At 64.2% G+C, this 44,313-nt stretch carries 45 protein-coding genes (1 of these 45 running past the window's edge); 26 read left to right on the plus strand and 19 right to left on the minus strand.

Going from position 1 to position 44,313, the window contains the following annotated elements:
• Positions 1-279, plus strand: the 3' portion of a protein-coding gene (locus ACIBW7_RS28705) for a MerR family transcriptional regulator (RefSeq protein WP_397051537.1). It extends 102 nt beyond the left edge of the window; the window shows 279 of its 381 coding nt (coding positions 103-381); the start codon falls outside the window, past its left edge; its stop codon occupies positions 277-279.
• Positions 280-304: 25 nt separating this feature from the next.
• On the opposite strand, the gene ACIBW7_RS28710 is transcribed toward ACIBW7_RS28705, so the two are convergent.
• Positions 305-1,696 (minus strand): amidase, encoded by a 1,392-nt coding sequence (locus ACIBW7_RS28710; protein WP_397051538.1) that lies wholly within the window; start codon positions 1,694-1,696, stop codon positions 305-307.
• A gap of 88 nt (positions 1,697-1,784) precedes the next feature.
• Positions 1,785-2,750 carry a D-2-hydroxyacid dehydrogenase gene (locus ACIBW7_RS28715; protein WP_397051539.1) on the minus strand — a complete coding sequence of 322 codons (966 nt, stop codon included), beginning with the start codon at positions 2,748-2,750 and terminating at the stop codon, positions 1,785-1,787.
• Between the two features lie 85 nt (positions 2,751-2,835).
• Between ACIBW7_RS28715 and ACIBW7_RS28720 the strand changes: the two genes are divergently transcribed.
• From ACIBW7_RS28720 to ACIBW7_RS28730, 3 genes are read left to right on the plus strand one after another with little or no spacing between them, the layout of a single operon-like run.
• On the plus strand, positions 2,836-3,576 hold the full coding sequence (locus tag ACIBW7_RS28720; protein ID WP_397051541.1) for an Asp/Glu/hydantoin racemase: 741 nt from the start codon (positions 2,836-2,838) through the stop codon (positions 3,574-3,576).
• Between the two features lie 10 nt (positions 3,577-3,586).
• Entirely contained in the window at positions 3,587-4,318 is a 732-nt protein-coding gene (locus ACIBW7_RS28725; protein WP_397051543.1) for a maleate cis-trans isomerase, read from the plus strand.
• Positions 4,305-4,985: a GntR family transcriptional regulator gene (locus ACIBW7_RS28730; RefSeq protein ID WP_397051545.1), complete on the plus strand. Its 681-nt coding sequence runs from the start codon at positions 4,305-4,307 to the stop codon at positions 4,983-4,985. The genes ACIBW7_RS28725 and ACIBW7_RS28730 overlap by 14 nt, the downstream gene beginning before the upstream one ends.
• 356 nt (positions 4,986-5,341) lie before the next feature.
• Here ACIBW7_RS28730 and ACIBW7_RS28735 read toward each other — a convergent pair whose 3' ends face one another.
• From ACIBW7_RS28735 to ACIBW7_RS28755, 5 genes are all read right to left on the minus strand, one after another.
• Positions 5,342-6,919 carry an alpha/beta hydrolase gene (locus ACIBW7_RS28735; RefSeq protein WP_397051547.1) on the minus strand — a complete coding sequence of 526 codons (1,578 nt, stop codon included), beginning with the start codon at positions 6,917-6,919 and terminating at the stop codon, positions 5,342-5,344.
• Positions 6,920-7,067: 148 nt separating this feature from the next.
• A complete protein-coding gene (locus ACIBW7_RS28740) occupies positions 7,068-7,232 on the minus strand; it encodes a hypothetical protein (RefSeq protein WP_397051549.1) in 165 nt (54 codons plus the stop codon).
• Positions 7,233-7,360: 128 nt separating this feature from the next.
• Complete coding sequence (locus tag ACIBW7_RS28745) at positions 7,361-7,807, minus strand: phage tail protein (RefSeq protein WP_397051551.1); 447 nt, start codon at positions 7,805-7,807, stop codon at positions 7,361-7,363.
• Positions 7,808-8,620: 813 nt separating this feature from the next.
• Entirely contained in the window at positions 8,621-9,196 is a 576-nt protein-coding gene (locus ACIBW7_RS28750) for a hypothetical protein (protein ID WP_397051553.1), read from the minus strand.
• A 290-nt stretch (positions 9,197-9,486) separates the two neighbouring features.
• Positions 9,487-9,780 carry a hypothetical protein gene (locus ACIBW7_RS28755; protein ID WP_397051555.1) on the minus strand — a complete coding sequence of 98 codons (294 nt, stop codon included), beginning with the start codon at positions 9,778-9,780 and terminating at the stop codon, positions 9,487-9,489.
• Between the two features lie 162 nt (positions 9,781-9,942).
• Between ACIBW7_RS28755 and ACIBW7_RS28760 the strand changes: the two genes are divergently transcribed.
• Together ACIBW7_RS28760 and ACIBW7_RS28765 are read left to right on the plus strand one after the other, a co-directional pair.
• On the plus strand, positions 9,943-10,869 hold the full coding sequence (locus tag ACIBW7_RS28760) for a helix-turn-helix domain-containing protein (RefSeq protein WP_397051557.1): 927 nt from the start codon (positions 9,943-9,945) through the stop codon (positions 10,867-10,869).
• 299 nt (positions 10,870-11,168) lie between these two features.
• Positions 11,169-12,053, plus strand: a complete 885-nt coding sequence (locus tag ACIBW7_RS28765; RefSeq protein ID WP_397051684.1) for a MurR/RpiR family transcriptional regulator — start codon at positions 11,169-11,171, stop codon at positions 12,051-12,053.
• A gap of 15 nt (positions 12,054-12,068) precedes the next feature.
• Here ACIBW7_RS28765 and ACIBW7_RS28770 read toward each other — a convergent pair whose 3' ends face one another.
• Positions 12,069-13,448, minus strand: a complete 1,380-nt coding sequence (locus ACIBW7_RS28770) for an amino acid permease (protein WP_397051559.1) — start codon at positions 13,446-13,448, stop codon at positions 12,069-12,071.
• Positions 13,449-13,607: 159 nt separating this feature from the next.
• Here ACIBW7_RS28770 and ACIBW7_RS28775 point away from each other — a divergent pair, with 159 nt between their 5' ends.
• The 3 genes from ACIBW7_RS28775 to ACIBW7_RS28785 are packed head-to-tail and all read left to right on the plus strand — an operon-like array spanning position 13,608 to position 17,345.
• A complete protein-coding gene (locus tag ACIBW7_RS28775; protein ID WP_397051561.1) occupies positions 13,608-14,381 on the plus strand; it encodes an enoyl-CoA hydratase/isomerase family protein in 774 nt (257 codons plus the stop codon).
• 2 nt (positions 14,382-14,383) lie between these two features.
• On the plus strand, positions 14,384-16,552 hold the full coding sequence (locus ACIBW7_RS28780; protein WP_397051563.1) for an acetate--CoA ligase family protein: 2,169 nt from the start codon (positions 14,384-14,386) through the stop codon (positions 16,550-16,552).
• Positions 16,545-17,345 carry a crotonase/enoyl-CoA hydratase family protein gene (locus ACIBW7_RS28785; protein WP_397051565.1) on the plus strand — a complete coding sequence of 267 codons (801 nt, stop codon included), beginning with the start codon at positions 16,545-16,547 and terminating at the stop codon, positions 17,343-17,345. Before ACIBW7_RS28780 ends, ACIBW7_RS28785 begins: the two co-directional genes overlap by 8 nt.
• A gap of 65 nt (positions 17,346-17,410) precedes the next feature.
• Here the strand turns inward: ACIBW7_RS28785 and ACIBW7_RS28790 are convergent, their stop codons facing one another.
• The 4 genes from ACIBW7_RS28790 to ACIBW7_RS28805 all read right to left on the minus strand — a co-directional run bounded on the left by ACIBW7_RS28790 (position 17,411) and on the right by ACIBW7_RS28805 (position 20,332).
• Complete coding sequence (locus ACIBW7_RS28790; protein ID WP_397051567.1) at positions 17,411-18,073, minus strand: response regulator; 663 nt, start codon at positions 18,071-18,073, stop codon at positions 17,411-17,413.
• A 97-nt stretch (positions 18,074-18,170) separates the two neighbouring features.
• Positions 18,171-18,371: a hypothetical protein gene (locus ACIBW7_RS28795; RefSeq protein WP_397051569.1), complete on the minus strand. Its 201-nt coding sequence runs from the start codon at positions 18,369-18,371 to the stop codon at positions 18,171-18,173.
• 150 nt (positions 18,372-18,521) lie between these two features.
• Positions 18,522-19,598, minus strand: coding sequence for a sensor histidine kinase (locus tag ACIBW7_RS28800; protein WP_397051571.1), 1,077 nt, complete (start codon positions 19,596-19,598; stop codon positions 18,522-18,524).
• A 416-nt stretch (positions 19,599-20,014) separates the two neighbouring features.
• Complete coding sequence (locus ACIBW7_RS28805) at positions 20,015-20,332, minus strand: hypothetical protein (protein WP_397051573.1); 318 nt, start codon at positions 20,330-20,332, stop codon at positions 20,015-20,017.
• A gap of 318 nt (positions 20,333-20,650) precedes the next feature.
• Between ACIBW7_RS28805 and ACIBW7_RS28810 the strand changes: the two genes are divergently transcribed.
• From ACIBW7_RS28810 to ACIBW7_RS28820, 3 genes are all read left to right on the plus strand, one after another.
• Positions 20,651-21,622, plus strand: a complete 972-nt coding sequence (locus tag ACIBW7_RS28810; protein ID WP_397051575.1) for a DUF5996 family protein — start codon at positions 20,651-20,653, stop codon at positions 21,620-21,622.
• A gap of 335 nt (positions 21,623-21,957) precedes the next feature.
• Positions 21,958-23,355 (plus strand): nucleobase:cation symporter-2 family protein, encoded by a 1,398-nt coding sequence (locus ACIBW7_RS28815; protein WP_397051577.1) that lies wholly within the window; start codon positions 21,958-21,960, stop codon positions 23,353-23,355.
• Positions 23,356-24,150: 795 nt separating this feature from the next.
• Positions 24,151-24,954: an SAM-dependent methyltransferase gene (locus tag ACIBW7_RS28820; protein WP_397051579.1), complete on the plus strand. Its 804-nt coding sequence runs from the start codon at positions 24,151-24,153 to the stop codon at positions 24,952-24,954.
• A 496-nt stretch (positions 24,955-25,450) separates the two neighbouring features.
• On the opposite strand, the gene ACIBW7_RS28825 is transcribed toward ACIBW7_RS28820, so the two are convergent.
• Complete coding sequence (locus ACIBW7_RS28825) at positions 25,451-25,654, minus strand: hypothetical protein (RefSeq protein WP_397051581.1); 204 nt, start codon at positions 25,652-25,654, stop codon at positions 25,451-25,453.
• A gap of 433 nt (positions 25,655-26,087) precedes the next feature.
• On the opposite strand from ACIBW7_RS28825, the gene ACIBW7_RS28830 reads away from it, so the two are divergent.
• Positions 26,088-26,768 (plus strand): class I SAM-dependent methyltransferase, encoded by a 681-nt coding sequence (locus tag ACIBW7_RS28830; RefSeq protein ID WP_397051583.1) that lies wholly within the window; start codon positions 26,088-26,090, stop codon positions 26,766-26,768.
• Positions 26,769-27,531: 763 nt separating this feature from the next.
• Complete coding sequence (locus ACIBW7_RS28835) at positions 27,532-28,044, plus strand: hypothetical protein (RefSeq protein ID WP_397051585.1); 513 nt, start codon at positions 27,532-27,534, stop codon at positions 28,042-28,044.
• 148 nt (positions 28,045-28,192) lie between these two features.
• Here ACIBW7_RS28835 and ACIBW7_RS28840 read toward each other — a convergent pair whose 3' ends face one another.
• Positions 28,193-29,344 carry a helix-turn-helix transcriptional regulator gene (locus tag ACIBW7_RS28840; protein WP_397051587.1) on the minus strand — a complete coding sequence of 384 codons (1,152 nt, stop codon included), beginning with the start codon at positions 29,342-29,344 and terminating at the stop codon, positions 28,193-28,195.
• 89 nt (positions 29,345-29,433) lie between these two features.
• Between ACIBW7_RS28840 and ACIBW7_RS28845 the strand changes: the two genes are divergently transcribed.
• From ACIBW7_RS28845 to ACIBW7_RS28875, 7 genes are all read left to right on the plus strand, one after another.
• Positions 29,434-29,850 carry a VOC family protein gene (locus ACIBW7_RS28845; RefSeq protein ID WP_397051589.1) on the plus strand — a complete coding sequence of 139 codons (417 nt, stop codon included), beginning with the start codon at positions 29,434-29,436 and terminating at the stop codon, positions 29,848-29,850.
• A gap of 2 nt (positions 29,851-29,852) precedes the next feature.
• Positions 29,853-30,443 carry a dihydrofolate reductase family protein gene (locus ACIBW7_RS28850; RefSeq protein WP_397051591.1) on the plus strand — a complete coding sequence of 197 codons (591 nt, stop codon included), beginning with the start codon at positions 29,853-29,855 and terminating at the stop codon, positions 30,441-30,443.
• A 777-nt stretch (positions 30,444-31,220) separates the two neighbouring features.
• Entirely contained in the window at positions 31,221-31,733 is a 513-nt protein-coding gene (locus ACIBW7_RS28855; RefSeq protein ID WP_397051593.1) for a hypothetical protein, read from the plus strand.
• A 1,243-nt stretch (positions 31,734-32,976) separates the two neighbouring features.
• On the plus strand, positions 32,977-33,312 hold the full coding sequence (locus ACIBW7_RS28860; protein WP_397051595.1) for a WXG100 family type VII secretion target: 336 nt from the start codon (positions 32,977-32,979) through the stop codon (positions 33,310-33,312).
• A complete protein-coding gene (locus ACIBW7_RS28865; RefSeq protein WP_397051597.1) occupies positions 33,309-33,614 on the plus strand; it encodes a WXG100 family type VII secretion target in 306 nt (101 codons plus the stop codon). The genes ACIBW7_RS28860 and ACIBW7_RS28865 overlap by 4 nt, the downstream gene beginning before the upstream one ends.
• Positions 33,611-34,900 (plus strand): hypothetical protein, encoded by a 1,290-nt coding sequence (locus ACIBW7_RS28870; protein ID WP_397051599.1) that lies wholly within the window; start codon positions 33,611-33,613, stop codon positions 34,898-34,900. Before ACIBW7_RS28865 ends, ACIBW7_RS28870 begins: the two co-directional genes overlap by 4 nt.
• An 8-nt stretch (positions 34,901-34,908) precedes the next feature.
• On the plus strand, positions 34,909-35,370 hold the full coding sequence (locus ACIBW7_RS28875) for a hypothetical protein (RefSeq protein WP_397051601.1): 462 nt from the start codon (positions 34,909-34,911) through the stop codon (positions 35,368-35,370).
• A gap of 179 nt (positions 35,371-35,549) precedes the next feature.
• On the opposite strand, the gene ACIBW7_RS28880 is transcribed toward ACIBW7_RS28875, so the two are convergent.
• From ACIBW7_RS28880 to ACIBW7_RS28890, 3 genes are all read right to left on the minus strand, one after another.
• Positions 35,550-36,278, minus strand: coding sequence for a hypothetical protein (locus ACIBW7_RS28880; protein ID WP_397051603.1), 729 nt, complete (start codon positions 36,276-36,278; stop codon positions 35,550-35,552).
• On the minus strand, positions 36,212-37,066 hold the full coding sequence (locus ACIBW7_RS28885) for an ATP-binding protein (protein WP_397051605.1): 855 nt from the start codon (positions 37,064-37,066) through the stop codon (positions 36,212-36,214). The genes ACIBW7_RS28880 and ACIBW7_RS28885 overlap by 67 nt, the downstream gene beginning before the upstream one ends.
• Positions 37,067-37,238: 172 nt before the next feature.
• A complete protein-coding gene (locus ACIBW7_RS28890) occupies positions 37,239-37,466 on the minus strand; it encodes a helix-turn-helix domain-containing protein (RefSeq protein ID WP_397051607.1) in 228 nt (75 codons plus the stop codon).
• Between the two features lie 196 nt (positions 37,467-37,662).
• Here ACIBW7_RS28890 and ACIBW7_RS28895 point away from each other — a divergent pair, with 196 nt between their 5' ends.
• Positions 37,663-38,052 (plus strand): helix-turn-helix domain-containing protein, encoded by a 390-nt coding sequence (locus ACIBW7_RS28895; protein WP_387290413.1) that lies wholly within the window; start codon positions 37,663-37,665, stop codon positions 38,050-38,052.
• Between the two features lie 566 nt (positions 38,053-38,618).
• On the plus strand, positions 38,619-40,004 hold the full coding sequence (locus ACIBW7_RS28900) for a DEAD/DEAH box helicase (protein WP_397051610.1): 1,386 nt from the start codon (positions 38,619-38,621) through the stop codon (positions 40,002-40,004).
• A gap of 597 nt (positions 40,005-40,601) precedes the next feature.
• Here the strand turns inward: ACIBW7_RS28900 and ACIBW7_RS28905 are convergent.
• Positions 40,602-41,369, minus strand: a complete 768-nt coding sequence (locus ACIBW7_RS28905) for a tetratricopeptide repeat protein (RefSeq protein ID WP_397051612.1) — start codon at positions 41,367-41,369, stop codon at positions 40,602-40,604.
• Positions 41,370-41,643: 274 nt separating this feature from the next.
• Positions 41,644-42,540 (minus strand): alpha/beta fold hydrolase, encoded by an 897-nt coding sequence (locus ACIBW7_RS28910; RefSeq protein ID WP_397051614.1) that lies wholly within the window; start codon positions 42,538-42,540, stop codon positions 41,644-41,646.
• A 57-nt stretch (positions 42,541-42,597) separates the two neighbouring features.
• On the opposite strand from ACIBW7_RS28910, the gene ACIBW7_RS28915 reads away from it, so the two are divergent.
• The 3 genes from ACIBW7_RS28915 (at position 42,598) to ACIBW7_RS28925 (ending at position 44,202) form a co-directional block, all read left to right on the plus strand.
• Entirely contained in the window at positions 42,598-43,065 is a 468-nt protein-coding gene (locus ACIBW7_RS28915) for a MarR family winged helix-turn-helix transcriptional regulator (RefSeq protein WP_397051616.1), read from the plus strand.
• 223 nt (positions 43,066-43,288) lie between these two features.
• The gene (locus ACIBW7_RS28920; RefSeq protein WP_397051618.1) at positions 43,289-43,852 is read left to right on the plus strand and encodes a tyrosine-type recombinase/integrase; all 564 of its coding nucleotides are present in this window, start codon (positions 43,289-43,291) and stop codon (positions 43,850-43,852) included.
• Positions 43,846-44,202: a tyrosine-type recombinase/integrase gene (locus ACIBW7_RS28925; RefSeq protein ID WP_397051620.1), complete on the plus strand. Its 357-nt coding sequence runs from the start codon at positions 43,846-43,848 to the stop codon at positions 44,200-44,202. Before ACIBW7_RS28920 ends, ACIBW7_RS28925 begins: the two co-directional genes overlap by 7 nt.
• Positions 44,203-44,313 lie beyond the last annotated feature (111 nt).

Consider the following 44,313-nt stretch of genomic DNA (forward strand, 5'->3'; position numbering starts at 1 on the left):
CGTCGCCGCTACACCGACGCGGACCTGCACCGGGTGGCGGCGATCCTGATTTCGAAGGAGGCGGGCTTCGGACTCGCCGACATCCGGACGATGCTGGCCGCCCGGTCCGCACCGGCCCGCCACGAGGTGACCGTCCGCCACCGCGAGAGGCTGCTGGCCCGGATCGCGCGGGCGCAGGCCGCACTCGACATGCTCGAGGGCGAATGCCCCTACGACGACATCATGACGTGCCCGCGTTTCCAGGGACTCCTGGCTGATCGACTACAGCCCCGTCCCTGACGGGTCCTGACCCCGAGGAAGCGCTTCAGCCCAGGACGTATTCGGCGTAGCGGGCGACCGCGAGGACCAGATCATCGGAGTGGCGCGGCCCGATGATCTGCAGTCCGACCGGCAGTCCCGCGGCCGTCTTGCCCGCGGGGATGCTGATCGCGGGTTGCTGGGTCATATTGAACGGATAGGTGAACGGCGTCCACTGCGGCCAGCCGTCGAGCCCGCTGCCGGGCGGTACATCGTGCCCCGCCTCGAATGCGGTGATCGGCATCGTCGGGGTGATCAGCAGGTCGTAGGTGTTATGGAAGGCACCCATGGTGATGCCCACTTGGGCGGCAACCGCGCGGGCGTCGAGATAGTCGACAGCACTGACGGTTTCGCCGCGCTCCCAGACCGCGCGCAGTCCCGTGTCCACCTTCTCGCGCGCGCCATCCGGGAATTTCGCCAACATGGTCGCCGCACCGGCGGCCCACAGCACCTCGAATGCGTCGCGCGGGTCTTCGAAACCTGGATCTGTCGCGATGACCCGCAGCTCGGCATCGGCCAGCCGCCGCACCGCCGCATCCACGACCACGGCGACCTCTGGATCGACCTGCGCATAGCCGAGCGTCGGCGAGTAGGCGACGGTGAGTCCGCGCACCTCGCGCGACATCTGGCCGCGGAAGGTCGCCACCGTGGGCGGCAGTGCGGTTGGATCGCGCGGGTCGGGCAGCGACAGAATGTCCATGAGCAGCGCGGCATCCTCGACCGTCCTGGTCATCGGCCCGGCGTGTGCCAGCGGACCGAACGGGCTCGCCGGATACAGCGGGACCCGACCATGCGTCGGCTTGAAACCGACAATGCCGCAGAATGCGGCCGGAATGCGAATGCTCCCACCGCCGTCCGTGCCGACCGATACCGGACCCATTCCCGCCGCCACCGCCGCCGCGCTGCCGCCGGAGGAGCCGCCCGAGGTTGTCGTGAGGTCGGCCGGGTTGCGAGTGATGCCGGTCAGCGGGCTGTCGGTGACCCCCTTCCAAGCGATTTCGGGCGTTGTCGTCTTCCCGAGGAACACCATGCCGTCCTCGCGCAGCCGGGCCGCGACCGGGCTGTCCACCTGCCAGGGACCACTCGGATCGACCGAAGTGCTGCCGCGCCGAGTCGGCCAGCCCTCGGTCAGGAAAATGTCCTTGATCGAAATCGGCACGCCGTCGAGCAGCCCACGGGCGTAACCCGAATTCCAGCGCGCCTCCGAATCTTTCGCCTGCACCAGTGCGCGATCCGGATCGACCAGACAGTAGGCATTCACCTCACCGTCGCGCGCCGCGATGGCTTCCAGAATCGCCTCGGTTGCCTCGACCGGAGACAGGGTGCCTGCCGCGTAGGCCGAGACCAATTCGACGGCGGTCATCGCGGCCGGTTGCGTATTGCTGTCCGGGTAGCTCATGCCCGCGCCTCGCTGACGCTCGGCTCCGGCATGCGCACAGCGCGCTGGCACATGGTTCGCTCACTTCGTTCGCTCACGGCAGGCTCCTTCAGCCGGGCACGTACCCCAGCTCTTTATCGACCACGTTGTCCAAAGGCCGGCCGGCGATCCAATTATCGAAATTGCGGGTGAACGCCGTGACGACCTCGGTTCGCCAGCCGCTGAAATCACCCGAATTGTGCGGAGTAATAAGCACATTCGGCAGATCCCACAGCGGATGCCGCGCCGGTAGCGGTTCCGGATCCACCACATCGAGTGCCGCCCCGGCTATCGAGCCGGTGCTGAGTGCAGCGAGAAGGTCGTCGGTCACTACGAGTTCCCCACGGCCCACATTGACAAACCTCGCATGTGGTTTCATCGCGGCGAATGCCTTGGCATCGAACATTTCCCGGGTGTGCGGCGTCAGCGGCGCGACCGCGACGACGTAATCGGCAATGGGAAGTTCGGCGAGCAGGTCGGTGCTCACGGTGCCGAAATCCGGGTCGGTGGCCCGTACGCGACGGCCCACGGCCCGCACGGTCATCCCGGCCGCGCGCAATAACCGCGCGATGGCACGGCCGATCGAGCCGGTTCCGACTATCAGTACGGAGGCCCCCGAAATACGTTCTGATTCGCGATGCCGCCATTCGTGCCGTTGCTGCAAACGCAGCGATCCGGACAGATCCTTGGCGAAACCGAGAATCTGCCCCAAGACGTATTCCGCGATGGCCGTATCGAATACGCCACGTGTATTGGTGACCACGACCCCGCTTTCCCGAAGTTCAGGGAACATCACCGGATCCACCCCGGTCGAACCCATATGCAGCCAGCGCAACCGATCGGCCGCATGCCAGGCCCCGGGGATCGCGCGAGTCAGGAAGTCGTAGACGAACAACACGTCGGCGCCGCGCAGTGCGTCGGCGAGTCCGGGTGCTTCCGTGTACCGTACTTCGGCTCGATCGGCCACCGGGGCCATGCGGTCCGCGTCGGGCACACTGTCACTGTGCAGGACGGTGACAATCGGGCCCTGTTCCACATTGACACACTAAAATCGCATCGTATGATTGTCAACAATCCGATCGTTCTCGGAGGTCTGACGGCTGAGCGCGAGAGGGGCCGCATTGGAACTCGGCTTTCCCGATATCGAAGGGCCCGTAGCACAACGGGGGATCGGGATCATCGCACCGTTCGACCTCGCGCTCGAACGCGAACTCTGGCGCTGGGCGCCGCTGGACGTCAGCCTGCACCTGGCCCGCACGCCGTATGAACCGGTGCCGGTTTCGATGGCGATGGCCGAGCTGGTCTCCAACCCGGTACATCTGACGGCGGCGACGCGCGATGTGATGCACGTCGAGCCGGAAGTCGTTGCCTACCTGTGCACTTCGGGCAGTTTCATCAGGGGGCTCGCCTATGAGAGGTCACTGCGCGACACCATCTGCCGGGCCGGAGCGCAGGACGCCGTCACCACCTCCGGTGCGCTCGTGGAGGCGATCCAGCATCTGGACATCAACAGAGTCTCGGTGATCACCCCCTACGACGAAATCCTCACCCACAAACTGCACGACTTCCTCGCCGAGGCCGGCTGCACCGTGATCCGTTCGGACCACCTGGGATTGGGCGGCGGCATCTGGAAAGTCAACTACCGCACCATCGCCGAACGCATTGTCGGCGCGGACGACCCGCAGGCCCAGGCGATCTTCGTCAGCTGTACCAACCTGCCCACCTACGACGTCATCGAGCCGCTCGAACAGGCGCTCGGCAAACCCGTACTCACCGCGAATCAGCTCACCATGTGGGCCTGCCTGGGCCGGATGAAGCTGCCGATGACGGGTCCGGGAAAGTGGCTACTCAACGTTTTCTGATTGGAAGAACATGCAGGCACCCACCGTCGGCTTCATCTACCCCGACCACGCGGCCGAGGACGACTACCCACTCGCCGCGTCGCTGCTCGGCGTGCGGTTGCCGGTGGCCCACATCTACGGCACCGATCTGCACGCCATTCCGGAGCTGCTCGATCTGGGCAGTCCGGACAAGCTGCGCCACGGCGCCGCACTGCTCGCACCGGACAAGCCCGACGCAGTTGTCTGGGCATGCACCTCAGGGAGTTTCGTATACGGACCGCAGGGTGCGCGGGAGCAGGTGCGCGAATTGGCTTCGGCGGCTGGGGTACCTGCCTCGAGCACCAGCCTCGCCTTTGTCGCGGCAGCACAGGCGCTCGACGTGCGCCGCGTCGCGATCGCCGCGAGCTATCCGGACGAGGTCGCGCGACTGTTCGTGGAGTTTCTGGCCGATGCCGGGATCGAAGTGGTCGCCTTCTCCAGCGCCGGTATCGACACCGCCGCGGAAGTCGGCACCTTGACCGCCGAGCAGGTGCGCGAGCTGGCGGCCGCCAACGATCATCCCGACGCGCAGGCGCTGCTGATCCCGGATACCGCCATGCACACCCTCGGGGTATTGCCGGAACTCGAAGCCCGCTTGGGCAAGATCGTGTTGACGGCCAATCAGGTCACCATCTGGGAAGGCCTGCGACTGACCGGCAGCACGGTGGCATCCGCGGTGCTCGGCTCTCTGTTCTCGGAAAGGCATATCCATGTCGGTCGTTGATTTCGAGCCGGTGAACCGGCAGTCGACGGCGGAAATGATCGCCGATCGGCTCCGCGAGGCGATCATGCGCGGCAACCTCGCCCCCGGCGCCCAACTCGGCGAGGCCGACCTCGCAACCCGATTCGGCGTATCGCGCGGCCCGGTCCGCGAGGCACTGCAGCGCCTGCTCACCGAGGGCCTGCTGTACAGCATCCGCAACCGCGGGATCTTCGTCATCGAACTGGCCGTCGACGACGTCGTCGACATCTACCGCGCCCGAACTGCCATCGAAGGCGGCGCTCTGGCCCTCATCCTCGACGGCCGCCGAGATATCGCCTATGCGGCTTTGGAACCCAGCGTCACCGCCATGTGCGCTCATGCCGAAAACGGCGACGCCGCAGGCGTTTCCGACGCCGACCAGGCCTTCCACGAGGCGCTCGTCGACAGCGCGGGCAGCCCCCGCCTGGTCCGCGCCGCCCGCACCCTTTTGATCGAAACCCGAATGTGCTTGGGGGCGTTGCAGACAACGTATCCGGACCTGCGTGAGCAAGCACGAGAGCACGTCGAACTGCGCGATGCGATCGGCTCGGGGCCAGCGCGCCGGGCGCGCACGTTGCTCGTCGAGCACATGGACGACGCGGTCCATCGCCTCCACCACCAATACAACCTCGGCGAGCAGGCGACTTGAGGCGCCTGCTGCCCATACCCTTCGCAACTTCCTGCTGAGCCGCGACCACTTCCTCTGGCGTACACCCGTCGCAGCAATCGGTCCGCAGCCCACTGGAAATTCGCAACCGGCACATGATCCGCTCGGCTATTTGCCCCAGGGGCGCTCCGACCAGGAGAACCACTCCTCACCGGCCGCACACCTCACGGATTGCCAGCACGAAACCCGCTCCGCCGCAGTAGATCATGCACAGCTCGGCCGCCCCACCGACCGTCTGATTCTCCGATCGTATCGGTCGGGATTCGGGCGGCTGCCGCTGATCGCTTGTCTCGCAAGGTGACTCGTGTGTGGCGACCTGAGGTAGATACGGTGAGTCTCTAGTCGAACGGCGACTTGTCTCTGCTGCAGGTGGTGCCCGCCGGTGGCAGTTCGCCGGTGAACAGGTACTCCCGCTTCACCCGCTCGGCGCATGTACTGGGCACATACATAGTGCTGTGGCCCACACCTTCGATCACGACCACCTGCGCCCGATTCAGTTCGGCTGCACCGGTATACGCGCCATGCAGCGGCGTCGCCGGATCAAATCTGCTGTTCAGCACGAGTATCGGCGCGGCGGTGCTGCGGTTCCACGGGCCGGTGTATCGGTCGGCGTCGTGACCCTGCCAGAACGCGCAGATGGTCATGTCGAAAACGGAGGCACGACCGAAGTACGGCACCCGCAGATCCTCGACCACCCCTGCGCGAGTGTAGGCAGCAGGATCGGTCGGGACAATGCTGTCGCTGCACTGGATCGCGTGATACGCCTCGGTGCGGTTGGCCAGGTATGGCTCGCCGCCGGCGGCGAGGCTCACCAACTTCGGGACCGAGATGCCCGCGTCGAACAACTTCTGCAGCAACACAGCGAGATCCGGGTACGCGGATGGCTCCGACAGATCGCCTGCGGCACCGACGATCGCGGAATAGGTCCACAACTGGCCGTCCATCATGATGGGTGACCAGCGTGCCCGTTCGGCCAGCACAGTCCACTTGAATTTCGGATCGCCCGTGGAGAATGCGCAGCGGGGCCCGGCCGCCGAGCAATCTCGCAGGAATGCATCAAAGGATGCAGCGATACCGCCGGCCACATCTTGTCGGGTATCGATCGGCAACGTAGTGCCCTGCGAATCGTGGCCGTTGATGTTGCCTTCGAAGTCGAGCGACCCGTCCAACGCCATTGCACGCACCCGGCTGGGGAAAAGGTTGGCATAGATCGCCGCGAGCTGAGTGCCGTAGGAGATGCCGTGGTAGGTCAATTTCGGATCACCCACCGCGCGGCGCAACAACTCCAGGTCGCGTGCTGTGTTGACGGTCGAAGCATGGTCCAGGATCGGCCCGGCGTTTTGCTCGCAGCGGTCGGCGAATTCCTTGGAGCGGTCGAAGAAATTGGGTTCGGCTCCAATGTCGCTGGGGATCTCTGGAAACGACGCGAGGAACTGCTCCTGTTCGGCGGCACTGGAAAAGCAGCGTGCCGCCGCACTGCGCGACACCGCGCGCGGATCCCAGGAGACAATATCGAACCGGGACCGCAGCTCGTCGGAGAACAACCATGGCCACCTCGCCCGCTCCCGCAGGCGATCGACACCGGATGGACCGGGACCACCGAAATTGACGAACAGAGTACCGATCCGGCGGACCGGATCCGCGGCGGGAAGTTTGATCACCGCCAGTTCGATCTGTTCATCGTGCGCACGGTTGTAGTCCAGCGGCACTTCGGCTGTCGCGCACTGGAATCCGTCCTCGCAGTCGGCCCAGTGGAGAATCGGCGTGTTCGCCGCTTCGGCCAGCGCGTCGATGTAGGGGTCGACAGCATCGACACCCCCGAGTGCCGGTGCCGGCACCAAGAGCCAACCGGCGTTCAGCGCGGCAACCAGAATCGTGACCCAAGATCGGCGATACCTACTGCGCCCGATACGCATTCCCAGCTGCCCCTTCGCTGCAGAGATCGACCGCAGCGATCCTGCCACACCCCGCCCCCGCCCCCCGCTTGCCGCGCCGCCGTCTGCCGCGATACGCGGTGGCCGATGATGGCGAGTACTTGCGCGGGCGTCCGCCCGCGCGATCGGGTTACCGACGCGCCGACCACTCCGACAGCCGTGTCTGCGCGACCCGCGCATGCTCGCCGGGCAGCAGGCTCGCCTGCTCCAGCACCGCCCCGAAATACGGTGCCTGCGGCTCGGTGACGACCTCGCGCGGACCCGAACGTGCGGCCGGCACCGAAAGACAAGGCATGCCGAGAATCTGTGACGAGGTCCCATACACGGCATCGCGAAGACGCCGCATCAGGGGCGCACCCGCAGGGAGATGTGATGCGGCGCTCGCAGATCACGGACCGCCTGCTGTTCGGTCCGCGACGACATTCAGGCGTTCTCGACCGTGATGTCCTCGTAGACGATCGTTACCGCTTCAGTCGCCGGACTGTTCGCCCCGGCATCCAGCGACGGCCCCTGCCAGTCCGACGCCCGAGCGCGCGACAGGTACACCCGCTTGACCGGCTTCTTATTCGAATCCAGCACCATCAACGTGATGTCTTGGCGAGCATCATCCACATCTCGCAGGGTCATGGTCGTATGGATCCATTCGGTGAACACCTTGCTCTGGTCCAACCCGCGGGTGATCGTGATCTCACCACTGCGTGCGGAGCCCGGCTGCTTCCTGATGAGCACCTCGCCATCAGGAGTCACCTGTTTGATTTCGACCGCGTCCTCCCCGAGCGATAGCCCACTGATCTGCTGAACCGTTTCCACCTGAAACTTTCCCAGATCGACAACGAAGGTGGAGCCGCTGATCGTGTCGCCGATAGCCATGGAAATCTCCTTGCCTGTCGGGGCGCGGCACAGCCCTCGCTACCCGCGAGAGCTGCACATACTGTGGCGCCATCGTCTACGTCATGGAGAGCACAACGAACTCGGCTGGACCGTGGGGCTATACCCCACATCACCAATCATGCGGCGATCCGTGGCGGGTCCGCAGCAGATCGGACCTATCCGCCACTAATGAGCAGGAGGCCGCCGCGACGGTGACGCCACGTCGAGAAACCCCTGGCTGGTGCACTATCGCAACCCGGAGGTACAACACCCAGATCGGGCGATACACGGGGCGATTTGGAGGATCACACAAAGACGACCGGACAAACCGGACCAGACTTTGGATTTCCTGTTACTTGGCTACCTGGTCGGCGAACCGATGTACTTACCACCTATCGGAGGTTCCCTCCGTCGGACCAGCAGGTCCGGAGAAGTCAGTCTCCATCGGTCAGCGCAGTACGCAGCTGGCACGGGTAAATCCCACCGAATGCCCGCAACCGGACCACGAGTCCGCCCGATGCTACGCCCAAGCGAACATCCCTATGCACCTACCGACCGCGGACCGCGCACCGCACGTCCACCACATAGCCGAGTAACACAATGCAATGCCATGTCACAGTCGAGTTTCCGGGTTGGCCGTCATTGCACTACTGGGCAGACTCCATAGCAGCCCACACTTTCGCCAAGGCAGTGCATGCCATGCAACTGGCAACAATTCTGATCGACCAAGATATGCGAGAAGCCCTGCAGCCCCTGCCTTGTCAGCGACTCTGGCAATAAACACCTCCGAGCCCCGAACCGCACCAAGCAGTTTCAAGCTCCTTCGGTCGCTGCCTGTCGCAACGAACTCAAAAGTATTTCAGGCGTCCAGTCTTCGATCCAGGCGGGCATTTGCCGATCCGGGTCCGGAACTCCGAGATCCTTTCTCGCTTCGGCAACGAACCTCCGACGTAGCCGGTAGGCTTCGGCCGATGCCAATCGCCAGTCGTCGCCGCCTGTGAGCTTTCCGCGGGCGAACCACTCGAGAGTCCACGAGCATCGATTCAGCTCGTATCCAACTTCAATCGCCCGCGGACCTCCTAACAGAAGCACCTCTTGCCACCGTTGACTGCGTGCGGCTTCGGCTGCCGCGAGAAGTGGGATTCCCTCATCCACAGACAATGGTTCGCCGTCGCCAGGAAGATTGCGGGACACGGCTATTCGATTTGCCAGCACCTGCATCAGACGAACACAATTCGAGTACTCGACATACGCGGCCAACCTGCGCTCATCCCATCGCACTGCGTGGCTCCGAGTCCACTTTGCACGTTCGTTGGCGTATGTGGCGAGGAAGGCGAGCGCGCCGCCGACAGCCACCCCCGACAGGGTTCCGAGAACTTGGCCAACCATGCCAGCATCATATGACGCGTTCACGATCACCTTCGAAGGACGGATCACCCCAACCGGCACAGGGACCAGATCCGCCGTGAATCAGATACTCCCGTACGGCTGGTTGGTATTGAGCAGTGCCACAAGGACTTTCGGCACTGAAACGCGACAGAAGTTCGGCAAAGCACCGACCGTCGAACACAGCTGCCACCGATGATCTCATCCGTCGTAGTCGGAGGGCCAGAAGATCATTGCGACGACCACGGCAAGAGGCAGGCCGATGACGAATACGAATCCGACCTGAGCCGCGCTCACCGGCGCACCCCACCCATTGAAGTCCAGCGGCCGAACGACGCGCGCGGCGCGGCACATTCGACATCGGCAACAGCCATCACGCGATCCAGCGTCACAGCGTCCACGTGCGCCGAGGAAGGCAGCAACACCACATCGGCCCCCGACGATTCGACCTGTTCGGCCAGACCCAGCACCGAATCAGAGTCGGCCCAATGCAGTGGATACCCCAACCGACGCGCCAACCGGCGCACCTGAGCCGAATCCCATTCGGGTGTCGGCGATGTCGGGTCGATCCATCCGAGCGCATACATTTCCCCTGCCCTTCGTCCCCTGTCGTCGGCAAGCTCACCGCCGAGGAAAACAGTCGCCCCGGCGGCGAGGCTGGAATCGACGCTATGAGGCAAGGGCTGGGCCGCATACGATTTCGCTGTTCACAGGCGTCCACAGCTCCACCAGCCCGTTAGGCTGGAGTTATGGAACCGGGTGCGCTCCTGCGTGCCGCTCGCGAAGCGGCGGGCATCTCGCTGCGCGCAATGGCCGAGCGGAGCTATTACAGCAAGGCGTACCTGTCGCTGATCGAGACAGGCCAGCGGCCGGTACCTGCCGGTGTCGCCGCTGCTTACGAGAGGGTGCTGGGCACGGACCTGGAGCGGCTGACGGTCGTGGCGCGAACACCGGCCAGCGTGGACACCACGGCACTGTCCGGCGTGGCGGTGATGTTGGCAGCTACACGCAGGATCGAGGACGCGGCCGGTGCGGTGGCGGTGCTTCCGGCGGCGCGGGGCCTGTCTGCCATGACCGAGGCATTTGCCCGTGAAGCGCGCACGGCGCAGGCCCAAGCGGCAGCTCTGGCGTCGGAGGTCACGCAGTACCGCGGCTGGCTGGAACACGCGATCGGCGCTGACGTTGCCGCACGGCGTAGCCTCGGCACGGCCGTAAGCCTGGCGAAGGAGTCCCGAGACCCGGACCGAGTTGCGCACAGCCTGGGCTTCCTCGGCTATGTGACTGTGAGTGCGGGGAATTATGACGAGGTCATCGCCCTCTCAGATGCCGCATTGGCGGTACCCGGCGCGCACCCCATCGTCACTGCCTACGGGCGAATGCGGCGAGCTGAACTGCTGGCCGCGCACGGAGAGAGGAGCGAAGCCCAGCGCGCGCTGGCCATGGCCGACGCTGCGGCGGAAGAGGCGGACGACATCGAACCCCCCACGTCGATGTATTGGTGGAGCACCGGATTCGCGGCTGTGCAACGCGGCGGCGTCCTGGCTCTACTGGGTCACGCGGCCGAAGCAGTTGAGGAGGCGACGCATGGCCTGGCTGCGATGCCAACCGAACATCGCGAGAGTGAATGGCTGGCCTCCGCACTACGCCGAATCGACCCGGACATGAGCAGCACATGATGCGCACGGCACGGCCAGACCTGGCTACCTCCTCGTGGAGCACATGGACGACGCAGTCCAGCGCCTGCGCCGCCGATACGTACCGCACCGCGGCCACGGCACCGGTGCGTTCGCTCCGCCGCGGCCGGATTGCGCGAATTGCCAGCGGGGCGGTCTGGTGGTGCCGGGTGGGACGTCATGGTGAGTGACCCCCAGCCGCCATCGCACCTGGTGATCGGCGATCAGCGGAGTCGGCTAACTTGACAGAGAACCGCGTGGCAAAGCAAGCGGTGCGAGGTTGCGGAGGAGGTTCGGTGGATATGAACGCGGAGACGACGGGTTCCGCGAGCTTCGACGAACTGGCAGTCGAGATACGCCGCCGGATGGATTCACTGTCCACCGCGCACAAGAAGCTGGCTCAGCGAGTGCTGTCGGATCCCGAAGCGGTGGCGTTCATGACTGTCTCCGAGCTCGCCAGCGCGGTCAATGTCAATGAGGCCACGGTCGTGCGCTTTGCCAATGGTCTGGGTCTGAAGGGGTACCCGGGGCTGACGCGATTGTGTCGCGAACGGTTGCAGGAGCAAGCGCAACTGTTACGCCGCTTCGACAATCTCGAACACCTCGTCGCCGAAGGTGTCGGGACGCGCGAACAGACCGTGGCGCTGGATCAAGCGAATATCGCCCGCACATTCGCGCGTATCGACGACGCGATGTGGGATTCGGCGGTCGATCGGCTGGCCCACGCTCCCCGGGTACATGTGATGGGTCTGCGCAAATGCCACGCTCCGGCGTATCTGCTGACCTACCTGCTGCGGATGCTGCGCGAGGATGTGTCGGCGATCGATGCCACTGCGGGAACGCTGACAGATGAACTGCGCCGGGTGCGTGCGGGCGATTGTTTCGTGGCGATGTCGATCCACCGATACAGCCTCGACACCGTGCGCGCCGCGCAGTGGGCTCGCCAGCGCGGTACCCACGTCATCGCATTGACCGATACCGCCGTATCACCGCTGGCGGTGTCGGCGCACGATACGTTTTACGTCGATGCGTCCAGCGCCGGCATCCTGCGATCGATGACCGCCTTCACCTCCCTCGCCCAGGCAATGACGGGTGCCGTTGCACAAGTCCTGGGGCATGAAGTGCGCCCGACACTGCTCGAGGAGGAAAAGCTGTTGAGCGAGTTCGGCGTCTACGCCCCCGATTGACATCGGCGCGGTCGGCTACTCCGCCGTAGCCAGTTGAGCCGCACCGGTCCGGCGCTGATGAATCACGCCTGCAGTGACCGCAGTCGCGGTGACCAGGAGGGTCAGCGCGAGCGGCGTACGGGTACCGGAATTCAGGGCCATTCCACCGACGATGGCCAGCAGGATGATTCCGACCGCGTAGGACAGGTACGGGGCGCCCCACATCTTCACCGGCAGTGCAGTGATCTGCGCTGCGGTCTTACGGCGACGCCCGACGATCTGGGTGGCGCAGATGCACAGGTAGACCACGACCGCGACCGCACCCGAGGAGCTGAGCAGGAAGGTGAAAACCGCTCCGGTGGGCAGGAAGTAGTTCGCCACGACCGCCAGGAATCCGGCGCTCGAAGCGGCGAGAACACCGGCGACCGGCACTCCGGAGCGGGCGGTCCTACCCAGCACGCGGGGGCCTTCACCGCGGCGCGAGAGCGAGAACAGCATCCGCGATGACGAGTAGAGACCCGAGTTCAGGCACGACAGCACCGCCGTGAGTACGACCAGATTCATGGTTGTTCGCGCACCGGGAACGCCGAGCTGGTCCAGCACCGCGGTGTACGGGCTCTCCGTGACTTGCGTTGTGTTCCAGGGCAATAGCGTGACGACAACAAGTACCGAGCCGACGTAGAAGATCAGGATGCGGCCGGCGACGCTGCGCATGCTCGCGCGCACCGCGCTGACCGGATCTTGCGCCTCGCCCGCGGCGATCGTTACCAGCTCGGTGCCGAAGTACGAGAAGAACACCGTCAACGACGCCACGAGCAAAGGCATCGCGCCATTCGGGAACAGGCCACCGTGCCCGAGCAGGTTGACCGTTCCCGGCGCCTGGTAGTGCGGAAGCAGGCCACAGATGGCCGCGATGCCGATTGCGATGAATGCGACGATCGCGACGACCTTGATCATCGCGAACCAGAACTCGAAACGCGCGAAAGAGGTTACCGCCGCGAGATTTACGCCGGTCAAGGCGCTCATGAAGATCAGGGAATACAGCCAGGTCGGCACCGATGGCAGGAGCTGATGGGCGACCGCCGCGCCGGCAATGGCTTCGAAAGCGACTGTGACACACCAGTGATAGGCGTAGACCCAACCCACCGACAGTCCTGCCCAGGTACCGAGTTCACGGGAGGCGTAGCTCGAGAACGATCCCGTTTCGGGACTGGCCGTCGCCAGCTCCGCAAGCATGCGCATTACCAGGATGATCACCAGGCCGGTGAGTAGGTACACGATGACGATGCCCGGGCCTGCCGCGGAGATCGCTTTGCCGCTGCCGACGAACAACCCGGCGCCGATCACTCCACCGATGCCGATCATCGTCAGCTGCCGAGTGTTGATGCTGTGCTTCAGATTTCCCGAGGTAGGCACGATGCCTTCTTCCATAAGCAGTGGGCCGTTGCCCGATGGCAGTAGTGACATAGAACACGCCCAGCCGGTTCGACGCAATAGCAATTGCAGAACATGCGAACAATGCAAAATTTATGGCATAGTTCAGTCGTCGAACCCGCCGAGGAAGAAGTGAGGCCCATGTCCACCGTGCTGGTGAGCAGATCCGGTTCCATCGCAACGCTCGTTCTCAACAGGCCCGAACGACTCAACGCCGTCAGTGCGGAGCTGTACCGGACGCTGGTCGACGAACTGAATGCCGCCGACTCCGATCCGGGTATCCGCTGCGTGGTCCTCACCGGTGCCGGACGGGCGTTCTGCGTGGGTGCCGACCTGAAAGCACACAACTCCGGCACCAGGACTCCCGCGGAGCAGGCGCGCTACGTCGAGTTGGGCCAACGCGCCTGCGAGCAGATCCAGACGATGGGCACCCCGGTGGTGGCGGCGGTCAACGGATATGCCCTCGGTGCCGGTGCGGAACTGGCCGTCAGCGCGGACTTCCTGGTCATGGCCGAGGACGCGCAGATGGGGTTTCCCGAGGTGAGCATCGGCACCTTCGTCGGTGGTGGCGTGACCAACCGGCTCCCGCGTCTGGTCGGCCTGCGCAGGGCCACGGACATGCTGATCCTCGGAGAGCGATTCACCGGTCGGCAGGCACTCGATTGGGGGTTGGCGCATTCCGCAGTAGCCACGGATCGTCTGCTCGGGTCGGCCCGAGCGCTCGCGGAAACTCTCGCCGCGAAGGCTCCACTCGCGCTGGCCCGGATGAAGGCGGCACTGCACCGCGACGACCCCCTCGACGTCGCGTTCGCCACTGAGCAGCACGAACTCCTGGCATTGATGGCGACCCGGGATTGGGCCGAGGGCGTCGTCGCATTCGCCGAACGTCGCGTCCCCGTCTTCGAAGGAAAGTAGAGATGACCAGCATCGACGACCGCACGTCCAGCCTCGGCGCGTCGGCCCGCACCGCACTCGAGCGGTTATTCGACCCGCATTCCGTCGCCATCATCGGCGCGTCCGGCAATCCGGCCAAGCGTGGGTTCCAGGCCATCCGCGCCCTGCAGCAGTCCGGCTACGCCCACCCCATCTACCCGGTCCACCCGACAGCGCTGCAGATCCTCGGCCTCGGCGTGTACTCCTCGATCGATCGGCTCCCCCACGGCATCGACGTCGCGCTGATCGCTTTACCCGCCGCCGCCGTCCCCGACATGCTGCGCCGGTGCGCCGCTGCCGGTATCGCCGGAGCCGTCGTGCTCGCCAACGGTTTCGCAGAGATCGGGGGAACCGGCGCCGAACTCGCCGCCGCGCTCGCAGCGGCGATCGCCGAGACCGGTATTCGGGTCATCGGGCCCAACACCTCCGGCCTGCTCAACGTCGCCTCGGGCGCGAATCTCGTTGGCCTCGAGGATGTTCCGTGTGGCCCGATCAGTGTGATCACGCAGAGCGGGAATATGCTGCTGTCGCTGGTCAATGATGATCGGGCGATCAAAGGCCCCGGTTTCCATATCTGTGTGGGGCTGGGTAACCAGGCCGATATCCGGTACGACGAATGCCTCACCGAATTCGTCCGCGATCCGGGTACGGGCGTCGTCGCCATCCATTCCGAGGGGTTTACCGACGGACGGTCGTTCCTGATCGCCGCCGCTCGTGTCGTGCCGGATAAACCGGTTGCCGTGCTGCGCGGTGGCCGTTCGGAAGGGGGACGCCGCGCCGCGCGGTCGCACACCGGCTCGATCGCCGGACTCGACGCCGTCGCGACTGCCGTGCTGCGGCAAGCCGGGGTGGAGCTGGTCGACCGCTCCGACGAGCTCGCGGTCGTCGCCGGCGCCCTTGCCGACTGCGCCCCGATCGCCCCCGGACGCAAGGTCGCGATCCTCAGCGACGGTGGTGGGCACGCCACGCTGGCCGCCGACGCCCTCGCCGCGCGCGGCATCGAACTGGCCCGGCTCGGCGAGCGGACCCAGAAGCGGCTGCGGCACCTGCTCGGCGCTACCGCGGCCGTGGCTGGTCCGGTCGACGTGGCCGGCGCCACCGACACCGACCCATTGGTGTTCGCCGAGGCCGCCGAAATCCTCATGTGCGATCCCGAGGTCGGTCTCGTGCTAGTCGTCGGCCTCTATGGCGGCTACCACCTGCGCTTCGACTCGGGACTGCGCACAATCGAGGATGCCGCCGCCGGAGTGTTGCTCACACTCATCGCCGAACACGATGTCCCCGTGGTGATCCAGAGCTGCTATGCCGGTCTCGACATCGCCAACCACGACCGCCTGCGAGCCGGGGGCGTACCGGTGATCAGCTCCATCGATCACGCCGTGCGGGTCGTGGCGGCCCTGGAGCAGCGTGGTCGCCTGCTGGCGACTGCCCCGCAACGCTCTGCGCTGGTACTTCCACCGCCGGCACCCGCCATCCCCGGATCGGGACTCCTCGATGAACCGACCGCACGACGGGTGGTCGCCGCCGCCGGAATCGACCTCGGCGCATGGACTTTTGCACGCACCGTCGAGGATGTGGTTGCGGCTGTCGCCGGCTATCAGCGACCGTGCGCGCTGAAAGTTGTTTCCCCGCAGGTCATCCACAAATCCGAGGTGGGCGGGGTCAGGGTCGGCGTGCTGGCCGCCCAAGCGGCTCAGGACGCACAGGCGATCATCGACTCCGTCCACGCGCATGTGCCCGACGCCCGCATCGACGGGATGATCGTCGCGCCCATGGCCGATGCCGGAATCGAACTGCTGGTCGGCGCCACTCGCGATCCGATTTTCGGGCCGGTGGTGGCCTTCGGTAGCGGTGGGGTGCTGGTCGAGGCATTGCGCGACATCACATTTCGCGCGGCGCCCTTCACCGAGTTCGAGGCAGGCGAAATGGTCGACGAGACGATCGCCGCCCGGATGCTCGACGGCTACCGCGGGCTACCGGCGGTCGATCGGCACCGGCTGGCTCGATTTCTGGTCCACATCGGCGATTTCGTTGCCGCGCACCCGGAGATATCCGAACTCGATCTCAATCCGGTGATTGCTTCCGGTTCCGACATAGTCCCGGTCGACGTCCGAATTGTATTGTGCGAGAGCACCGGAGACGACAATGACTGAGCCGATCCGCGTCGACCGGGTCGGCCATGTCGTGGTCTGGACATTGAACCGTCCGACAGCGCGAAACCCGATATCCGCGGCCGACACGATAACGGCCCTCGAGGACGCGGTGACGGCGGTCGATCGAGACCACAGCGTACGGGCGGCGATTCTCACCGGCGCGGGAACAGCCTTCTCCTCCGGCGGCGACGTAAAGCAGATGCGCGATCGTGCCGGAATGTTCGGTGGCGCACCGGCGGAGCTGCGCCAGGGGTACCGGCACGGCATCCAGCGAATTCCAAAAGCGCTGTACCACTGTGAGATCCCAACCATCGCCGCCGTCAATGGTCCGGCCATCGGTGCGGGGTGTGATCTGGCGTTGCTGTGCGACCTGCGGATCGCCGCGCGCACCGCGATATTCGCCGAGAGCTTCGTCCGGGTCGGACTTGTGCCCGGCGACGGTGGCTCATGGCTGTTGCCAAGGGCAATCGGCATGGCCCGAGCGTGCGAGATGGCCTTCACCGGTGAACCGATCGATGCGCGCACCGCGCTCGATTGGGGCCTGATCTCCGATGTTGTCGAACCCGACGCCCTCCTCGAAACCGCCCACCGCCTCGCCGCCCGGATAGCCACCAACCCACCGCACGTACTTCGAATGACGAAGCGACTACTGCGCGAGGGCCGACACCAGAGCCTGGACAGCCACCTCGAGCTGTCCGCCGCGATGCAGGCCGCCGCCCACCACACCGAAGATCACCGCGAGGCGGTCACAGCGATGCTGGAGCGCAGACCGCCCACCTTCACCGGCCGATGAGCAGTCTCGCAAAGACGATTTCAACGACGCAGACAATCCGTGGACCACTCGACCAGCTGCCGACCCTAGGAAGGCCGGGGTCGGACCAGGCCGATGTCGTAGGCGAGCACCACCGCCTGCACTCGATCCCGCAGGCCGAGTTTGCGCAGAATCGCCGAGACATGGCTCTTTACAGTGCCTTCGGTGACAACCAGTTTCGCCGCTATCTCGGCGTTGGAGGCCGCTTGCGCGATGAGCGTGAGGACCTCGACCTCTCGATTCGTGAGATCCGCGAGATCCGGCATTGCCGCCGTCACGGGGCGTATGTCGGCGACGAACCGATCCAGCAGCCGGCGCGTCACCCGCGGCGCGAGCAGTGCCTCGCCACTGGCCACCACCCGGATCGCCTCGACCAGTTCGGCCGGGCGGGTGTCCTTCAGCAGAAACCCGCCCGCACCGGCGCGCAGGGCCGCGTAGAGCAGTTCGTCCTCGTCGAAGGTGGTCAGGATGATGACCGAGGGCCTGCGCTGGAATGCGGAAAGTCGTTGTGTCGCCTGCACACCGTCGACGCCAGGCATCCGCAGATCCATCAGCACGATATCCGGCAGCGTCTGAGCGGCCAGGCGGACCGCTTCCTCCCCGTCGCCGGCCTCACCGACGACCCGGATATCCGCACGGGCCTCCAGGATCATCCGGAGGCCCGTGCGGACCAAGGCCTGATCATCGGCGACCAGCACGCTGACAGTCATCCCCGCCTCCGTGTGATCTGCTGGGTGCACGCGCGGCGCGGCGGCCGGTTCATAGCAAGCATCCAATCATCCGGGTGTGGAGATCCATGCGGACATGTCAGTCCTTCACCGGATCGGCTCCCACGTGCTTGGTCACCGAATCACCGGCTTCCACCGCATTCCACAGTTCCCGGTTCACCCGGACCTTCACCGTACTGCCGTCCGCTAGCCGGACAACCAAGCGCCGGTACAGATTCGCCCCGTCGAACAACCCACGCGACTTCTTGACAACCGTCCCCCGCCATTCCTGCTGTACCACCGATCGACTCCTTACTCCGCCGAGTGTGCACGCCGCGGGATCCCTAACGGCGTAACTTCAGTGTTTCTTGTCGCCGAGCCGGAAACATCAACTTGCAGGCGGGTATTCGCCTCTGTCGAAAGTTGGAGACAGCCATCGCAAGGCTGCCGATTACCGGACCGGAAGCCATGCCGCGACACGGAAGCCACCAGCACTGGAAGGGCCGGCCTCGAATCGTCCGCCCAGCTCTGTGGCACGTCCTCGCATACCGTCCAGGCCCCGACCACTACCGTGACCGAGTCGGCTACCGCCGCCGTTATCGGTGATCGCCACCATGAGTTGCCCGGCGGTAATCCGAACCTCGACCTCGGCTCGATCGGCTCTCGCGTGGCGCAAGACGTTGGTCAGGGACTCCTGCACGATCCGGTAGGCAGTTTCCGCAACCCTCGGCGCGACGGCGGCGCCGTCCGTCCCGTGCCGTTTCACGACGACCTCGACTCCCGCCTGTGACATCGACTCCACCAACCTGTCCAGATCCTCCAGTCCCGGGGAAACGCTGGGGTCGCGGTCGATCACCTCGAGCAACCGGCGTACTTCGCCGAGAGCTTGTCGCCCGACGGACTCCAGTGCGGCGACAGCCTCCCGGGCCCTGTCCGGGTGAGTGTCGAAAACATCGTTGGCCGCCGCGGCTTGCAGCACCATCAGCGACACCGTGTGCGCGAGCACATCGTGTAGTTCGCGCGTGATCCGGGCACGTTCGTGCTGGACCAGACGCCGGGCTTCGGCGTCGCGCTGTGCGGATCTCGCGCGTCCCAATGCGCCCCAGCTCCAGGCCAGCAGGGCGGCGCCAGACCACAGCAAGGCTTGCAACCCTCGCCCGGTCGTTCCCAGCGCGAGCACGAAGAACAACACCGCCGCGGCAAGACCCGACAACGACGTGCGCGCGGGACGCACCCAGGAAAAGGTCGTCAACACGATCAAGGCGACGCCCGAACCCACCGGAACGCGCAGCAGTTCCAACGTTGCTCCCACGAACAGGGAGGCAATCGTGACGAAAACCGGCCGACGGTCCATCCACCAAACGACGACCGCCTGGCACACCACCAGCCCGATCACGACGACGCGGCCCGCGGCCGTTGGCACCGCCTGAGGAACGAACAGCACTACCGGCAACAACGTGGCAATGGTGCAGGCGACCAGCAGTACCCTCCAACGCCGCGACAGCCCCATCTCGAACTGATCCCGCACGTCGCCGACGCTACCGGCTCCGACACTCGGACCGCCGCATCTCCAACCGGATCGTCGGTTATTCCAGCGATTCGCGCATGACGTCGGGAGACCGGAAACTCCTTGCGGCAGTTGACACCCCGCGCAGCGGTGACAGGCCGGCGGTGAGTGGCGCCCAACTGGTGCGGCAGATTCAGCCGTCCACTGTGATCGGAAGCGCGGCGGCGAACCAGTTCACCGCCGAGGTTCCATCGGGCGGTCGGCCGGAAGCACAGTGGCTTCTTCCCGAGTGCGCTGCCGCTGTCCTGACCAGTCGAAATGCTGGCCGGGACAGAGCATTCGAACGAAATACATTGCTGTCGAGCCGCTCATCCGGCGAGCTTGACGAGCCTCGAGATTACGTAGCTATAGACCCATCAGCTCAGGTCTGCTAGCGCTCAGGCGCAGACGCGATTGAGCTCGTCGGTGTAGGGGTAGAGGTCGGCGACATTCTCATCTACCAGCGCGTAGGCGTAGGCGGCGATGACATCCTTCTCCGCGCCCTGGGCCAGATCGGCCAGGCCGCTCAGCCTGTCGGACAGCGCTGTCGCTGTCGCCGCGTCCATGGTGCCGCCGCTCGTGTCGATCGCGATGTTGATCAGCTCGATGGCCTTGGCGCAGTGGGGGGACTGGGCGTGCGCGGGTGCGGCGGGCAGGAAGAGCACAGCGGCAGCGGCCGCAGAGAGCACAGCGGCGAAAGCCGTCGACTTGGTCATGATTTCCTCTCAGAACGTTGGGCTGATCGTAGCGCCACGGCGTGAGACCCTGATCGCCATGCTCGGCACCGGAAACCACCGGCGGGAGTGTTCCTTCGGTGCGCATCCGAAGCCGGCATCCGGCCCGCGCGGATGACAGGCTGTAGTGACTGCGCCGGTGCGCCTACTGGATGGCAGGGCGTGGTTTCGAGCAGAATCGAGCGGCGTCGTCGTTCTCGCCATCTCGTAACCGGACGCAACGAACTCTCACACACTGAATCCGGCCCGTTCCGCGGAATCCGCAACTGAATCGAATCCAGCGACGAAGGGAATACTGACATGTCGGAGCTGTCGGGAGCGAATTCCACCGCGACGTGGCCGCAGCTGCGCGTGGCGGACTGGACTGATACGCGTGAAACCCTGCACATGTGGACGCAGGTGGTGGGAAAGATCCGGCTCGCGCACGCACCATTGTTGAATCACTGGTGGCAGGTGACCCTGTATGTGAGCCCGCGCGGGCTGACGACCTCGGCAATCCCCTACTCCGACCACCTGTTCGATATCGAATTCGATTTCCTCGCGCACCGATTGGTCATCCGCGCCGACAACGGCGATACCCGCACCGTGGCACTCGCACCGAAATCGGTGGCGCAGTTCTACACCGAAACCATGCAAGCGCTCGACGAACTCGGGTTCGAGACCCGAATTCAAGGGCGCCCCAATGAAGTCGAGGTGTCGATTCCGTTCGCTGAGGACACCCAGCACGCCTCCTACGATCCGACCTCCGCGCAGGCGTTCTGGCGGCAGCTCGTACATGCCAACCGCCTGCTCAACGAATTTCGCTCCGGCTATACCGGCAAGACCAGTCCGGTTCATTTCTATTGGGGCGCAATGGATCTTGCCTACACACGCTTTTCGGGACGGACCGCTCCCGAACACGGCGGCGGCGCACCGCACTGCGCCGACTGGGTCATGGTGGAGGGATATTCACACGAACTCAGCAGCTGCGGATTCTGGCCCGGCGGTGGCGAGGAAGGCGCGTTCTACGCCTACTCCTATCCCGAACCGGACGGCTACAGCGAACGCCGGCTGCAGGTGCCCGGCGCGACCTACGACCCCAACCTGGGTGAATTCGTCCTACCCTACGAAACGGTGCGCACCGCGGACGATCCGAATGCCGTGGTCGCCGAGTTCCTCCACGAAACATACGCGGCCGCAGCCGAACTCGGCCACTGGGATCGCAGCACACTCGAATGCGATCCGCATCGGTGGGCTCAGCAGCGAGCCGCCGCACCCTGGTCCCTGCGCTGACCAGTTGATGTCGCCAGTCTGCCTGGCGCGCACGAATACACCACAACACTGGCCGGTGCCGCGCTCGCAACCGGACGTTGATTTTGGCCGACACCGACCACGCCGCCTCCGTCGCCGATTCGGACCACACCCGCCTAGGCACTGAACATGCTGCTGGCCGGGAACACACGCTACGTGAGGGCGACAGTAGGCACAGAGGCAACTAGCCGAACCAACAATGCGGTGTAGCGACGAGGGACCGAAGACTGGACATACCTACCGTAGCCACCCTCGAGTGATGCCTGTCACATTTCCCTGTAGCGGAACATCATTTCCGCTCTCGGAGAGGATGAGGTATGGGGATGTTGACTTGGCGTCGCGGCCGCGCGGACAGTGGACGACCGGAGGATGCAAGACACTCGCCGGGACAGTTGGCCGCCTACGGAGCCCAGCACATTCTGACGATGTACGGGGGCGTGATCGCGCCACCGCTCATCGTCGGCGGCGCGGCCGGGCTCTCCCCCGCCGACATCGGATTACTGGTGACGGCGGCCCTATTCGTATCGGGCCTCGCCACGCTGCTGCAAACCCTCGGGATCGGACCGTTCGGCAGCCGATTGCCCATCGTGCAGGGGGTTTCTTTCGCAGGCGTATCGACCATGGTGGCGATTGCCACCACCGGCGGGTTACGTCCGGTATTCGGCTCCATCATCGTCGCCGGGGTAATCGGCCTCGTGTTGTCATCGTTCTTCGCGCAACTGGTGCGATTGTTCCCCGCGGTGGTTACGGGCACGATCATCACCGTGATCGGCCTTTCACTGATGCCGGTCGCCTTCAACTGGACCATGGGCAACAATTCCGCCGCAGCCGACTACGGTTCCCTGGCCAACATCGGATTCGCCGGCCTGACGCTGCTGATCATCCTGGTGATCAGTCGCCTTTTCCAGGGCGCGCTGTCGCGGCTGTCGATTCTTATCGGGCTGGTGCTCGGTACTGTAATCGCGGCGTGCGCAGGCAAGGCCGATTTCTCCGACGTGGGCGACGCCCGCCTGGTCGCGCCGCCACAGCTGCTGCACTTCGGGTCCCCGACCTTCGAACTCGGTGCCATCGTCGCGATGACAATCGTGATCCTGGTGACCCTGATCGAAACCACGGCCGACATCCTCACAATCGGTGAAATCGTCGGGACCGATGTCAATGCCAGACGAGTGGCGGACGGGCTGCGAGCCGACATGCTGTCGACGACGGTTGCGCCGGTCTTCGGATCCTTCACCTGCAGCGCGTTCGCACAAAACGTCGGCCTGGTCGCACTGACCGGAATCAAAAGCCGGTTCGTAGTGGCAACCGGCGGCCTGATACTCCTGATGCTCGGCCTGCTCCCGGTGGTCGGCGCGATCGTCGCCGGAATTCCGTACCCGGTACTCGGCGGCGCCGGACTCGTGCTCTTCGGATCAGTTGCGGCGAGCGGGATTCGCACCCTGTCCCAGGTGGACTACCAGGACAACCTCAACATGATCATTGTCGCGGTCGGCATCGGCTTCGGCCTCATACCCGTTGCGGCACCGGAATTCTGGGATGCCCTCCCCGATAAAATCGCAGTGGTCCTGAACTCCGGAATCAGCGCGGCCGCAGTCGCCGCCGTCGTCCTCAACCTGGCCTTCAACGAATGGAAATTCGGCAAACGACCGGGTCCCTCCGTCCTCGCCGCGGCCGTCGACGAGCGCGACCGGCTCGACAATGATGTCAAGCCATAAGCACTCGATCCTCGATACGGTGACGCAATTGGCACTGTTCACTCGACATTCATCGTTCACCGTCGAACAGGCGATCGGGCCGAAAAATGGACCCAGGCAAGGAAACCCGTACACCTCGGACTCGGAGATTCGCGATTCACTCTGGCGCACAGCGAGTGTGGCGGCGGAAGCCAACCGACATATGGTGCAGAGCCTCCGATAGGACTTAGCCGCGCCGATGACCCGCGAAAGCGCACTCCGAGCAAGGGTTTCGCAGTCTACGGTTCACCGGCCGATTGGTTGCCGATTCCCTTGCGCCGCTGATCCGCTCAGTGGCGCACGGCTCCGTCTTGCCCGAAAGGCCTTGCGCCGCTGCGCACGCCGCGAGCGTCGACAAGTTGCTGATCGATACCGGCACCGGACGGCGCCCCAGCCCGCTGGAGGACCCTAGCTGCACCAGCGATGGAACGAGCGCCGCACCAACGCAACTCAGCCCTGACGATCACATACAACTTCGTCCGGCCAGCGCTGGCACAGTGCCCGGAGGGCTCGAAACTCAGTCCAGTGCTTGCCATCTCGGGTCCAGTAGTAGCGCTGACCGATAGCCAGATCCAAGGCGCCCAGTAGACTTGCGTCGCAAGCATGGAATCAGCCTTGTTCGCCGACCAACCGTCACCGCCGGCAAAGTGCGCGGCGCGCTCATACGCTGGCAGCGGGCCGCAAGGTGCACCCCCCCCAACAAGATTGAAACGAGAGGCCCGCATACCCCCCGGCTTGCTACCTTGATGTTGCCTCGATTACGAAAGGACTCCGACCGTGGAACCCGGCTCCCCTGTCGACCTGCGGCAGAATCAACCCCACACCGCCCGAATGTATGACTACTACCTCGGCGGCAAGGACCATTACAGCGCGGACGAGGCAGCGGCTGAACAGGTCGTGGGCATCTGGCCAGGAGTGCGGGCGGCCGCCCAGCAGAACAGGGCCTTCATACACCGCGTGACGCGGTTCCTTGCAAACGCGGGCATTCGTCAATTCCTCGATATCGGAACCGGTATCCCGACCGAGCCGAATCTGCATCAGGTGGCCCAACAGGTCGCACCTGACGCGCGAGTCGTCTACGTCGACAACGATCCGATCGTGCTCGTCCACGCCAGGGCATTGATGGTCAGCTCACCGGAGGGGCGTACCAACTACGTCTCCGCCGATGTCACGACACCCGAAAAGATCCTCAACGCCCCAGGATTGCGCGAGACACTGGACCTGACCCAACCGGTCGCGCTCAGTCTCAACGCACTGATGCATTTCATCCCCGACGAGCAGGATGCCTACGGAATCGTCGATACGCTGATGGACGAGCTCGTTCCTGGCTCGTATTTAGTGATGACACACGTCACGCCCGACTTCGATCCGACGGCAATAGCCAGCGTGGTCGACATCTACCGCCGCAGCGGCCTGCCATGCCAAGTTCGAAGCCGAGACGAATTCATGCGGTTCTTCGAGGGACTGGAGCTGGTCGATCCGGGTATAGAGGTGCCGCACCGCTGGCACCCGGACGGTGTCGCACCCCCGAAGAAAATGGACGCGCAAGTGTCCGCCTACGCGGGCGTCGCACGCAAGTAATACAACCCCCGCACAGGACACCGACCCGGGACGAGGCCCGAAAAGCGCTCAGTGACCTCGTATCCGGGGCACTCAGGCACGGCATTCCCTGACTCGGTTTCACTATCCGCTCCGCTGAGCAAGTGGGCGCATACCTGCACCGGTGTTCAAGCCGAACGGCGTTGGACACCGCCCGGGATGACGGGAAGGACCCTCCGGGACGACACACCGCCCTCAGACGTGGTCGACCAAGCCTCTGGCACCCTCGGACACGGCGCAGTGCGCGCAGCAGAAGAATCGACCATCTGACTCCACTCCGTGGCCGATGATCTTGCAGTCGCAATGCTCGCAGATAGGTGCCATGCGGTGGATCGCACATTCGAAGCAGTCGAAGACATGCCGCGTTCCCTGAGCCTCGACGACGATCGGCATAGCGTAATCGTTACCGCAAACCTCGCATGCGCTCATGGAACCGTAGGCTACTCCGCAGAACCGGCACCATGTCGCTACTTTCGGGTCATGTACGCATGACCGGCTCGACCTGCGCGGTGTAGGTCATCGCCCCGAGTTCGGCACCGATGTCCGGGCCGTCGACGCCCAGCCACAGCGCCCGCACATTCGATACGACCCGGTCGACGAATTCGTCGCAGATCGGGGCCTGCACACGTCGTCGGCGAACGCGACCACGGTCGACCAGGTCCCGTCCATGTGCTGACCCCATAGCGTCCGCATCTCGGTGTAGAGCTCGGTTTGCGCTGTTGTGGCGGGCGAGGCGTGGAACACCTGCGCCGACGCGATTGCCGCAGAATTGTATGCGGGGAGAATGCCGCTGGAGAATGCGAGGGCTGCCATCGTGATAGTCCGTGCGAGCGGGGCGAGTTCGGCATTCCAGTAGTTGATTTTCTAGTGGCGGGTGGCTTCGGAGAGTTTGTCGCGGGAGTTGACCTCGGTGGCGGTGATCAGTCCGGCGGTGCGGGCGTGACCGAAGGTCGAGGCGAATAGACCCGCGCCACCGACACCCACGGCGCTACGCCGCTGCGGCGGCGCCGTAGTCGCAACTGCGCGGCGAGACCGCCGCCTACTCCGTCCGCGTGGGCCCTCAGTTGAGGTAGCTGGAGATTCGCGATAACGCCTGCCGACGTATAGTCGAGTCTATGACCAGTGGCACCGCACCGGCGGCGGCCCGGCAGGGATCGGACCTGTGGGCGCGAGCATTCGCGGCACTGTACGACCCGCTCCTGTGGAGAGGCGAGCGGGCGGGCATGGGGGCGCGTCGACGCCAGTTGCTCGGCCGCGCAAGAGGACGGACTGTCGAGCTCGGCAGCGGTACCGGTCTCAACCTGCAGTACTACCCCGACGACCTCGATGAGTTGATCCTGACCGAACCCGAGGCCGCGATGCGTGCGCGGTTGGACCGGAGGCTGCGCGGCACCCAACGTCGGGCGAAGGTGCTCGACGCGTCGGCGGATCAGCTGCCGTTCGCGGAAGAATCCGTGGACACGGTCGTCTCCACGCTTGTCTTGTGCACTGTCGACAGCCCCGAAGCGGTGTTGCGCGAGATCAAGCGCGTGCTGCGCCCAGACGGCAGGCTGCTGTTCCTCGAACACGTCCGCTCACAGTCGCCGCGACTTGCCCATTGGCAAGACCGCCTCGAAGGCCCGTGGCGCCGGTTCGCGGAGGGTTGCCGCTGCAACCGTGCCACGCTCGAGCTGATCCGGGCATCCGTATTGGAGCTCGACGACGTCCAGGAAGCGACGTGGCGGGGAATGATGGTCCCCATTGTCCGACCGCTGATTATCGGCGTGGCGACCAAAACGGATGGCCGACGCTCTTAGCCCCCCCCCCGAATCCACCGGCATAATCTCCTGGATTCGATGCACCATGATGCGCATTGGTTCCCCCAGGACCATCGGTCCGACCCGCCGTCCTTGCGATGCCCGGAGGTGGTCACCACGGGATAGCAAACAATCAGCTCCCGATGCCCTGGTCGGGCAGGGTGTCGGGAGCAGTCGGGGCGCAGTCACACAGGCGTGCGCACAGGCCACGCAAGGATTCACAGATCTCGACCGGAAGGGCGGCCGGCCCAGCGCCCCGGCGCTAGGGTGGACTATGCGGTCATGGTGGAGCTGACCAGCTTTTTCGATCCGCGACGGACCCCACGCTTCGGAAGCCGAAGAAAGTGAGGAACGGGAATCATGGATGAGTCGACAACGATAATCGCGAAGACGATCGGGAATCCGTTGGGGGGACGGTACGACATTCCCGGGCCGTCAGGGCGTCCGGCCAAGGGAGAACGCGTTGCCATCTTCGCGTTCGAAGTGACGAGCGTCGACGGAGAAGCCGAAGCTATCCGGACGTACCACGTAGGTCCCGCTGATCTGGCCGAAGAAGGAACAAGCGCGCCCGCGCGCCCCGAGCCGCAGGGTCACGATGCAGTGGACGGGGTGCGGCGGCGGAACTGTCGTTCGACCACCAGCCAGTCTCGATATCGAGGCCGCGATGATGGATCTCGACCGCTCCGCCGAGGCGATGTTCAGTGCGAAGTTATGCCGGACGACACGCGGCTTGTCCGGATGTAGCGCGATCGAGGAGCATGTGATGAACCAGCGATTGTTCGATTTCATCGACGAGGCCCTGCGGCAATGCTTCGATTCCGGCGCCGGGCCGTATCCGTGGTTGTGCCGGGACGACGTCGAAAGGGTGCTGTCCGACGACGCCCGATGGCGTGTGATGCACGGTCGACTTGCGGCGATGGAATGGGGCAGTAGCGAATCCACCGGCAACGTCGCTGTTACCTCGGAGCGTTTGCTGATAACACCCGACGGTCTGCTCTATGCCGCCGGATTGAGCGCGCCGTTGCGGCGAAGGGCCACTAGCCGAGTACCGGCGGGAACAATGCGGCGGCGCCTGTATTACCTAGCGACGCCGCCCCAGTTGTTCGACTCGATCGTCGACCGGGTCGGTACCACGTCAATGCTGCCGGGAGCGGTGTCTGCGGTGGACAATCGGCTCGGCCACGACCTGCTGTTTCCTTGGCCCCTCGATGCGACGCTGCGCCGAATGCTCGACGCCCAGCCGGTTATGCGCATGGAACCCACCGGACGGCGGTAGACACACCGCGGAAATGGATTCTCGGCCGCGCGCTATCGACGCTTTATCCGGGCAAGAATCTGGGAGGACAAGGCCGCCGCGCTGGCGAGCGGCAGCTACACCAACACCGCAAGGGAAGTGCGAGAAACCTTGGGAAAGTCGCACATCCTCACAACCGGGCCGTTACCGAAACGCCGCGCAACTCGTCCGGAATTGTCGGCGGGGCTGTAAGTTGCATGGCGCGCTGATCGAAGAACAGGCGGGCGACGAGGTCGCCGCGGGAGCCGGTGCCGGTCTTCGAGAAGATCGATTTCAGATGGTCCTGGACGGTGTAGGTCGACATCCGGAGCTGGTTGGCGATCTGTCTGGTTGGCAGGCCTTGGGCGACACATTCGGTGACCCGGCGTTCCTGAGGGGTGAGGCCGTATACGTCGGCCAGCAGTGGTGCCATCTCCGCCGGGCGAGCTGCTTCGAGTAGGACCGCGACCGGTACCGCTGTGCCCGCGCCCAGTAGCGATGCCCGGACTGTCACCCAACGCCCTGCCTTGGTGCGCACGCGCGCTCTGGCTGGTCTGGTGCTCGCTTCGCACAAGTGCTCGTCCTCCCGGCCGTCGATGGCACGGGCCTGCCTGGCGACCGCACGGATCACCAGTGGGAGGGTTGTGCCTGTTCTTGTGCCGATGCCGAGTTCGTCGATCCATTTCTCGGCCACCTGATTGGCGAGGGCGACGCCGTCATAAGGATCCAGGACGAGCATTCCGGTGTCGTGGCGGTCGGCGAGGGCGTCGTCCAGTAGCAGCGACCGGCGTAGACCGTCCGAGATCAAACCGGTCAGCGATGTGACGAGCCGTACCTCGGAGGGTGAGAAGTGTGGGCGGTCCTTTTCGCGGAACACGGTGAGCGCGCCCCAAGTGCCGGTGCTGCTGGACAGGATGACTCGGAGTTCGTCGGAGTAACCCCCGGGGCGTCGGACCTCCCGGTGGCGCCGACTGAGGTCGAGCTCGCCCGCTGTGACGTCGCTGAGGCTCGCCGCGGTTCGGCCCGCGCGCGCCATGTCGACCCACTTGGTGTAGTCGGGTTCGCGTAACTCGATCTCGACGAGCCGGCTGATCGCGTCCGCAGGCATCCCGTTCTCGACGAACTCCGCGGTCGGCAGCATGGTGGCCGGGTCCATCGTCATCAGGCAGGAGCCCTCCGACGGCACCGCGCCATCCAGCGCATCGCTCACCGCGCGCCAGTAGTCCTCCACACCCAGACCGCGGTGGACCAGCCGCGAGATGGTGTTGCGGAGCCGGTCGTGCACGGGCTGGGAGGTGGCCATGCCTCAACCTAGCCGAACCCCCAGAAATGTGGGATAGCCGTAAGAATCCAGGTCGCAGCATGATCGACGCAGGCAAAGGAGGTACTGGGATGAGAACGTTGCACATCGGGTTGCGGGTGACCGATCTCGGGCGGTCGCTGGCGTTCTACACGGCCATCGGTTACGAGGTCGTCGGTAGTGTGCCCGAGACGCCGATCGGGCATCTGACCATGCTGAAGCTCCCTGACGACGAGTTCGTCACCATCGAGCTGGTGCACGACGGCGACCCGGTCGACCGGGGTACCGACGTCAGTCATGTTGTCGTGCAGGTCGAGTCGATGGCCGACGCGCTCGATGTGCTGGCCGGCCACGGGATCGAGCCGGTCGCCCCGGGGCACGACGGCGATGACGGCCTGAAGACGGCGTTCATCGCCGACCCGGACGGTCGCCGGATCGAACTCGTCCAGTGGCCCGCGGGCCACGCCGACGGCATGACCGCCGCCGACTGGCCGGAGAAAGGAAAATGAGGATGGACAGGACGCCGCTCCGCCTTTACATGTCCGTGTCGGTCGACGGGTACATCACCGGGCCGGACGACCGGCCGGGCCAGGAACTCGGCCGCAACGGCGGGCGACTGTTCGACTGGCTCGACGACCGGATGTCCGAAGGGGTCAACGGGCAGGTGTACGCCGAGGCCGCGTCCACCGGCGCCGTGATATCCGGACGCCGCACGTTCGAGCTGGCCAAGCGATGGAACGGCGACCACCACGACGGCGTGCCGATCCACGTGCTCACCCACACCATCGACCCGGCCGACGTGCCACCGGGCAGCGCGAAGTTCTACACCGACGTCGACCGGTGTGCCGACGAGGCCCGAGAAGCAGCAGGAGATCGAGCCGTGCTGGTCCACGGCGCGGGCGCGGCACGGGCTCTGCTGGCAGCAGGCCAGCTCGACGAACTCGAACTGCACCTCGTCCCCGTACTGCTGGGTGAGGGACGGCGCCTGTTCGAGCCGACGGCACAAGGCCACATCGAACTGGAACTCGTCCGTCGGCTCGAAGGCCGCGGCGCCACACATCTGCGTTACCGCGTAGTCCATCGAGACGGGCAACAGCCATGACAGCCGCATTGCTGACGAACTCCGCGTCACAAATCCCGCATGTGACAGGACCTCGTTGATAAGTACGGTGTGCGACACGGATTCTGCGCCCGCATTCGCAAACCACGCTGATCCCGTTGTTGCTGTTCGCGCGTCCAGGTCGTTCCGGCTCCCGATGTCGATACGCGATCATCGCCAGGTCAAGTTCATCGAGCTGACCGCGGTACGCGTGCTCGTCGGTGCCCTGACTTGGCGCGACTGTCGGCCACAGCGGCGCCGTAGCGAGAGAGCATCTGTCTACGGCTGACCAGCCAATTCGAGCGGATTCGACTACGTTCGATTTTATCGGTTTAGCTGCACGAATACTCCAAGAGGGCGAGAACCTGGGATGTGTTGACGTTCGATCGATTTCGGTCGTATTCGGATGAAAATAGAGAGTAAATGGTGACCACGGCGCGCGTCGCGAGCAAGGCTTCGGACTTGTCGCGAACTCGCTCGCCAGGCATCGGCAGCCTCGACAGCAACTGCGCTCGTGGATCGGTAGAACTTCCCGCGCGGACCGACAGGTTTCGCCGCCGATCCGCGGGTCCCGGCCTTGACCGGGGGCTGGGCTGCCTGGTCCATGCGTACCCCTCGTGATTCCGACGCTGGAGCACCAGGACCGAGTCGGACAACGCGTTTGGGTACGTTCGTGTCCGATATCATTCCATCCTGCAATGGTTTCCGTGATCCAGGCAGTATCCAAAGCGCGCTTGAGCAAAGGTCGGGCCGCAGGATCGACGGATGGGGAGGGGCGATGTGACCGCAGCATTACTGGTGGCGCTTGCTGGCATTTTCGGCGTAGCCATAGGCCGAATGTGGGACACCAGATCGGAGTCGGCGCGATGGCGAAGGGATCAAAAGACCGCCAGCTATCAGCGTGTTGCCGAGCAGTTCCAGGTGACGTACGAAGCGATCCGCGTTGTTGCGCTCGCCTCCTTGGACGATGATGCCTTCAAGGCGCTGGTGGAACATACGCGGATTGAAGGCTTTGCGTCGTGGGACAGTGCTGTCGCCGCGGTCTGGCTGCACGGATCTGCGGACGTGGTTCATGCCGTTACTCGGTTGGACGAGGCTGTCGGCGAGTTGTTTTACGCAGCCGTTGACCGACGAATCCATGCCCTGCCCGATTGGAATCGAGCACGACGACCGGCCCGCGAGGCGTTCGAGCAGTTCATCGAAGCAGCGCGGAAGGAACTCAACCTTCCACATGTGCCTGTCAAGATCTTCACCGATCCGCCGCCCCTCGGACAGGGCGGCCAACCGAACTGATGCTGGCTCTCCCCGTGGTGACGTGACCTTGGGCCGAACTTGGCTGCGGCCTGGCAAATTGCACGCTCGAATACTGCACATCCGCCACTCCGGGCGCCGTCGAGGTGACCGTGCTTGTGCCAGTCGGGGATCCGGCGGCAGCGGTGGTAAAGAGACAGGTGAGAGGCCGGGAGTCGGCTACTTGTACCATCAACTGGTGAAAACTGGAATGTGCTCTGTCGCAGGCGCTCTCGTCATCGCTGCAGTGTCCGTTGCGGCTCCCGCTGCCTCAGCCTTCCCCACCGCTCAGCCGGGGTTGGGGACGACCGAGAAGTGGTGATCGTCGACGGCCAACTGGAGCTCAGCAACCTGGACTCGTGCTGGGCTAGCGGCTTCCCGCGTGACATACGCTTCGAGAACCGTAGTAAGCGCAACTTCCTGGTGTACGCATCCAACGATTGCAGCGGCGAACCCACTGCGACCGTAGCTCCGGGTGGATCCGAGACGCATTACGGCTGGTCGGCCGTGGCGGCCAGGTAAGAAGCAGTCGAGCACGCAAGGAGCAAGCTCGGGACGAAACCGGTTTCGTCCCGAGCTTGCGTTTCGGTAAACCGCGCCGCTCAGTCTGCTATACCGCAACCGGCGCTGGTGGAGCGGACAAGTCGAGACCAGTCGGCCTGGTCGCGAATTCTTCGGTCCCGCTGCAGATTGCGGAGCGCACGCGAGACCATGTCCATCGCCACTCCCCTTCGGGGCTCAATGACAGCAGTTCAATGGTAGAACTTCTGCTTCTGGCACAACAAGATTCGACTCTGTGCAATCTTCGCTTACATACTTTTACCAGCATGTATAGCTCATGGCTATCTTCTGTCGAATCATGATGTGCCGCACCGGTTTCGGCCGGACTCGGCTGAAAATAAGGAGTAAATACGGAGTGCCGGACGGTCCTCGCGTGTGCAGGGCACCAGCGGCTTCGCTCCTTTGGGCAATGTGGACCTGAGGCCCGGTGGACTATGAGCCGACCGACACTTGATCTCGCGCCTCACAGCGTGCCGTACGTGCTGGTCGGCGGGCCCTGGCCGCGATCTGGCAGTCCGCGAGGTCTCACTCCGCGACCGATCCGAGGCGTTTCGCTCTCGAATTCGTTCCCATTCGTGGGCCCTGAAATCAAGTTGCGACCATGTCAGCGCGACGTGCATGCGAAGCGATCGGCACCGCCGACAGTTGTAGACGCCCGAGACACCGTGCCGTTATGGTCGTGTGCATGACGGATAGCGGGGGGCCTGTCGGAGCTGGCCAGAATCTGACAGTCGTGCCCGATGATGTGCAGGCGATCGGCCAGTATGTCTACAACATCGCCGATACTATGAGGCAGGCCCTCGATTCCGCTGCCCGTGAGGTCGAGACCCTGCTCGGTTCGGACTGGACCGGCGACGCGGCGGACGAGTTCTCCACGGGATGGACCGAAACCCGTGACGGCGGAACACAACTCATGCAAGCGTTGACTTCTCTTGCGGAGAAGCTGGGTGTCACCGCGGCCAATTACAAGAGCACCGATACCGGCAACGCGTCCGGTATCTCCAGCCTGGATCTGCCATGAGCTCTCAATTCAGCGTCGATCTCGATCAACTCGACCGGATCGTGTCGCGCCTGGGCGGTCTGGCCGGGTTCCTGCACGAGCACCTCGACGAACTCGACCACAAGGTCGCGGCCCTACACAGCGGCAGCTGGGAATCCGCCGCGGCCAGCGCTTATGCCAACGCACACAGCCAATGGCTCACCGCCGCACGAGAATTCGCCGAAGGCGTCGCCGCCGTGAGTGACGCGGCGCAGAAAGCGCACGGCCGCTACACCCGCGCCGTCGAGGTCAACCGCCGCATGCTGCAGTCGGGGCAGGCATGATCGTCGACTGGCAGACCTACTACGACGCCGCCAAGAAGTGCCACGATCTCGCCGACGATCTCCGCAAGGCCGACAAGCTGGTCCACGATGCGGTCAAAGGTGAATGCGTCGGGATGGCCGGTGACGCTCCTGGCTGCAAACAGTGGGGTGAGACCTACGATAAAGCCGCTCAGCAGACCATGCAGGCCTGCTCGAGCCTGGCCAACGCCCTCACCAACTACGGCGCCGTGCTGTACGCCAACGGCTACAACTACGCCATCGCCAATAAGAGCAATCCCGCCCCGCCTCGCGTCCACGCCCAGGAAGTCGGCGAGTACAAGGTCAGCATCCCGTCCTCGGTGGCCGACAACGGGATCGGCTTCGGCGACCACGGCGGCCTGAAGGAGTTTTTCGACAAACTCGTTGCCAAGGTCCTGTCCGTGTTCGGCAAGCTCCCGAACGGCGACACGTCCAAGCTCGATAAGGCGCACTCCACCTGGAACACCTTCGCTAATCACGACACCATCACCGGTGCCTCCGCCCGCATCTCGGCGATCTCGGCTCTGTTCGATGGCATGGACGACCCCACCAACCGCCAACTACTCCAGGACCACTTCGCGACCCTGAAAACCGGCGCCGACACCGTCGCTACCGCCTCCCAGAACATGGCCGCACCGGTCAAGGACTATCACGACGCGACCGTCGCCCTCGGCAACGACAACGCCAGCGCGATCAACGCACTGGAACTGTCCATCAGCCTGATCGCCATCACCGCCGGAGTCGCGTTCCTGTTCAGCCTCGGCTCCTCCGCCGTCGCCGCAGCCGCGGCCATCGACGCCGACATCGTCGTCACCATCAACGCGATCCAATCCTCCTACCGAGCCAGCCAAATGGTCCGAGTCATCGGCCTCGCCAGCCTCGCGGCGGGCGCCGTCGGCACTATCGACGCCTTCCATGCCCTCCCCGCCATCGACCTCGACAAAGCCATCGCCGGTCTCGCCGCCATCATCGGCATGACCTCGACCATCGACGACGACCACGCCGGTGATTCCGATGAGCCGGACTTCCGCCACAGCGAATACACTCAAGCCGAGATAGAAGAATTCATCAACGGCCATACCGGCGACGGGAATCCGACGATGGACAGACCAACTCCAGAGCAAGTTCATGACGCCCTGACGAAAGGCACACCAGAACCGATGGGTGACGGACGGACAGCGGAGCAGGCCGAGCAATTTGTATACAAGGGAATTAAGGTGGTTGTGAACTACGAAATGCCCTGGAAATCCACCGCCTGGAAACTGTGAGGAAAAGAATGTCGAACCTCGAGGATCGCGCACGAGTTCATTTTTCCGAAGATGAGATCGTCGATATCAAGAACCACCCGATCACACTGAAATCGGGCGAGGAACGCGATGCGATCCGCTTGGCAGACTCATGGGAGGCCCATGTCGAGAAGATCGATCGAGACAGAAGCTTACCCTGGTCGGACCGCACTGTCTGGAACGAATTCGATCTTAACGCTGCTTTTGCAATCCGGGATTACTTGGAAAGCGCGATAAATAATCTGCCCGCAAGACTCGGCGCTAAGATGACGAGTTACGTCTCCGAAGCAGATAATAGATTCATGTCTATCACTATCGAAGATTCAGGGAAGCGCATGGCAGCGGTCGCGAACATTGACATAACCGGACGTGAATGGTGGTGGTTCCGTGTACCCGACTCTGGGCCGATCGTTGAAGACCTGGCTCGCTGGAGCCGATTCGAGAACAAATAGCGTGCGATGTCAGGTCGCGCCAACGAACGAAGAACGGCCCGGAACAACGCGTTTCGGGCCGTTTCCCCTACATCGTGGTCATGAGACCTCAACCGGGATCATCCTCCTGCTCCCTGGGCCTCCCTCTGCATTTCGACAACCTTAGACATGCAGGGATCGCAAATACCCGCGTGCCAAGGTCAGGGAGTGCCGAGATCCTGAACCGTCTGTTTATATTCCTTCGGAAGCGTCAGTCGGTCGAGCCACTCATCCGCAAAGGCTGCGGCTGCATCGCAAGCCCATCGAGCGCACCCCGCACCTAAACACCTGTTCGGAAACCACGGCACACCGATCGGCTGCTGGTTCTCCGCGAACTTTGGCTTGAGTCGCCTCTGAATGTCGCTAGCTTGGTTCTGCTTCGCACCAACCTTCTGCCAACCCACCTTAAAATGGACGAGCTCGTTCCGAAGAAAAACCAAGTCAGATGCCGCGCTGTAAATACGATCATCTTTGGCGAACTGACTAGTGCCAGCCAGCGAAAGGGACCGTTGATATTTGTCGAAAAGTTGGATTCGTGGCTGAGTCTTCTTAATTTCTGTTTCAATCCACACGGCCCCCAGATCCGCGATTACCTCAGAAGTGAAGATTTTCATGCGCCCATTCGTGGACATGTACGGATCCGCGGCGTCGCTAAATAAATCATTCACGAGAGATTCCAGGAATGAAACCGAAAACTTCACTGCTGCCATGGCATACGAGCGATGCGGAAGATCTGCCCTTCTGCGTCCCTCCTGAGTGATCTCAACCTCGCGCTCCTTACATAATCGAGCAAAGTGGAGCGCAGCCCAAAGATGCTGAGCAGTCAACGGCTCGCGGGCCTGGACGTTTGCGACTTCTGTGAAAGCGATCGCCTCGGCGGCCGATACCATGACCGCTCCGTCCCCATGGCCGCGCGCAGCTGGTCCATGGATTCCACGTCGAGGATCCGTTGCCGGAACTCAGCGACAGTGGGAACGTCTTCGCCGCCGTCGAGCCAATCAGCGATCTGGTTGGCCAGCTCCGCGCCGGGTGTGGGAATCACCTGGTTAGTCAGAAACGGCAGGCGGGTCTTGGAGATGTGCAGATTGTTGCGCAGGTCGAGGTCGGCGACGATGTCGAACTCGAACTCGAGGCCTTCCCGCTGCACCGGGCGAGTGCCGACCTTCCGTGGCACCGAACGGCCTCTGCCGTCCTCGTCGACGACGTATTCAGTCTTCGTGCGCATAGTGACGATCAGATGCCCCGGGAAGGTCAACATGGCGTCGACCATCCGGCGCTCGTCGGGGTTGGCTTCCTTCCACCCCGAAAAGCTGTTGCTACCAGATTTGCGGCGGTCGACCTGCTCGAGCATCCCGTCCTGGCCCATCCAGTAGTGCGACCAGGAATCGATGATCAAGCTGGTGAAGCCGTGACCGGCCGCTACGCCGAGGATTTCAACGAGACTGGCCGGTGAGAATCGCTCCGGTTCGACGGTCTGCCACTGCCAGCCGTTGAGGCCCTGATACTTGCTGGCGCTGCCGTGTTCGGTGTCGACCATGCCGACTATTCCGCCCTCGCGCTGGGCCCATTCCCAGGCCAGCGCGAGGGCGGTGTAGGTCTTGCCCGACCCGGACGGTCCGGCTAACGCCATGCGCGCCTTGCTCTTTCGCCGGACTGCGGGCTTGAACTCGAACGCCATCACCACCACCCGATCGATGGATAGACGGCGAGCCCGGCCACCAAGACATCGGTGGCCGGGTTAAACTGATACTGCATAACTACTCCCGTAGATGTGCACCGACCCGGCGGAGTGCTAGCCCGCCGGGTCAACCTTTTTCTCCCGTAGATCAAACTGTGCTCGACCCTTGCGGTTATCCCTTCTCCTCGATCCGGAACATGTGCTCGGCCGGGACATCCAGTGCCGCAGCGAGTTTCGCCGCCAGCTCCTGGCTACACGAACTCCGCGCCCCCGACCGCAACAACCCGACGATGCTTTTGCCGCACCCGGCGCGCTCGGCCAGAACCCGCACCGGCACACCCTGGGCTTGCATCGCCTCACGTAATGCTGTCCGGGACTTCAACCTCGCCCGATAGACCATCCTGGCCTCCCTCCAGTGTCCTCCTACCCCTGAGCAAACAGTAACAACAGAACCTAATGATATCTACTCAAACCCACATCTATGAGATACATCGGACCAGCTAGATATGCCCGATAGTTTGAAATAACTGCACACATACCCTCGGTTCCTCACCAATACCCATATCGGTGTCGACACATGCCCTACGCTTGTGGACATGCCACGCAAGCGCGCCGTACCCGAGCCCTGGGCCTCCGCCATGGCCGCAGCGGGTATTACCAGCCGAAACGAACTCGCCGACACCGCCGGTGTACACCCGACCACCGTCAGCCGGTTGATCGACAACCCTGAGCACCCGTCCTCGATCGACACCATCCGCGCCGTCGCCCAAGCTTTGAAGCTCGACGTGCGCGATGTCGCGCACTGGTCCGGTATCGCGCTCGAGCTCGACGAGCCGTACCTGCCTCCACCGGAGGCAGCGCTCCTCGGTCGAGAGCAACGCAAGCTCGTCACAGATCTCATCCGCGCGCTCGCGGCGACGAACCGACATCTACGGCCGCCCTTGAAGATTCAGACCACCGGAGTTGTCGTCCTCTCCGGCGACTAGCTTGTTCACGAGTGGCCACCGATGCGTGGTTCGGATCGCGATGAACAGATGGAACCGAACGTGCGTGGTCCGCGTCTAACCTACTGAGACCAAGAGGATGGGATGGTCCTCGTCGGACGGCCAAGTACCAGAAGTCCAGGAACCATCCCACAACGGGTCTCGCTCTCGGTCTACCAAACTGAGCAATGTCGCACTGGTAACCGCGATAGCGCGGGGGCCAGTTGCAGATCATGCGCCGAAGTCTGACCTCGGACTCTGTTCCCTTACCGCCGGCCAATACGGTCCCGGCCTAGAAACACGAGCCTGGCGGCCTGGCTAGAGGCGAGAAACCTCACCCGATGAGTACGAACCGCCCATCACAGGCTATTGTTGATCAAGTGCGTGACATGTCACGCCAAGCGTCGTAGATCGCATTCGCTTCGCAACCAGCGCTTGCCGCATCCGCTCTTCTTACGGCGATCGATTTTGCCCATTGGCAATCTCGCCATTTCGTGCCCCGGCGCGGACCCGGAAGGTCCACGGACGGCTCGGGCACCACCTGATGTCCGAAAGGCACCGCAACACCTATGAGTTCTGCTGACCTCTCTTTTGCCGCGCTCGGCGTGAGCGCACCGCTGGTGAAGGCGTTGACTCGCGCCGGGATCACCGAACCTTTTCCGATCCAGACCGACACCCTGCCCGATTCGCTGGCCGGACGCGACGTGCTCGGCCGTGGCCGGACCGGCAGCGGCAAGACGCTCGCCTTCGCCCTCCCGATGGTCAACCGTCTCGGCGGTGGTCTCGCCGGTAGGCGCGTACCGAGCCGCCCGACCGGCCTGGTACTGGCGCCGACTCGGGAATTGGCCACCCAGATCACGGCCGCGCTGGAACCCCTCGCCGCGGCCTATCGCATGACCGTCACCACGATTTTCGGTGGAGTCCCGCAGAACCGGCAGGTCCGGGCGCTGCGCGCCGGTGTCGACATTGTCGTCGCCTGCCCCGGCCGTCTCGAGGATCTGATGAACCAACGTCTGATCTCCCTGGATGCCGTCGAGGTCACCGTGATCGACGAGGCCGACCACATGGCCGACCTCGGGTTCCTGCCAGGCGTGACCCGCATTCTCGCGGCCACCCCGAATGACGGTCAGCGCCTGCTGTTCTCGGCCACCCTGGATAACGGCGTCAACAAGCTGGTCAGCCGCTTCCTGCCGGATGCCAAGCTGCATTCCGTCGATGAGGCGAACTCCCCGGTCGCCGCCATGACCCATCACGTTTTCGAAACCGCGAGCGTCGAAGCCAAGCGCGAGGTCGTACACCGGCTCGCCTCCGGCTCGGGTCGGCGAATCCTGTTCATGCGCACCAAACATCAGGCTCGCAAACTTGCCAAGCAGCTGACCCTCGCCGGAATTCCGGCCGTCGATCTGCACGGCAACCTCTCGCAGGGCGCCCGCGACCGCAACCTCGCGGTCTTCGCCGCCGGTGATGCCCTGGTGCTGGTGGCGACCGATGTGGCCGCGCGCGGCGTGCACGTCGACGGTGTCGAGCTGGTCGTGCACGTGGATCCGCCCGCCGAACACAAGGCGTACCTGCACCGTTCGGGCCGTACCGCGCGGGCTGGCAACTCCGGTGAAGTGATCACCCTGGTGCTGCCCGGCGAACGACGCGACCTGGCCGCCCTCATGCGCAAGGCCAAGATCACTGTGACTCCGCAACGGGTCACCGCCGATTCGCCCGTGGTGGCCGAGCTCGTCGGCACGATTGCCCCATTCGTCGCGCCCTCCTACAGCGAGCGGGCGGCACGTGAAGACGACCGCAGCAGCAGCAGCAGCAGCGGACCGTACCGTAGCAGTGGCGCAACGCGCAGGGGCAGTGGCCGACCGCGCCAAGGCAGCGGCCGTCGCAACCCCAGCGCGGCGCACGGTCAGTCACGCACCAAACCGCGCGCTCACTCCACGCGCGGAACCGCCGCATAACGCCCCGTTTCCGGTCCTCCCCCAGACAAACCCACGCCGAGATCGCAGGGGTCGCTCAGCATCGCCGACGAACTACCAGGCATCGAATGCTGGTGAACATGGCTGACGACGCCGGTACCGACGGGCAACCCATCAAGTGCGAGACAGTCACACCTGATGGGTTGCCGTGCGATCGCGTAGCCGGAAAATCTGCAGGCGTGGCCAAGAGGAACACGCCGGGACACGACACTTGGACCTTTCCGATCCAACCCGGCCACCACCCCCGCGCCCGGCCCCGCGGCTTCGACCGCGCGAACGGCCACCGATCCTCCCACACAGCGAATCCAACTCCGCCGCAACAACATCCAACACCGCCCCCAGCACACTACCGAACCGGGTGCCGTTGCAGTACTAGCCCCGAGAGAACGCACGGCCATGCCGTTGAGCGGTCGGTGAGAGGTTTCTAAACTATTGTCCAGCAACGGAACTCGACTGTGGCCGGACGCGCCCACATGCCGATTCCGGGTCTTCGCATGCGCCAACGACGAACACTCCGGACGTGCACGTAGTGCGGAAAGTCGCGACGTGCCGCACCCCCCGTGCAAGTTCGAGATGCCGTCACTCCTGTGTCGACGAGGGCGGTCGGCGCGGTCCTGCTTCGGACAAGGCGGCAGCCTCGTCGGGTCGGCCCGCCGACCGGTACACGCGAACCAGGTCGTCGCGGGCGCGCAGTGCGAAGGGATCCTTGTGCCCGACAAGCTGTTCCCGGTAAGCCAGGATCTCTTCATACAACGGGATCGCCTCATCCCAGCGACCCGCAGCCTCATAGACGGCAGCGAGATTGCAGCGATCTTCGTAGGTGTCGGCGCCGCTTCTGTCGACGTAGGTCAAGTTCCGTTCGAACAACGCGACGGCCTCGGCATATCGGCACGCCCGGTAGCACGCCACACCGAGCACGCGGCGAGCGCCAACGACGGAATACACCTGGGGTCCGAACATTTTCTCGCGATACGCGAGAAGTTGTTCGAAGTGCGGAATGGCTTCGTCCCATCGACTCAGCGACATATACGTGCCGCCGAGTCGATTGTGTACGACGTTGGTGTCGTGGTGATCGTGACCGAGGACCCGCTCCCGGTACGCCAGAAGCTGCTTCAAAAGCGGAACTTCGTCCTCCCCACGCCCTGCCCGATGATAAGCGTCGGCGAGACGATCGCGCGTCTCGTTGGTGTCCGGGTGGTCGTGACCGAGGCTTTGCTCCTGCAGTGGCAGAAGTTCCTCCATCAGCGAGACGAGATCGGCCTCACCAGAAGTGGCCGCGGTCCCGCTCGCCGTGCCCTTCAAGCGCCGACTCAGAGCCGCCGCTGCCCGTTTGATCGGTTCCAACACGCTGTCCCCCTCCTGGTCCAACTGGCGAGCGGGAACCCCACCGCTCCAGTCAGAAAATCTATCTCACTCGAAGTCACGACACCCACGAAGACAACGGGTCGATGCTTCTCCGACGATCGGTGCGGCAGGCCCACGGAACCGATGCGGCAGCAGCCTCACTCATTAAAGGAAAGCGGTACGAGCTCACGAAGCGACACCGATGCTGCCATCCGGAACACGCGGAAATGCCGATGTGCGTGCGAGATCGGGGCGGCGGCCAGACACGGCTATTTGCCTATGCAGTGTGATCCGGCGTCCCCTTCGAAGCGGTTTGCTCGGTAGATGTTGCCGGTGGCGCTCCGCGAGAGGTGGAGGTGATGGTGTCGAGGAAGTCCTCTACGAGCCGGTTGTAGGTCGCCGGCTGTTCCATATTCGGGTAGTGGCCCGCGTCATCGATCATCTCGCGACGGCCGTTGGGGACCGCGTCGAGCAGACGATCCACCGTCGCTATCAGGTCGGGTGAGTCGTATACGCCGTCGACGGCCAGCACCGGGCACCGAATAGTCCGTGCGCCGATCACGACATCCGCAACCGGGATGCTGTAATCCGGTTCCGGGACAGTATGTTTGGCCAGGGTGCGTGCCGCCATTCGTCGGAGCTTCGCGAGTACGCCCGGATCAACCTCGTCCAGCGCACGATCTGGACCGGCGGCCCAGAGCGCGAAAGCATCCATCCACGCGGCGACATCCCGCCGTGCCAGCGCGCCCGCCTGGGCCGTGGCGACCTCCCGGGACCATCGGTCCCGATACTCGGGTTCTCCGATACCGCGCCCGCTGACGACGAGCCCATCGACCAGCTCCGGATACTCGACCGCGGCGTCGATCGCGATCATCGCCCCCATCGAGACCCCTACCAGCACAGCGGATTTCACGTCGAGATGACACAATAGCGCGGCTAGATCGTCGACCTGACGGAATGGCTTGGCCGCATTGGCGGATGCACCATGTCCACGGGCGTCCGGAGCGATCACCCGGCAGCGGTGACGGAGCGCCGACAGCTGCGGATCAAACATGGTGGAGTCCGTGAAGCTCGCGTGCAGCAACACCACCGGGGTGCCGTCTCCGCCGGAGTCGCGATACGTCAAAGTGCCGTCGGCGGAGTCGAATCCGAGCACATCAGTAGCGGTGAACATGACAACCAAGGTGTCATAAACATCGCAGTGTGACAACTGAGGTGTCATAATTGCGGTGTGGCCGATTCCCTGACACCCGACGAACTCGCCCGACGGCTGAGGGAGGTCTTCGCGCAGATCGGCATCCTTTACCGGCACGTCTATCGCAGGATCGAGCAGGAGGCACTGCCGCAGGGTCTGTCGGTCGGCGTCCGCGCCGTCTGCGAATTACTCGACGTGAGTGGACCCGCGACCGTTCCGCAGATGGGACGAACTTTGGCGTTGAGCCGCCAATTCGTGCAGCGCATGGTCAACGATGCGCACGCGGCGCAACTGGTCGAGACTCGCGACAACCCGCGGCATCAACGCTCACCCCTGATCGCTCTGACCCCGGAAGGGCGGGCGGTGATCGCCGCGACCATCGCCCGCGAGCACGCCGTGCTCCGCGATGTCGGCGGCGACCTCACCGCCGCCGACATCGATAACTGCCTGCGCGTCCTGCATCACCTGGGCCGCCCCTTCGTCGAGGGCGACCTCGACGAGTAGGGGCCGCTGCCGGCGGCCACAGCGGGTGGGCCGCGCCTTTGCGACTCGACTGCGCTTGTGGCGTTCTTCGTCGCCGGAGGCGTCGACGTCCGTTCTTACCGCTGACCACACGGCGTCGGTGACGTATTTTGCACCCAAACGAACGTCCTGTTCTGCCGCGACCCGCGCGATAGCAGGGCGCCGACGCTAGCCAGCGCTCGCTCGAGGGTGCGCATCGTTGTGCATGAGTACTTCAGCAGACATCGATGTCGCCTTCGCTCGCGATGACCTCGTGTTGCGGCTGGCCTCAGCCGCGTACCTCGCCAGGTTCTCCGGAACCTCCCGCGTCCACTGCAGCTCGGACCTGCGCCTGTACCTTGGCTGGTGCATCGACCGCCAGACCAGCCCGCTGGCCATGAATCGGGCCGAGGTCGAACGCTATGTCGGGTGGATGCGCGAAGTCCGCCGGTTCAAGCCCGCCACCGTCGCGCGCCGCATGGCAGTCGTGACCGGCTTCTACCGCACCTGCGTCATCGACGGCGTTCTCGAACACTCCCCGGCCGAATATGTTCGCCGGCCACGCGTTTCGAACGAGTCACCCACGCTAGGGCTTTCGCATCTGCAGTTCGAGGCGCTGCTGTCGGCGGCACGGGACTCGGCCAACCGGTTCGATTTCGCGCTCGTGGTGATGCTCGGAATGCTCGGGTTACGGATCTTTGAAGCCTGTAGCACCGACATCGCCGATGTCGGTGAAGAACACGGCCACCGAGTGCTGCGGGTGGTAGGCAAGGTTCCAAGATCGTGTTGATCCCGCTGCCGCCCGCGGTCGGACGCGGCATCGACCGTGCGATCGCCGCCCGCGACCTCGGGCCGATCCTGCTCAACACTCGTGGCCGGCGGATGGATCGCCACTGCGCCACGCGGCGCCTTCGTGCGCTGGCCAAGGTGTCGGTGGTCCGGCTTCCACATATGCATCCGCACATGCTGCGCCACACCTTCGTCACCACAATGCTCGACGCCGGTGTCGACCTACGCGATGTGCAGATCGCCGCCCGTCATGCCGACCCACGCCCGACGATGCGGTATTACCGCGCACGCTCCAACCTGGATCGGCACGCCAACTACGTCCTTGCCGCCTATATGGCCTCTGGGACATGACAACTCAACGCACCCACATGCCGATGAGCGTGCCTCTCACCAGGTTGGCGCGACCACGATGAGTTTCCGACTCCCGCTTCGTCCTAACCCATATCGCCGACCGGATGTGAA

This window comes from Nocardia sp. NPDC049526, from assembly GCF_044465765.1.
In the GTDB taxonomy this organism is placed as follows: domain Bacteria; phylum Actinomycetota; class Actinomycetes; order Mycobacteriales; family Mycobacteriaceae; genus Nocardia.

Excerpts from the sequence above, each read along its gene's own strand:
- ACIBW7_RS28725 (WP_397051543.1), top strand. The coding sequence starts at position 3,587 with ATGCAGGCACCCACCGTCGGCTTCATCTACCCCGACCACGCGGCCGAG.
- ACIBW7_RS28850 (WP_397051591.1), top strand. The coding sequence starts at position 29,853 with ATGGACAGGACGCCGCTCCGCCTTTACATGTCCGTGTCGGTCGACGGG.
- ACIBW7_RS28775 (WP_397051561.1), top strand. The coding sequence starts at position 13,608 with ATGTCCACCGTGCTGGTGAGCAGATCCGGTTCCATCGCAACGCTCGTT.
- ACIBW7_RS28755 (WP_397051555.1), bottom strand. The coding sequence starts at position 9,780 with ATGTATGCGCTCGGATGGATCGACCCGACATCGCCGACACCCGAATGG.
- ACIBW7_RS28865 (WP_397051597.1), top strand. The coding sequence starts at position 33,309 with ATGAGCTCTCAATTCAGCGTCGATCTCGATCAACTCGACCGGATCGTG.
- ACIBW7_RS28875 (WP_397051601.1), top strand. The coding sequence starts at position 34,909 with ATGTCGAACCTCGAGGATCGCGCACGAGTTCATTTTTCCGAAGATGAG.
- ACIBW7_RS28750 (WP_397051553.1), bottom strand. The coding sequence starts at position 9,196 with ATGGTTGGCCAAGTTCTCGGAACCCTGTCGGGGGTGGCTGTCGGCGGC.
- ACIBW7_RS28900 (WP_397051610.1), top strand. The coding sequence starts at position 38,619 with ATGAGTTCTGCTGACCTCTCTTTTGCCGCGCTCGGCGTGAGCGCACCG.
- ACIBW7_RS28805 (WP_397051573.1), bottom strand. The coding sequence starts at position 20,332 with ATGACCAAGTCGACGGCTTTCGCCGCTGTGCTCTCTGCGGCCGCTGCC.
- ACIBW7_RS28810 (WP_397051575.1), top strand. The coding sequence starts at position 20,651 with ATGTCGGAGCTGTCGGGAGCGAATTCCACCGCGACGTGGCCGCAGCTG.
- ACIBW7_RS28745 (WP_397051551.1), bottom strand. The coding sequence starts at position 7,807 with ATGGCTATCGGCGACACGATCAGCGGCTCCACCTTCGTTGTCGATCTG.
- ACIBW7_RS28895 (WP_387290413.1), top strand. The coding sequence starts at position 37,663 with ATGCCACGCAAGCGCGCCGTACCCGAGCCCTGGGCCTCCGCCATGGCC.
- ACIBW7_RS28890 (WP_397051607.1), bottom strand. The coding sequence starts at position 37,466 with ATGGTCTATCGGGCGAGGTTGAAGTCCCGGACAGCATTACGTGAGGCG.
- ACIBW7_RS28920 (WP_397051618.1), top strand. The coding sequence starts at position 43,289 with ATGAGTACTTCAGCAGACATCGATGTCGCCTTCGCTCGCGATGACCTC.
- ACIBW7_RS28765 (WP_397051684.1), top strand. The coding sequence starts at position 11,169 with ATGAACGCGGAGACGACGGGTTCCGCGAGCTTCGACGAACTGGCAGTC.
- ACIBW7_RS28885 (WP_397051605.1), bottom strand. The coding sequence starts at position 37,066 with ATGGCGTTCGAGTTCAAGCCCGCAGTCCGGCGAAAGAGCAAGGCGCGC.
- ACIBW7_RS28760 (WP_397051557.1), top strand. The coding sequence starts at position 9,943 with ATGGAACCGGGTGCGCTCCTGCGTGCCGCTCGCGAAGCGGCGGGCATC.
- ACIBW7_RS28815 (WP_397051577.1), top strand. The coding sequence starts at position 21,958 with ATGGGGATGTTGACTTGGCGTCGCGGCCGCGCGGACAGTGGACGACCG.
- ACIBW7_RS28860 (WP_397051595.1), top strand. The coding sequence starts at position 32,977 with ATGACGGATAGCGGGGGGCCTGTCGGAGCTGGCCAGAATCTGACAGTC.
- ACIBW7_RS28845 (WP_397051589.1), top strand. The coding sequence starts at position 29,434 with ATGAGAACGTTGCACATCGGGTTGCGGGTGACCGATCTCGGGCGGTCG.
- ACIBW7_RS28835 (WP_397051585.1), top strand. The coding sequence starts at position 27,532 with ATGAACCAGCGATTGTTCGATTTCATCGACGAGGCCCTGCGGCAATGC.
- ACIBW7_RS28710 (WP_397051538.1), bottom strand. The coding sequence starts at position 1,696 with ATGAGCTACCCGGACAGCAATACGCAACCGGCCGCGATGACCGCCGTC.
- ACIBW7_RS28740 (WP_397051549.1), bottom strand. The coding sequence starts at position 7,232 with ATGCCTTGTCTTTCGGTGCCGGCCGCACGTTCGGGTCCGCGCGAGGTC.
- ACIBW7_RS28910 (WP_397051614.1), bottom strand. The coding sequence starts at position 42,540 with ATGTTCACCGCTACTGATGTGCTCGGATTCGACTCCGCCGACGGCACT.
- ACIBW7_RS28870 (WP_397051599.1), top strand. The coding sequence starts at position 33,611 with ATGATCGTCGACTGGCAGACCTACTACGACGCCGCCAAGAAGTGCCAC.
- ACIBW7_RS28785 (WP_397051565.1), top strand. The coding sequence starts at position 16,545 with ATGACTGAGCCGATCCGCGTCGACCGGGTCGGCCATGTCGTGGTCTGG.
- ACIBW7_RS28830 (WP_397051583.1), top strand. The coding sequence starts at position 26,088 with ATGACCAGTGGCACCGCACCGGCGGCGGCCCGGCAGGGATCGGACCTG.
- ACIBW7_RS28880 (WP_397051603.1), bottom strand. The coding sequence starts at position 36,278 with ATGGTATCGGCCGCCGAGGCGATCGCTTTCACAGAAGTCGCAAACGTC.
- ACIBW7_RS28790 (WP_397051567.1), bottom strand. The coding sequence starts at position 18,073 with ATGACTGTCAGCGTGCTGGTCGCCGATGATCAGGCCTTGGTCCGCACG.
- ACIBW7_RS28780 (WP_397051563.1), top strand. The coding sequence starts at position 14,384 with ATGACCAGCATCGACGACCGCACGTCCAGCCTCGGCGCGTCGGCCCGC.
- ACIBW7_RS28730 (WP_397051545.1), top strand. The coding sequence starts at position 4,305 with ATGTCGGTCGTTGATTTCGAGCCGGTGAACCGGCAGTCGACGGCGGAA.
- ACIBW7_RS28825 (WP_397051581.1), bottom strand. The coding sequence starts at position 25,654 with ATGGGGTCAGCACATGGACGGGACCTGGTCGACCGTGGTCGCGTTCGC.
- ACIBW7_RS28735 (WP_397051547.1), bottom strand. The coding sequence starts at position 6,919 with ATGCGTATCGGGCGCAGTAGGTATCGCCGATCTTGGGTCACGATTCTG.
- ACIBW7_RS28840 (WP_397051587.1), bottom strand. The coding sequence starts at position 29,344 with ATGGCCACCTCCCAGCCCGTGCACGACCGGCTCCGCAACACCATCTCG.